We start from the raw sequence: 55685 nt of genomic DNA, 5'->3' as shown, positions 1-55685 counted from the left end.
ATCTGGGGCTCTCTCGCGCTTCGGTAGTGGCACTGAATATCATCGGGACAAGGTCCATGTTAGAGTGTTAGAGGAACTCCCTGAGAGCGTGCGGGTGACCGTGCTGGGCGAATTCAAAAGGCCTCTCGCCTGGGAAGACATGAAGGACATTTGGAATAGTGAAGTCGGCGTGTTCCTACTCTCAGGAGCGCGACCTTCAGCAAAGCCCTTATCGTGGGATTTAAACGGTCTGGACTGCATGGCAAGAGGCTTCAATATTTGTGGCCCAGAGGGTGCGAAGATTACCTCACCGAGTGAGCAATTTCGGAGGTGGGTTGCGCTGCTAGGTGAGGAGGATAAGGGCTATTTAGAGCCATTTGGGTTGACTCTTGAAGAGCTTCGCGCTGCAGCCGCAAAGGCAAGGATTCATGGCCTCATTGTGACCGGGGAGCCAGAAATTGTCTTACGCTTTGCCGAAGATTATCGTGTCAAGCGGATTGACATAGTCTCGGTAATTCCGTATGAGAGCTAACTATGGTATGCGGAGCTCCGACGGCAAATGACTTTCGTGTAGTGTCCTTGTCAGGTTATGCAGGCGCGCCAAGTCGATTGACGGATCAGGTGGCGGTCGAGCACTGATACCGCTGATCTGAGTGACATGGCGACCTATCTGAGACGCCGGGCGAACAACGGTTTCCACGGGCCGCGATGAGACCGGGCTTTCTTCCGGGACCGGAGGGATGCCCGAGTAGCCGCGTCTGAAGGTTTTCCAGAAAGTATTTGGGTGGGCATCCTTCGTGTATGGGCGGAGTGTAATGGGCCTGAGCCGTTGTGGGCGGAGATGTTCACCGGGCTGCGGATGAGCCGGTTTCAGCGGCTGCTGTGGGTCGTGCGAGAGCACGGCGGTGAGGGCACGGGGAAGGGCAGGGGCCGCGGGCGTCCATGGTGCCTCGGGTTGCCGGAGCAGGTGCTGCTGGTGGCCGTCTACCATCGCACCAATCTCACGATACGGCAGCTGGCGCCCTCGTTTGGTGTGTGTCGGGCAACGGTGTGCCGGGTCATCCAGCGATTGGGCTCGCTACTCGCGCTGGAGCCGGCACCGCGCCCGGTTGAAGCGGCGGAACGGTTGTGGATCGTGGAGGGGACTCCGGTCCCGATACGGGATCGCGTGGTAGGCGCTTCCAGCAAGAACTACCGCTTCTCCGCGAATGTTCAGGTCGTCATCGATGCCGACACCCGCCTGGTCGTGGCTACAGGGCAGCCGGTACCGGATAACAAGGCCGATGCGCATGCTTGGCGGGATTCCGGGCTGAGGTCCTGGTGTGAGGGTGTCACCGTGCTGGCCGACGGCGCCTACTTCAGCGCGGGTATGGTCGTTCCACACCGAAGACGGGCGGGGCGACCTCTGCTGCGGGCACAGGAGGAAAGACCATGCCGAACATCGCCGTGTCCCCGCCCGCGTGGAGCACGTCTTCGCCCGGATGAAGAACTACAAGATCCTGCGCGATTGCCAGCAGAAGGGAGTAGGACTGCACCACGCCGTCGCTCACATGCACAGCCTCGCCCTCATGGCATGAACACTGCCGCCGCAGGGGAGGCTCTGACTTGCCCACACGCGGACTTCTGCAACAACTTTTAGGCCGATGCCGCGATGAACTGGGCATGATGGCTTTCCGTATCGGCAGGGTCGAGGAGGGGCAGGGTCGCCAGCCAGGCCGCCGCGCCGGCGGGGTCTCCCGCCGTGTGGACGGTGCCCAGCAGGGCCCGTACGGAGTCCCGGACCGGGCTCGGTGAGGTGAGGACGCTGCCGGCGAGGACGAGGGGCGAGCCCGGATCGTGTACGCGCAGGGCCGTGGCGGCCAGCAGGTGGGCGGCTTCCGTGGCGATGGCCACGGCCTCTGGGTCGCCGGCGGCTGCGGCTTCGGAGACCAGGGGCGCCAGTTCGGCGAGGGCCAGCGGTGGCCGGGAGTGCACGGCGGCGACCAGGCGGTCCGCCAGGGCCAAACCCAGGGCGGGACCCGGGGCCGGATCGTGGGGTGGGGCGGCGGGGAGGAGGCGGCGGGTGACCAAATCAGCCAGGGGTGACGGCCGGCCTTCCGTGAGCGCGCGGAGGGCGGTGCGGGCGGCGGTGCGGCCGAGCCAGAAGCCGGAGCCGTCGTCGCCCAGGAGCCACCCGTAGCCGTCCGAGGTGGCGACCACGGCGCGGCCGGTAATTTTTGCCGCGATCGCCCCCGTCCCCGAGATGAGGACGGTGCCAGATGGGGACGGGGTGCCGGCGCAGAAGGCGGTGACGACGTCGCCGACGTTCCGGACCAGGCGCGGGCGGAGGGTGCGGGGGAGACCGCAGGGGGCGCCGCCGGCGAAGAGCCGCCGGGTCAGGGCGCCGGCGAGGGCGGGGTTGCCGGCCAGGCCGAGGGCGACCGACTCCACCAGGGCGGAGTCCGCTCCCGCGAGCGCGGAGGCGATGGCGGACGACACGTTGGCACAGGCGTGGTCGAGGCCGAGGGTGCCGGGGTTGCCGCCGTCGGCGGTGCCGCGTCCCACTTCCTCGCCGTCCACGGTGAAGGCTGCCGCGCGGGTGGAGGTGCCGCCGGCGTCGACGCCCAGAACCAGCCTCATGTCAAGAATTATCGCCACAAGCCTTGACCAAGCCAAGAGTTGAGCATAATTATCACCACATGGAACTACTCGGCCGCATCAGGACCGAACGGCATGAGATGCCGGAAGCCCTGCGGAAGGTCGCCGACGCGATCCTCGCTGATCCGGGCGAGGCGGCGCGGCTGACGATCGTGGACCTGGCGGAGCGCAGCGGCACCTCGACCGCGACCATCACCCGGTTCTGCCGGGCGCTGGGCTTCGGCGGCTACGCCGAGTTGCGCGTGGCCGTGGCCACCGAGACCGGGCGGGTCAAGCAGCAGACCTGGCAGACCGACATCGGCCAGGAGATCCTGCCCGGTGACAGCCTGGAGAAGGTGCTGGGCGTGGTGTCGGGCAACGACATCCGGCTGATCCAGGAGACCGGCGACCAGCTCGACCTGGCCGTGGTGGAGAAGGTGGCGCAGGCGGTGGCGGGGGCCGGGCGGGTGCTGCTGTTCGGGGTGTCGAGCAGCGCGGCGGTCGCCAGCGAGATGGAGTACCGGCTGCAGCGGATGCGGGTGCCCACCTGGAGCAGGTCCGACGCGCACAGCGCGCTCACGGACGCGGCGCTGCTCGGGCAGGGTGACGTGGCGATCGGCATCTCGCACAGCGGCCGGACGCGCGAGGTCATCGAGGTGCTGGCGGAGGCCGGGAGCCACGGCGCGATCACGGTCGCGGTGACGTCGCATCCCCGTTCGCCGCTGGCCGAGGTGGCCGAGCTGGTGCTGACGACCGCGAGCCGGGAGACGACGTTCCGGGCCGACGGGTTCGCGGCGATCCACTCGCAGCTGCTGGTGCTGGACGTGGTGTACGTGTCGGTGGCGCAGCGGACGTACGAGCGGACGCGGGCGGCGTTCGACGTGACGGTGCGGGCCGTGGAAGGACACCGCCTGCCGGAAGACGGACTCCCCGAGGGAGATTTATGACGATAAATCCGCAACAATTCGCTGACCACATCGCCGAGCTCGTCCGGACGATCCCGGACGACCCGGCCATCGAGAAGGCCGCCGGGCTGTTCACCAGGGCGCTGACCAGAGGCGGGGTCATCCAGGCGTTCGGCTCGGGCCACTCCGAGGCGGTCGCCATGGAGATCGCCGGTCGCGCCGGCGGCCTGGTGCCGACCAACCGCCTCGCCCTCCGCGACATCGTCCTGTACGGGGACGCCCCCCGTGAGGCGCTGGACCGCTACGACCTCGAACGCGACCCGGCCGTGGCCCGCGCCATCCTGGAGGCGGCCCCGGTCCACGACGACGACCTGTTCGTGATCATCTCGAACTCCGGCGTGAACGGCGTCGTGGTCGAGCTCGCCACCCTCGTCAAGCAGCGCGGTCACGACCTGATCGCCATCACCTCGCACGCGCACAGCGACGCGGTCGCCTCCCGCCACCCCTCGGGCCGCAAGCTCGCCGACCTGGCCGACGTCGTGCTCGACAACCGGGCCCCGTACGGCGACGCCGTGCTGCCCCTGCCCGACGGAGGCGCCACCGGTGCCGTCTCCACCATCACCTCCGCGCTGATCGCCCAGCTCGTCGTCGCCAGGACGGTGCGCGACCTGCTGGCGGCCGGCCAGGTGCCGCCGGTCTACCTGTCGGCCAACGTGCCGGAGGGCGACGCGCACAACCTCAGGCTCGAAGCGCTGTATGCGGGCCGCATCCGCCGCGGCGCCTGACCGCCGAGCACGAAACCCAGCCGCACGGAACCCAGGAGCACGACAGCTCTTTTCGGCATGCCATTCGGGGGCCCGCTGAACCAAGGAGAACCCCACCCATGTCCCGAAAAATCGGAAAGATCCTGCTGGCCTTGACCCTCCCCGCCGCCCTCGCCGTGGCCGTCGCCGCCCCGGCCGACGCCGACCAGGCGGTACGCCTCCAGTACCGGACCAGCTCGACCGGCGCCACGACCGCCCAGGCCGAACCCTGGTTCCAGGTCTTCAACGACGGCACGACCTCGATCCCGCTCAACCAGATCAAGATCCGCTACTACCTCAAGGGCGCCGAGTCGTACCGCTTCGCCTGCTCCTGGGCGGTGGTGTCGTGCTCGACGGTCACCGGGCACTTCGTCCCGCAGGCGGACGGCAGGCAGTACCTGGAGGTGGGCTTCACCTCCGGCACGCTGGCCCCCGGGACGAGCACCCGCGACCTGCAGCTCCGCTTCTACCGTGCCGACTGGCAGAGCTTCACGCAGAGCGACGACCCGTCCTTCGGCCCGCACACCTCCTACACGAACTGGGACAAGGCGACCGTGTACGTGAACGGGCAGCTCGCCTGGGGCAACCCCAGCGGCAGCGAGCCGGACCCGGACCCGACCGATCCGCCGGGGCCTGGCGGTGAGCTGTTCGACGACTTCACCTACACGAACGCCTCGGACGCGCGCCTGCAACAGCGCGGCTGGACCGTGCGCTCCAGCCAGGGCGGGCCCGGCGTGCCCGGGGCGACCTGGTCGGCGTCGGCGGTCTCGTTCCCCGGCGGCCTGCTGACGCTGGACTCCTCCACGGACGGCACCGCCTCGGGCACCGTCCAGACCGAGCTGTCCACGGCGAACCGCAAGTTCCACGAGGGCACGTACGCGGCCCGGGTGCGCTTCAGCGACGCGCCGGTGAGCGGCCCGGACGGCGAGCACGTCGTGCAGACGTTCTTCACGATCACCCCGCTCCGCTTCAACCTGGACCCGGACTACGGCGAGCTGGACTTCGAGTATCTGCCGAACGGCGGCTGGGGCGAGCCGGCGAACATCCTGTACGCGACGAGCTGGGAGACCTACCAGGGCGACCCGTGGCAGGCCGTCAACACGCACACCGAGGAGCGCACGAGCTTCGCGGGCTGGCACGACCTGGTGATCCAGGTGTCCGGCGGCCACATCAAGTACTACGTCGACGGCCGCCTGTTCGCCGACCACAGCGGCATCCACTACCCCGAGACGCCCATGTGGATCATGTTCAACCAGTGGTTCATCGACCTCCAGGCGGCGACCGGGACGCGCACGTACCGGCAGCAGGTCGACTGGGTCTACCACGCCAAGAACGAGGTCCTCTCGCCCGCGCAGATCCAGAGCAGGGTGGGCGCCTTCCGCACCGCCGGCACCGCCTTCCAGGACACCGTTCCGAACCCGTGACGAGGAAAGCCATGAAGAACCGCATCCTGGCCCTGGCCGTCGTGTTCGCGCTGGGCGCGTGCGGCGGCGGCGGTGGGCAGCAGGAGCCCACCGGCCCCGCCAGGCTGACCGTCTGGATCATGGACGGCAGCGTCACGCAGGACCTGCTCAAGACGTTCGAGACCCGCTACGAGGCCGAGCACCCGGACGTGGACCTGGCCCTGCAGATCCAGCCCTGGGACGGCATCGGCGAGCGCGTCACCGCCGCGCTGGCCAGCACCGACGCGCCCGACGTGATCGAGGTGGGCAACACCCAGGTCGCCCAGTACGCGGCCAGCGGCGGCGTCACCGACCTGACCGCCAGGATCGCCGACCTCCAGGGCGAGGACTGGCTCCCGGGCCTGGCCCAGCCGGGGAACATCGACGGCAAGCAGTACGGAATCCCCTGGTACGCCGCGAACCGGGTGGTCGTCTACAACAAGGACCTGTTCGCCGAGGCGGACATCGACGAGCCCCCGAAAACGAGGGACGAATGGCTAAATATCACCAAAAAGCTGAACAAAGGCGGTAACCAGGGCATCTACCTGACCGGCCAGACCTGGTACGCCCTGGCCGGGTTCGTCTGGGACGAGGGCGGCGACCTGGCGATCCAGGAGGGCGGCGCCTGGAAGGGCGTGCTCGACACCCCGCAGGCCCTGGCCGGCATGGAGTTCTACCAGCGGCTCCAGGCCCTCGGCAAGGGCCCGAAGGACGCCGACGAGGCCAACCCGCCCCAGCACGAGGTGTTCGCCCAGGGCAAGGTGGCGCAGATCATCGCCGCCCCGGGCATCGCGGCCCGCGTCCTGGAGGTCGAACCCGGCTTCAAGGACAAGCTCGGCTTCTTCCCCATCCCCGGCAAGACGGCCGACAAGCCCGGCGCGGTCTTCACCGGCGGCTCCGACCTGATCGTCCCGGTCGCCTCCCGGCACCAGGAGCAGGCGTACGAGGTCGTCAAGGCGCTGACCGGCGAGCGGTTCCAGACGGAGCTGGCCAAGGAGATGGCCTTCGTGCCCAACCGCACGTCGCTGGCCGGCGTGCTGGCCGGTGACGAGGCGACGGCCGCGATGGCCGCCGGGGCCGCGCAGGGCCGCGCGACGCCCAACACCCCCAACTGGGCGGCCGTCGAGGCCACCTCGGTCATCAAGCAGTACATGACCGCGGTGCTCACCGGCGGCGACCCGCGGGCGGAGGCCCGCAAGGTCTCCGAGTCCATCACCACGACGCTCAACAGCGGGTCCTGAGCCCGTGCGCAACCGTTCGCTCTGGCCCTACCTGCTCATCGCGCCCACGGTGGCGGGTGGGGCCTTCCTCCTGCTCTATCCGATGCTCAAGGCCGCGCTGATCTCGCTGCAGCACTTCCGGATGGGCGAGCTCATCCGGGGCGGCGCCGAGTTCGTCGGCCTCGGCAACTACGCCGAGCTGCTGGCGGGCGCCGAGTTCTGGCAGGTCGTGCTCCGCACGCTCGCGTGGACCGCGGTCAACGTGGTGCTCATCGTGGTGCTGTCCACCGGCGTCGCGCTCATGCTGGTACGGCTGCGGCGCGGCATGCGGCTGGCCCTGATGAGCGCGCTGGCGCTGGCCTGGGCCACCCCGGTGATCGCGGCCACCACGGTCTTCCAGTGGCTGTTCCAGTCGGAGCTGGGCGTGGTCAACTGGGCGCTGGCCTCGCTCGGGTTCGAGTCGTTCCGCGGCTACACCTGGTTCGCCGACGGCGCCGCGACGTTCGCCGTGCTGGTGATCCTGGTGGTGTGGCAGTCGGTGCCGTTCGGCGCGCTCACCCTCTACGCCGGGCTGACGACCATCCCGGGAGAGCTGTACGAGTCGGCCAGGATCGACGGGGGCACCGGCTGGCAGGTGTTCTGGCGGGTCACGCTGCCGATGCTGCGCCAGCTGTTCGCCCTGATCGTCGCGCTGGAGGTGATCTGGGTGGCCAAGTGCTTCCCGCAGATCTGGGTGCTCTCGCAGGGCGGCCCCGACGGCGCCACGACCACCCTGCCCGTCTACGCGTTCAAGATTGCCCGGGTGCTGCACCGGTACGACCTGGGCTCGGCCGTGGCCCTGCTCACCGTCGTCCTGCTGGCCGTGGCCCTGGTCGCCAACCTGCGACGGATGGTGCGCTCATGAGAAGGCTCGCGCTCAACGCCGCCGCGCTCGCCGTGCTGGTGATGACGATCTTCCCCGTCTACTGGATGTTCCTGACGGCCTTCAAGCCGACCCGCGACATCCAGGCGCGCACGCCGTCGTTCTGGCCGTCCGCGCCGACGCTGGAGCACTTCGTCACCGCCGTGAACGCGCCCGGGTTCTGGACCTACTGGCGCAACAGCCTGCTCGTGACCGTCGTGGCCGTGCTGCTGGCGCTCGTGGTGGCGCTGCTGGCGGCGTTCGCGGTCACCAGGATGCGCTGGCGGGGGCGCGGCGCGTTCGTCGTCATGGTGTTCGCCGCGCAGATGGCGCCGTGGGAGGCGCTGCTGGTGCCGGTGTTCATCATCGCCAGGGACACCGAGCTGCTGGACTCGCTGGCCATGCTGACCGGCGTCTACTTCATGATCACGCTGCCATTCACGATCGTGACCCTGCGCGGGTTCCTCGCCGCGATCCCGCTGGAGCTGGAGGAGGCGGCGCAGGTCGACGGGTGCAGCCGGCTGGTGGCCTTCCGCCGGGTGGTGTTCCCGCTGCTGGCGCCGGGGCTGATGGCGACCTCGCTGTTCGGGTTCATCACCGCGTGGAACGAGTTCGCGTTCGTCAACGTGCTGATCATCAAGGAGCAGGACCGGCGCACGCTGCCGGTGTGGCTGTCGTCGTTCCGCGACGTGTTCGGCACCGACTGGGGGGCGACGATGGCCGCGGCCAGCCTGTTCGCGCTGCCCGCGCTGCTGCTCTTCCTCTTCCTGCAGCGCAGGGTCGGCGTCGGGATGACCGCGGGGGCCGTCAAGGGGTGAAGCGGGAGTGCAGCGCCGCGCGCTCGCCCTCCGGCAGCAGGTCGAAGGCGGCCAGCCAGGCCGCGCCGCCCGCCGCGTCGCGCGCCGTCGTCACCGTCTCGCCCGGCAGCAGCCCGAGCACGGCCTCCCGTACCGGCCCGTCGTTGGTCAGGACGCTGCCCGCCAGCACGATCGGCCCGCCACGGTGGACCCGCCCGAGCGTGTCCACCAGGTGCGCGGCGGCCTGGCGGGCGATGCCCAGCGCCACCGGGTCGCCCTCGGCGGCGGCCCGGCTCACCGGCGCGGCCAGCTCGGCCAGGCGCATGTGGGCCGCCTGCGCGATCCGGACGAGACGGTCGGCGCTCTCGCGGGCGGTGGCGCCGCGCTCGGCGCCGAGGAAGTGGCCGAGCACGAGCTCGGTCAGGAGGGAGGGCGGCTCGTCGCGGTCCAGCGCGGCGACGACGGCCTTGGCGGCGGCGCGGCCGATCCAGAAGCCCGAGCCCGCGTCGCCGAGCAGCCAGCCGAGCCCGTCGGCGACCGCGGCGCGGTGATGGTGACCGGCGACGCGGGCGGCGATGGCGCCGGTGCCCGACAGCAGGAGGGTGCCGTCCGGCTCCGGGGTGCCGGCCACGTACGCGATCTCGGTGTCGCCCCTGACCTGCGGCCCCGCCGGGATGCCCAGCTCCGCCCAGACCTTGCCCAGCGCCGGCTCCAGCTCGCGGACGTGGCCCGCGACGCCCGCCAGGGAGGCGACCACGCGGGAGCCCGGATGCGTGCCGAGCGCCTCGCGCGTGGCGGCGGCGATGGCGGCCACCGCGCTGTCGAGCCCGTGGGCCGTGGGGTTGCCGGCGCCCGCGCGCGCGTAGCCCAGCCGGGTGCCGTCGAGGGCGTGCACGGCCACGCGGGAGGAGGTCGCGCCGGCGTCGACGCCGATCACGAGCGAATAAGTCACGATCAGATTGTGGGTCTTGACGTGACCGAGAAGCAAGAATAATTTTCGCCAGAAGACCGGGTATCCGGAAGGAATATTCGTGACTTCAGGAGCGCTGGGGCGCGTCGAGACCGAGTTGCCCGGCCTGCCGGAGGCGCTGAGGCGCGTCGGCGAGGTGATTCTCGGCGACCCGGCCGAGGCCGCCCGATCGACGATCATCGCGCTGGCCGAGCGGGCCGGCAGCTCACCCGCGACCGTGACGAGGTTCTGCCGGGCGTTCGGCTTCTCCGGCTACGCCGAGCTGAGGGTGGCGCTGGCCACCGAGACGGGCCGGGCCGCGCAGGCCGGCTGGGGCGCGGGCGTCGGGCACGAGATCGGCCCCGACGACCCCATCGACGCCGCCATCGAGGTGATGGCCGCCGCCGACGCCCGGCTCATCCAGGACACCGCCGCCCAGCTCGACGCGTCCGTGGTCTCGACCGTGGCCGACCGCGTGGCCGCCGCCCGCCGGGTGCTCCTGGTCGGCGTCTCCACCAGCGGCAACGTGGCGACCATGCTCGAAGGGCGGCTGCGCCGGATCGGCATCCCGTGCTGGAGCGCGGGCGACGCGCACGTGGCGCTGTCGGAGGCGGCGCTGCTGCGCGACGGCGACGTGGCGATCGGCATCAGCCACCGGGGCCGCACCCGCGAGGTCATGGAGTCGCTGGCCGAGGCCGGCAGCCACGGCGCGCTGACGGTCGCGGTGACCTCGTTCGCCCGCTCCCCGCTGGCGGAGCTGGCCGACCTGGTGCTGACCACCGCGAGCAGGGAGACCACGTTCCGGCTCGGCGGGCTGGCCGCCGTCCACTCGCAACTGTTCGTGCTCGACGCCGTCTACGTGGCGGTCGCGCAGCGCACGTACGAGCGCACCAACGAGGCGTTCGAGCTCACGATCAGCGCCGTGGAGAGCCACCGCGTGGAGAGAGGCTGAATGACGTACGCATCCAAGGCCCTGGAGACGGCCCGCCGGGTGGCCGAATCGCAGGTGGAGCAGGTCGGGCAGGCCGCAGAGGCGATCGTGACGTCGCTGCGCGCCGGGGGAGTGGTCAACGCGTTCGGGTCCGGGCACTCCGAGGCGATCGCGATGGAGATCGCCGGCCGGGCCGGCGGGCTGGTGCCGAGCAACCGGCTCACCCCGCGCGACCTCGTCCTGTACGGCGGGGAGCCGCCGAGCGTGCTCACCCCCGAGCTGGAACGCGACCCGGCGATCGCGCACCGGATCTACGAGCTGGCGCCGGTGGAGCCGCAGGACGTGTTCGTGCTCGTCTCCAGCTCCGGCGTGAACGGCGCCGTCGTCGAGCTGGCCACGCTCGTCAAGGAACGCGGCCACCCGCTGATCGCGATCACCTCCGTCAGCCACAGCGTCCGCATGACCTCGCGCCACCCGTCGGGCCGCAAGCTGCTCGACCTGGCCGACATCGTGCTGGACAACGGCTCCCCCTACGGCGACGCGATCCTGGAGCTGCCCGGGGGCGGCAGCTACGGCGCGGTCTCCACGATCACCTCGGCGCTGCTCGCCCAGATGGTGGTCACCGAGGCGGTCGAGCGGCTGGTGGCGCTCGGCGAGACGCCGCCCGTCTACCTGTCGGTCAACGTGGCCGGCGGCGACGAGCACAACAAGGCACTGGAAAGCCGCTACGCAGGGCGCATCAGGCGCGGAACATGAAGTAGCCCAAGGAGTAGAACAGCAATGTCGAACACCCCCCACATCACCCGGCGCGGTCTCCTCCGCGCCGCCGCCCTGGCCCCGATGGCGGGCGCGCTCGCCGCCTGCGCCACCCCCGCCCAGCAGGCGCCCACGGCCTCGGCCGCGCCGGCCGCCACGAGCGCGGCCAACCCGTTCGGCGTGGCCGCCGACAAGCCGCTGGAGATCTGGATCTTCGACGGCGGGTTCGGCAACAAGTACGCCACCGACATCCACCAGCCGCTGTTCAAGTCGAAGTACCCGCAGGTGGAGATCAAGCACAACGCCACCAAGGAGATCACCAAGGTCCTGCAGCCGCGCTTCGCCGGCGGCAACCCGCCCGACGTCATCGACAACTCCGGCGCCAACGCGATGGACATGGGCGCGCTCGCCCAGGACGGCCAGCTCCAGGACCTGACCCCGCTGCTCGACGCGCCGAGCTGGGACGACCCCAACGTCAAGGTCCGCGACATCCTCGACCCGGCCGTGACCGAGTTCGGCACCTACGACGGCAAGTTCAGCGTCCTCGGCTACGTCAACTACATCCACGGCATCTGGTACTCGCAGAAGGCCTTCCGCGACAACGGCTGGGAGATCCCCAAGACCTGGGACGCCTTCCTCGCCCTCTGCGAGACGATCAAGAAGTCCGGCAAGATGGCGCCGTTCACCTACGCGGGCAAGCACCCGCAGTACCTGTACGAGCCGCTGCTGACCATGGCCGCCAAGATCGGCGGCAACGAGGTGCTGGTCAACATCGACAACCTGGCCGACGGCGCCTGGTCGGCCGAGCCGGTCAGGCAGGCGGCGGAGGCGTGGGCCGAGGTCGGCGCCAAGTACCTCATGGAGGGCACCACCGGCCTCGACCACGTGCAGACCCAGACGGCCCAGAACAAGTACCAGGTCGCCATGCTGCCCTCCGGCTCCTGGCTGGAGAACGAGCAGAAGGACACCACGCCCGACGACTTCGAGTACGGCATGTTCCCCATCCCCGACTTCACCTCCTCGGACAAGATGCCGTACGGCACCCTGCACACCCAGCCGGGCGAGTCGTTCATCGTCCCGTCGAAGGGCGCCAACCCGCAGGGCGGCATGGAGTACCTGCGCGCGATGCTGTCGAAGAAGGCGGCCGGCGACTTCAGCGAGCTCGTCCGCACGGTGTCCGTGGTCAAGGGCGCCGGCGAGGGCCGCAACCTGACGCCGGGCGCGCAGAGCGCCACCGACGCGCTCGCCGCCGCCGGCGCCAACACCGTCTACTACCGCTGGCGCACCTGGTACGCCCAGCTGCACGACGAGGCCGTGGCCGCCACCGGCCAGCTCATGTCCGGCGGCGTCACCCCCGCCAAGTACGTGGAGCGCCTGCAGAAGAAGGCCGACGAGATCAAGAACGACTCCTCGATCAAGAAGTACACGCGCTGATGTTCAACACCTATCGCCGGGGCCTGTTCATCACCGCGTTCCTGGCGGCCCCGGTGACGCTCTACCTGGTGTACGTGATCTCCCCGTACATCCAGGCGTTCTACATCGCGATGACGGACTGGCGGGGCGTCAGCGCCACGCCGAACTTCGTCGGGCTGGACAACTTCGTCAGGCTGTTCGCCGACGGCGTCTTCTGGAAGGCGGTCACGCACAACGCGGCCCTGCTCGTGCTGCTGCCGCTCATCACGATCGTCATCGCCCTGTTCTTCGCGTTCCTGCTCAACGTGGGCAGCGGAGGGCGGGGCGTGGGCGGCGTGCCCGGGTCGAAGTTCTACCGCGTGGTGTTCTTCTTCCCGCAGGTGCTGGCCGTGACCGTGGTGGCGGTGCTGTTCCAGCAGGTGTTCCGGCCCGACGACAGCGGCATGCTGAACGCGCCGCTGATGGCGCTCGGGCTGGGGCCGGTCTCCTTCCTGTCCGATCCTGGCATCGCGTTCTGGTCGGTGCTCGGCGTCATGGTGTGGCAGGCGGTCGGCTTCTACGTGGTGCTGTTCTCCGCCGGGCTGGCCTCGATCCCGCGTGACATGTTCGAGGCCGCCTCGATCGACGGCGCGGGGCGGGTGAGCCTGTTCTTCCGCATCACGCTGCCGCTGCTGTGGGACACCGTCCAGGTCGCCTGGGTCTACCTCGGCATCCTGGCGCTGGACGTGTTCGCGATCGTGTGGGTGATGACCGACCAGCAGGGCGGCCCCGACTACTCCACGACCGTGATGGCGACGGAGATCTACCGCAACGCGTTCGAGTACTTCCGCTTCGGCTACGCCTCGGCGCTGGGCGTCGTGATGTTCTTCTTCACCATCGGCTTCGCGATCCTGTCGCTGCGGCTGTCGCGTCGTGAGCGAATCGAGTACTGAGAGATGACGACGATGACCTCGTGGACGGTCGCGAACTCGCGCAAGGCCGCCCGGCAGGAGCGCCGCCGGAGGCTGGGCCCGCTGGCGACGCTCACCCATTTGGCGCTGCTGCTGTGGACCGTGCTCACCGTGGTGCCGATCCTGTGGACGTTCCTGGCCTCGGTCAAGAGCGAGGACGAGATCTTCGGCGACGCCTGGTCGCTGCCGGCCACGCCGCGCTGGGACAACTTCGCCCGCGCCTGGGACCAGGTGAACATCGGGCAGTACTTCGTCAACAGCGTGATCGTCGTGGCCTTCAGCGTGGCCGGGACCATGCTGCTGGGCGCGATGGCGGCCTACGTGCTGGCCCGCTACCCGTTCCGCGGCAACCGGGCGGTCTACCTGCTGTTCGTCTCCGGCCTGGCGTTCCCCGTCTACCTGGCGCTGACGCCGCTGTTCTTCGTGGTGCAGAACATGGGCAGCGTGCCGCTGATCGGGCCGTTCATCGGGCTCAACACGCATGCCGGCCTGGTGCTGGTGTACATCGCGTACTCGATGCCGTTCACGGTGTTCTTCCTCGCCGCGTTCTTCCGCACGCTGCCGACGGCGGTGGGGGAGGCGGCCATGGTCGACGGCGCGTCGCACACTCGGGTGTTCTTCCAGATCATGCTGCCGATGGCGCGGCCCGGCCTGATCAGCATCACGATCTTCAACGTGCTGGGCCAGTGGAACCAGTACCAGCTTCCGCTGGTCCTGCTCCAGGAGCGGGACAAGTGGGTGCTCACCCAGGGCATCGCCGACATCTCCACCGCCGCCGGCTACGACGCGGACTGGGCGGCGCTGTTCGCCGCGCTGACGCTCGCCATCCTGCCGATGCTGATCGTCTACACGGTCTTCCAGCGCCAGATCCAGTCCGGCCTGACGATGGGGGCCCTGAAGTGAGGCTCAGCCGGCGTCGCGGGTGAGCTCGGCGCGCAGCCTGCCGGTGGCCTCGGCGACGTTCGCCAGGGCCGCCTCCACCTGCGCGTAGGTGCGGGTCTTCAGGCCGCAGTCCGGGTTCACCCACACGCGCTCGGCCGGGAGCGCGGCCAGGGTCCGGCGCAGCAGCGTCTCGACCTCGGCGGACGACGGGACCCGGGGGGAGTGGATGTCGTACACCCCCGGGCCCAGCCCGCGCCCGAACGAGCCCACCGCGTCCAGGATGCGGGCGCCCGAGCGGGCCGACTCGATCGTGGTCACGTCGGCGTCCAGGCCGTCGATCGCGTCGAGGATCTGGTCGGCGTCCGAATAGCACAGGTGCGTGTGGATTTGCGTGCGGTCGGCGACCCCCGACGTCGCCCGCCGGTAGGCGGCCACCGCCCACTCCAGGTAGCCGGCCCGCGCCGCCTGCCGCAGCGGCAGCAGCTCGCGCAGCGCCGGCTCGTCCACCTGGATGATCGACACGCCGGCCGCCTCCAGGTCGCGCACCTCCTCGCGCACCGCCGCCGCCACCTGGAACACCACGTCACGCAGCGGCAGGTCGTCACGGACGAACGACCACGCCACGATCGTCACCGGCCCGGTGAGCATGCCCTTGACCGGCCGGTCCGTGAGCGACTGGGCGTGACGGGCCCACCGGACCGTGATCGGCTCCGGCCGCGACACGTCGCCGTGCAGGATCGGGGGCCTCGTGCAGCGCGAGCCGTACGACTGGACCCAGCCGTTGGCCGTCACCGCGAAGCCGTCCAGGTGCTCGGCGAAGTACTGCACCATGTCGTTGCGCTCCGGCTCGCCGTGCACGAGCACGTCCAGGCCGAGCCGTTCCTGCAGCCGGATCACCCGCTCGATCTCGGCCTCGACGCGCCGCTCGTACTCCTGCGCCGGGAGCGTGCCCGCGGCCAGCGCGGCGCGGGCCGCGCGCAGCTCGCCGGTCTGCGGGAACGAGCCGATCGTGGTGATCGGCAGCGCGGGCAGCCCCAGGTGCGCGGCCTGTGCCGCCGCCCGCACCGGGTACGGGCCGCGCTCGTCGCGGACGACGGGGGCGGGCTCGGGTGCGGGCCGCACGGCGGGGGCCGGGCCGTCGAACCCGCCGCGCGCCAGCGCGACCACCTCCGCCACCTTCTGCTCGGCGAACGCCAGCCGCGCCTTCAGCGCCGGGTCCAGCCCCGGCTCCGCCTCCAGGTCGTACGGGACGTGCAGCAGCGAGCAGGAGGTGCCCACGACCACCTGGGCGGCGTGCTCGGCCACGGCGCGCAGCGCGTGCGCGGCCCGCTCCGGCGAGGTCCGCCACACGTCGCGCCCCGACACCACGCCCGCCACGACCGTCTTGCCCGCCAGCGCGTCGAGGCCGTCGAGCCCGCCGCGCACCAGGTCCACGCCGATCGCCTCCACCGGCGTGGCCGCCAGCACCGGCAGCGCCTCGCCGAGATGGCCGAAGGGCGCGGTCACCAGCAGCCCCGGCCGCGCCGCCGCCGAGCCGAGCCGGTCGTAGGCGGCGCGCACGGCGGCCAGCTCCCCGGGCGTGCGGTCCTGGACCAGCGCGGGCTCGTCGAGCTGAACCCAGGCCACGCCCTCGGCGGCCAGCACGCCCAGCAGCTCCTCGTAGCAGGCCAGCACGTCGTCCAGCCGCTCCAGCGCCGCCCCAGGATCGGCGGCCAGCAGCAGGAACGTCACCGGCCCCACCACCACGGGCCGCGTCTCGAAGCCCAGCGCCCGCGCCTCCCGCAGCTCGGCCAGCGGCTTGGCCGCGTCGAGCTTGAAGACCGTCTCCGGCCCGATCTCGGGCACGATGTAGTGGTAGTTCGTGTCGAACCACTTCGTCATCCGCAGCGGCGCCAGCCCTTCGGTGCCCCGCGCCATGGCGAAGTACGGGTCGGCCGCGCCCCGATACCGCTCCGGCACCGCGCCGAGCAGCACGGCCGTGTCCAGCACCTGGTCGTAGAGGGAGAAGGTGTTGGACGGCAGGCCGTCGAGGCCCAGCTCGGCCAGCCTGCGCCAGGTGGCGGCGCGCAGCTCCGCGCCGACGCGGTCCAGGTCCTGCCGGGTGGCGGTGCCGTCCCAGTAGGACTCCAGTGCCCGCTTCAGCTCCCTTCGCGGGCCGATCCTCGGGTATCCGAGCACGGTGGACTGCGGGAAACGGGACATGGGCGCTCCAAGCGTTCAGCGTCGATCGTCAACGCCTCGCATCGTGCACCGGCCGCCGGGCGTGATGCATTATCTATTCGTGTTGCTTATGCTCAGGGAGATCCAGTGCTTCGCGCGGGTGGCCGCGCGGCTCAGCTTCTCCACGGCCGCCGCCGACCTGGGCCTGTCCCAGCCGGCCGTGAGCCAGGCCATCACCCGGCTCGAACGCGCCACCGGGGTCAGGCTGTTCACCCGCACGGCCCGCGAGGTGCGGCTCACCGCCGCGGGCAAGGCGCTGCTGCCCCACGCCGAGCAGGTGCTGGAGTCGGTGTCGGCGTTCGCCGCGGAAGGCGCCCGGCTCGCCCGTCCGACCATTCATCTGGCTTATCCACCGATCGCCGGGCCGCTGGCCGCGCGGATCGCCAGGAGGATGGCCGGCCGCACTCCCGCCGTCGGGGTCGAGCTGCGCGTGGCCGGCCGGGCCGCCGCCTCGGCGGCGCTGGAGGCGGGCGAGGTGTCGGCGGCGATCCTCGCCACCCCGGCCCCCGCCCGGTTCGTCACCGCCGCCCGCTTCCACGTCAGCGTGGACCACCTCGCCGTGCCCGCCGGGCACCCCCTGGCCTCCCGCTCCGCCGTCGAGCCCGCCGACCTCGTCGGCCGCGTGCTCCTCACGCCGGGCAGCAGGCCGTGGGCCGGGCTGCCGGGCCAGCCGCGCATGGTCGCCGACGACGACTTCGCCGCCGCGCTCGACCTGGTCGCCGCCGGGGCGGGCGTGCTGCCCGCGCCGCAGCTCCTGGTCCGCGCCACCCGCCGCGACGACGTCAGCTTCGTCCCGCTGCACGGCGCCGGGCTGCGCATCACCTACGCGCTGGCCTGGTCCAAGGAGCGCGTCACCGGCGAACTCCTCGGCCTCGTCCAGGCTGTACAGGAAGCCCTCTGGACCAGGTGACCGCGACCGCGTGCTAGGTGACCGGCAGGTTGCGCAGGGCCTCGCGGCGGCTGAGCCCCGACAGGCCCTTGGCCCGCACGTAGCGGACGACCTCTCGCGGGCTGGTCTTGGCGTACTCGCGCAGCGCCCAGCCGATCGCCTTGCGGGCGAAGAAGTCGTTGTCGGACAGGCTCGGCTCGATGCACGCGAACAGCAGCGCGGTGTCGGTGCGCTCCCGGAACCGGTTCTGGCACAGGATCGCGGTGCGCCGCTTCCACAGGTCGGCGTCGTGCGCCCACTCCAGCATCAGCGGCCGCATGGTGTCGGGGTAGGCGGCCAGCAGCCCGCCGATCCGGTGCGTGGCCAGCTCGTCCACCAGGTCCCACCACGCCCCGCTGACGATCATCTCCTCGTACATCGGCACCGTGTAGAGGGTCTGGAAGTCGCGGTAGAGGTGGTGCCCGGAGAGCTGCACGGCGGCGTAGCGCTCCTCGCGGTATTCGGCCTCGCGCCACAGGTCGAGCACCGCGCGCCGCCACTCGGGCGCGGTGTCGAGCCGGTGCTCGGCGAACACCCGCCTGAGCACCGTGCGCCGCGGCCCGGCCTGCACGCCGAGGAACGGCATCGGGGACTTCATGTACGACTGCATCGCGGCGGCCTTGTCCGGGTCCGCCGCCTCCCGCAGGGCCAGCCGCACCGCCTTGCCGAGACTCATCCCCGCTGGGAGGTCCGCTCGCCGGTCGCCAGGCCGTCGAACAGCACCGTGATGTAGTGGTCGGCCAGCGTCGCGGTGTTGAGCCTGCCGTCGGGGCGGAACCAGCGCACCGCCACCCAGATCGTGTCGCGGATCATCCGGTAGGTCAGCTTGGGGTCGACGTCGGGCCTGAACAGCCCGGCCGCCTGCCCGGCCTTGATCTGCGTGACCCAGATCTGCTCCACCTCGTCCTCGGCCTTGACCAGGTAGCTGAAGCGCTCGAACTGGCGCAGGTAGTTCCAGTCGTTCTGCATGACGGTGATCGCGGCGCGGTGCGGCTCCAGCGTGCCGAAGCCGATGCGCACCATCTCCGTCAGCACCGCGCGGGCGTCGGGGCCGGAGTCGATCGCGGACCGGTAGCGGGCGATGAGATCATCGAGGAACGTGGACAGGACCTCGTCGACGATCGACTCCTTGGAGTCGAAGTGGTGGTAGAGGCTGCCCGAGAGGATGCCGGCCTCCTGGGCGATCTGGCGGACCGTCGTCGCCTGGAAGCCCTTGGCCGCGAAGAGCTCCGCCGCGAGCTTGACGAGATGGTCCCGGCGCTCCGAGGCCGCCCCCGTCGAGGCCGCGCGCTGGCGCTTGGCCGGAGCCGGGGTCGTGCCGGCGGAGTTCTTTCGCGTTGTCACACGACCATTATGGGCCCTCGGACAATCGCTTGTTCACGGCCGAAGCCGCTGCTGGCGCCGGGGAGCGGCGGCCCGCCGGGGGCGCGCGGCGGCGGCCGTCGGCCGGGCGGGCGCCCTGTTGCGCATCGCGGCGGAGTTCGTCCGGCAACCGAACCTGCTGACGTTCGAAAATGCCTCTAGCAAATAAGAAACTTTCCTATTAGATTGCGGGTCATGTCCAAGAGTGGTGACCTTGTGCGCCTGGCCGACGCCGTCCTCCTGCCGGGCTTCGAGGGGGTCACCCCTCCAGACTGGGTACGCCGGCGGCTCGGGGAAGGCCTGGCCGGGGTGGTGCTGTTCTCCCGCAACATCACCGGCCCCGCCCAGGTGGCCCGGCTGACCACGGCGCTGCGGGCCGAGAACCCGTACGCGCTGGTCGGCACCGACGAGGAGACCGGCGAGGTGACCCGCCTGGAGGTCGCCACCGGCAGCACCCGCCCCGGCGGCTACGCCCTCGGCGTCGTCGACGACGTCGCGCTTACCGAGACCCTGGCCCGCGACCTGGGCCTGGACCTGGCCGCGTGCGGCATCACGATCGACTTCGCGCCCTCCGCCGACGTGAACTCCAACCCCGACAACCCGGTCATCGGCCTGCGCGCCTTCGGCGCCGACCCCGACCTGGTCGCCCGCCACACCCGGGCCTTCGTGCGCGGCCTGCAGTCCGCCGGCGTCGCCGCCTGCGCCAAGCACTTCCCCGGCCACGGCGACACCTCCGTCGACTCCCACCACGGCGTGCCGGTCGTCGCCCCCGGCGGGATCGAGGACGCGCTCCGCCCTTTCCGCGAGGCGATCAAGGCGGGCGTCCGGTCCGTCATGACCGGCCACCTGCTGGTGCCCGTGTACGACCCCGACCTGCCCGCCACCCTCAGCCCCAAGGTGCTCACCGGACTGCTCCGGGAGGAGCTCGGCTTCGAGGGCATGATCGTCACTGACGGCATCGAGATGGCCGCCGTCTCCGAGGCGTACGGCATCGGCGGCGCCGCCGCCCGCGCCATCGCCGCGGGAGCCGACGCGATCTGCGTCGGCGGCGAGCACGCCGACGAGGCCACGGCCATCGAGGTACGGGACGCGATCGTCACGGCGGTCGCCGATGGACTGCTGCCCGAGGAGCGACTGGCCGACGCCGCACGCCGGGTCCGCGAGCTGGCCGTCTGGGCCGCCTCCTCGGGCAGCACACCAACGGACAACATGGTCGGCGCCGGGGCGGACGGCATGTCGGTCACCACCGAGCGGGCCGCGCACAACGGCCACGCCGGACTCGCGGCCGCCCGGCGCGCCGTGCGGGTCACCCGCCGCACGGGAGCCGCCGTCCTGCCGCTCCGCACACCCCCGCACGTCGTGGAACTCGCCCCCGAGATGAACCTGGCCATCGACAAGTCCACCCCGTGGGGCGTCGCCGGCCCGCTCGCCGAGCTGATGCCCGGCACCGCCGTCACCCGCTTCGCCGCCGGCGAGGCGTCCGGCGCCGCCATCGAGGACCTCGTCGCCCTGGCCGCCTCCCGCCCCCTGGTCGTCGTCGTACGCGACGTGCACCGCTACCCCTGGCAGGGCGAGGCCGTACGGCACCTGCTCAGTGCCCGCCCCGACGCCGTCGTGGTCGAGATGGGCCTGCCCCAGCGCTCCGACCTCGGCGCCGTGCACATCGCCACGTACGGCTCCGCCCCCGTCTGCGGCCGGGCCGCCGCCGAGGTGATCACCGGTAGCCTGTGACACCGTGAACTTCGACGGCGAGGACCTCTCCGGCACATCCCTCACCGACCGGCTCGCCCCGGACGAGACGCACGTCTTCCGCGGCTGCGACCTCACCGAGGCCGACCTGTGGGGAGCCTCGCTGGCCGGGGCCCGGTTCGAGTCCTGCGTGCTGGAACAGGCCGACTTCCGCAAGGCCGACCTCGACGGCGCCGTCTTCACGGGCGGCGGCGGGATGCGGGTCAGGTTCAGCGACGCCGACCTCATCGACGCCGTGTTCACCGACGTCGACCTGTCGTCCGCGCAGTTCGGCGGCGCGCTGATGACCGACGCGTCGTTCACCGGCTGCCGCCTGATCGGCGCCTCGCTCACCGGCAGCCGCGGCACCGGCTTCCGCGTCACCCGCTCCAACCTGACCATGGCCAACCTGGGCGGCTGCTCCCTGCGCGGCGAGGAGATCGAAGGCGTCCGCTTCGATGAGGCCGACCTGTCGGGCTGCGACTTCACCGACGCCACGTTCACCGACTGCCGGCTGCGCGAGGCCAAGCTGCTCAAGACCGTGTTCACCCGGGCCGACCTGCGCGGCGCCGACCTGGGGGAGATCGACGACGCCCGGCTGCGCGCGTTCGGCGGCGCGATCGTCAACCGCGCCCAGGCCGACGCCATCCTCGCCGCCCGCGGCATCACCGTCCTCTGACCGCCGGGCCCCGGCTGGGGGTCAGCGATCGGGCCAGTAACGCGCCGACCGGGCGGCGGCCTCCAGGTCGCTGCCCCGGCCGCCCCCGCCGCTCGCCGGCGACCACGTCAGCAGCGGCCCCTCGGGCACCGCCCCGGCCTCGCCCCGCCCTCGCCCCGCCCTCGCCCCGCCCTCGCGTTCACTCCATCAGCCGACCACATCGGCCCGACCCCCACGTCGGCCGGCGACCGCGTCCGCCTCCCGCGCCGACCCCCGCCTGGGGTCGCCTCACGCCGCGACGCCCGTGTTCGCGTCCGCCTCCGCGTTGGGGGCCGCCCTACCGGGGGCCGCTCTGCCTGGGGGCGCCCAGCCCGCATCGGCCCTCGGCGGCCCTGTGGGAGTGTGCTTCCGCGTCCGCCCCGGTGGGCGGCTGGGCCTTCGGTTGGACGCTGGCTTTCTCTCGGGCCCGCGCCCCGCCTTGAGCCGCTCCGCCTTGGGTCCGGTTCCGTTGAGGGGCGGGGGCCCGGGTCAGCGGAGGGTGGAGCGGGGGGTGGGGGTGAGGCGGAGGCGGCGGGGTGGCGCGGTGAGCCGCTGGGCGAGCGCCGGGACGTCGACCACCCGCTCGTCCGCTTCCCTCTCGAAGCGGGCGAACCACACGAACACCTCTTCCCCCGTACGGACGGGCAGCAAGGGGTAGGTGTTCTCCGCATGCTCGGTGGCGAAGCAGGCCACCGGAGGCGTACCGCCGGCCGCCAGCAGGGACGCCACCTCGTCGGCGAAGAACGCCTCGAATCCCGGCTCGACGTGGTAGATCGTGGCCACCCACAGTGACGAGGCCGCCTCCCCGGAATGCAGGGGAGGCCGGTCCCATCGGGGCAGACGACCCCCGGCGGGCCGCAACAGCAGCACGTCGGTCGAGTCGATCATGGTGGCGTTGGCCGCCTCCCGGTGCGCCTGCCACGCCGGTCCGGTGTAGAACGCGGTGAGCGCGGCCTTCCTGTCCGCCATGTTGGGAAACGCCCGGATCCAGGGGAAGGCGTCGGGGTCGTCGAGGTCGCGGAACTGGCCGATGACGTCGATGCCGACGGCCTCCTGCGTCTCGACGAACTCCCGCTCGAACAGCGACAGCAGAGTCTCCCGCCGCCCCGGCCGCAGCGTGTAGCGGCGCAACTCGTAGATCATGCGCCGGACGCTAGACGGCCCTCGCTGCCACCTCCTGTCAGCGAGCATGGCACAGAAGAATCTTCTAATTACTCAAAGCTACCGATTGGCAACCCATAGTTATATGCTCGCTTTGACCTTGACCTCTCCGGGTCAAGACAGGTCAAAGGGGCGGTAGTCACCTCGGGCCCATGCCTGCTGCCCCTGGAAGCCAATCCTCTGGCGAAGGAGCTGTAGTGATCAAGAAGCTGTGCGCGGCGGGTGCCGTGGTCGCGGCGGCGGCGGGCGTAACGCTGCTGGCCGCCCCGGCTCACGCGGACACCTGGAGTGACAACTGGAGCACCAACTCCGAGTCCTCCCAGGCCGGCAACAACTTCGCGCACGTCGGCGCCTCCAACAAAGGGTGGGGACGCTCGGTCAACGTCAACAACCTCAACGGCATCGCCACGACCGCTTCCGACGGAAGCATCTCCGTGACCTACATCTTCTACTAGGCGATCCGCCTTCCCCGATTCCGCCGGCCCCGTCCGGCGGGCCCGTAACAGCAACACTCATCGGAAGGAACATCGACATGATCAAGAAGCTCTGCGTGACCGGTTTCGTCGTGGCCGCCGCTGCCGGCGCCACCCTGCTCGCCGCCCCGGCCCAGGCCGACACGCGTAACGACAACTCGAGCTGGAACGAGGAGTCGTCGCAGACGGGCAACAACTTCGCCAACATCGGCACCAGCAACGTCGGCGGCTGGGGTTCGACCAACGTCAACAACATCAACGGCAACGCCAACGTGGCGACCGACGACAGCGCCGCCCGCCAGGAGGTCGAGGTCGACTAGTGACCTCCGCCCACGCGCCCGGGCCTGGGCACGGGCGCGTGGGCCCTTCTCCGGCATCAACCCCTCCGCAGTAGCCCCGCAACCAGCCACCCCGCGATCAGCAAGCCCGCAACCAGCAATCCCGCGATCACCAACCCGCGCGATCACCAACCGCGCAACGACCAACCCCGTAGCCAGCCACCCCGCAACCAGCAGGCCCGCAATCGGCATTTGTTCTGTCCGCTATTAGCATCAGCGGATGGCTACCTGTGCATATGCGACGTTTGACGACCCCGACACGCACGACGACGAGCGCGAGCTCGCCCTGGCCGCCTGGCGCGAACAGGGCATCGAAGGTCGCACCGAACGCTGGGACGACCCCGGCGTCGACTGGAGCGCCTACGACGCCGTCGTGGTCCGCTCGGTCTGGGACTACGTCGACCGCAGGGCGGAGTTCCTGGCCTGGACCAGGCGGGTGGAGCAGGTTTCCCGGCTCCTCAACCCGGCCTCCGTCATCGAGGCCAACACCGACAAGACCTATCTGCGCGACCTCGGCGTTCCGACGGTGCCGACGCACTGGTCGGCGCATGACCTGCCGCGCTGGGACGAGTACGTCGTCAAGCCCGCGATCTCCGCGGGCGCCCGCGACACGATCAGGACCACCGACCGCGACCGGGCCGGTGCGCACGCCGCGGCCCTGGAGGCCGCCGGCCGCACCCCCATGGTCCAGCCCTATCTCGACATGGTCGAGGCCGAGGGCGAGACCTCGCTCCTCTACTTCAACCGCCGTCTCAGCCACGCCGTCCGGCGCACCCCGATGCTCACGCCCGGCATGACCGGTGCCGACAACGCACGGGCCGAGGTGCGCACCCCGGCCCCGGACCAGGTCGAACTCGCGGAGAAGGTGCTTGCCGCCATCCCCCAGGCCCTTCTTTACGCCCGGATCGACCTGGTCCGGCTCCCCGACGGCAGCCCGGCGGTCATCGAGCTGGAGCTGACGGAGCCGTACCTCTATCTGCGCTACGAGCCGGGTGCGGCGGCGAGCCTGGCCACGGCGCTGCGCGAACTGCTCTGACTTGGGCCGGTCAGCAGGAGATGCCGCCGTCCACCGGGATGACGGTCCCGGTCAGGTAGGCCCCGGCCCGCGACGCCAGGAAGATCGCCGCTCCGGCCATGTCGTCGGGGCGGCCGATCCGGCCCAGCGGCACGCTCGCCGAGATGGCGTCGCGCGTGGCGGGGTCGTCGAGCGCGAAGGCCATCATCTTGGACTCGAACGGCCCGGGGGCCAGCGCGTTGACCGTGATGTGCTCGCGGGCTAGCTGCTTGGCCAGGTGCCGGGTCAGCATGTGGACGCCGGACTTGGTGGCCGAGTAGGCGAACGTCTCCATCGACGGCACCTTGATCCCGTCGATGGACCCGACGTTGATCACACGTGCCGGGTCGTCGGCGGTGGCGGCCTCGCGCAGCTGGGGCAGGAGGCGCTGGGTGACGTAGAAGACGCCCTTGACGTTGATGTTCCAGAGCTTGTCGAAGGCGCTCTCCGGATAGTCCGCGAGCGGCGCGCCCCAGGTGGCGCCCGCGTTGTTGACCAGGACGTGCACCGGGCCGTCCACGGCCGCCTCCAGCGCGGCCACCCCTTCGGAGGTGGACAGGTCGGCGACCACCGAGGAGCAGCCCAGCTCGGCGGCCGTCCGTTCGACCTCGGCCGCCTTGCGGGCGGTGATGTGGACCTTCGCGCCGGCCGCCGCGAACCCTGCCGCGATCATGCGGCCGATGCCGCGCGACCCGCCCGTGACGACGACTGTCTTACCTTCCACCGAGAACAGAGTCATATTCCGGAAGCATGCCATACCGACCGGTCGGTCGTCACACCCCCGGAAGGCGGCCGTTGCGGAACAGGTCCACGAACCGCCGGTGGTCCTCGCGGGCCTGCGCCCCGTAGCGGTGCGCGAACTCCACCAGCATCGCGGTGAACCCGCCCGCGTCGCCGCCGGCCACCGCCACGATCGCCGCCTCCGTCGAGAAGCTCACCAGGTCGTGGCTGGAGTCGTCGTCGGCGACCGCGTGCATGCGCGCCACCGCCCGCCCCAGGTCCCGCACGATCGCGTGCAGCTCGGCGGGCTCGTTCACGTCGTCCCAGTCGAGGTCGGCCGAGTACGGGGACACCTCGGCGACGAGCTGGCCGACGCCGTTCAGCGTGGTGTGGCCGAGCCACGGATCGGCGTACGCCTGGAGGGCGCGCTGCGACTCGGCGGTCCGGTGCCCTTGGTGCCGGAAGTAGCGGGAGACCTTCTCGTCGGTGACGTACCGGGCCACGGCCGGGACCTGGGCCTGCTTCATGTAGAGGATGACGTCGTTCTCCAGAGCCTGCGAACGGCCCTCCAGCAGCAGGTTGTAGGAGGGCAGCCCGGCCGAGCCGATGCCCACGCCCTTGCGCAGCGCCATGTCCTTGATGACGTGCTCGACCGGGTTCGCCGGGGTGGCCGGGGCGGGCAGCGTGGTCAGGTAGTCCTCGAACGCGGCCCGCACCGACGCCCGCATCCCGTCGGCCACCGGCACGCGCCCCTCCATGAACGCGAAGCGCCGGTCGTAGTCCTCCACCACGGTCTCCGCGTCCAGCATCGCCACCCGCGTGCTGAGCCGGGCCGTCTGCAGCACCCGGTGCAGCACGCCCGAGGTGGTGTCGAGGGTGAGCGAGCCGATCGCGTCGTCGCCGCCCCGGGCGATCGCCGTCAGCTCGGTCAGGTACGCCCCCGCGAACCCGCCGACCAGCTCGCCGATCGCCGCGTCCGACAGCGCCTTGGCGTAGCCGAGCAGGGCGACGCTGGCGGCGAACCGCTTGAGGTCCCAGACGTACGGGCCCACGTACGCCTCGTCGAAGTCGTTGACGTTGAAGACCAGCACGCCGGAGGCGTTCATGTACGTGCCGAAGTTCTCCGCGTGCAGGTCGCCGTGGATCCACACCCGGCTGGTGGCCTCGTCCAGGTAGGAGTCGTCGGCGAACGGCCCGGTGAGGTCGGCGTAGAACAGGCAGGCGCTGCCCCGGTAGAACGCGAAGGGGGAGGCCGCCATCTTCCGGAACTTGCGCCTGAATGCGGACGGATCGGTGGTGATCGACTCACCGAACTCCGTCATCAGGACGTCGAGCAGGTACGAGGAGCGTGTGCCCATACTGCGGACAGTAGAGCGGCCCAGGTCCCGCGCCTAGCGGGCGGACGTGAACGCTCCGTAACCGCCTCGGAAGAACAGCAGCGGCCCGCCGTCGCCGAGCGTGTCGAACCGGTGCACCCGGGCCACCACGATCATGTGGTCGCCGGCCCGGTGCTCGGCCTCGATCGAGCAGTCGAGCCAGGCGAGCGCGCCGTCGAGCACCGGGTTGCCGGCAGGGGACGGCGTCCAGCCGAGGCCGGCGAACTTGTCGCCGCCCCGCGAGGCGAGCTGGGCGCAGGCCGCGCGCTGGTGCTCGGCCAGCACGTTCACGGTCACGGCGCGGGTGGCGCGCAGCCGGGGCCAGCTCGTGCTGGTGTGGGCCACGCAGAAGCCCACCAGCGGCGGGTCCAGCGACACCGAGGTGAAGGAGTTGGCCGCCAGGCCGCACGGGCTGCCGTCGACCGGGTCGAGCGCGGTGATGGCGACGACGCCGGTGGCGAACCGGCCGAGCACCGACCGGAACCGCGCGCTGTCGGGCCGGGGCGCGGGAACCACCGGGACGGCGGGAGCGGTCGGAACGGCGGGCGCGGGGGGAGTGGCGGCGGCCGGGGTGCGGCGCGGCCGGGGGATCGCCAGGCCCGGGTGCCGGCTCGGCGCGATGGGCCGGGCAGCGTGGGGGGTCATGGGCCGCCTCCTCGTATAAACCAAGCGCTTGCTTGGACGTTAGGCTCGCCCCCGGAAGGCTGTCAAGCGGTACGCCCGCCGCGCCGGCCTCATCGTAACGCGAAAGAGGCCCAAGCGCTTGCTAGGGCCTCTGGAGTGGATCGCGCGCCCTGGCGGGCGTGGGGGACCCGCCAGGGCGCGCTTCCTGCCCCGTGAGCGGCGGCGCCAGGACTCCGGCGAGGGATGGAGTCCTAGACCGTGGGTTCGCGCACGGAGATGGTGGGGGAGTGACCCTCTTGCGAGGACTCCGGGTGTCGGTAACCTGCGGCGATGCGATCCGCCGCGCCGGCCGGGTCGTCGATGGGGTGGCGGACGGGGGCGCTCCCCTCGTGCCAGACGAGGGACCCGTCCTCGCACCACACGTTCAGCTCGGCTGACTCGGAAAGTGCGGACATGCCGTACCCGCTGCTCTGGTAGGTGTGGGTGAATCCCTGGCGAGGCAACGCGTAACGCAGTAAACGTGTTGCATCACGGGGGGAGTCCCAGGGCAGGTACGGCGTACCCGCGTGGACCGGCACCACCGGCCCTCACCCCCTCACCGGCCTTTCGATGGATTTGTACCAACGAATGGATGATGCGGCTCCCGATGCCGTCCGGTCAAGGGGTGATGGCCTGCTAGAACCAGATCGTCTAAATTGTTGGAACAAAAGGGGTGAAAGTGGCAAGGTCGGTGCTGTATCAGCAGGTGGCTTCGGAGCTACGAAGGGCCATCTACTCCGGCGTACTCGGCCCCGGAGCGCAGCTGCCGACTGAGGCGCAGCTCATGGAAGACCATGGGGTGAGCCGCAACACCGTCAGGTTGGCCCTCGGGGAGTTGGTCAATGAGGGGCTTGTCACGCGTACGCCACGACGCGGAACGGTGGTCAGAGACCGCAGGCCGCTGCTCATCTATCCGCAGCGAGAGCTGGAACCGCAGCCCACGGGAGAGCTGCGTGAAGCCTTCGCCTACGCCGTGACGCAGGAAGGCCGTGCCCCCAGCCAGTACATCGAGGTGCTGACCGTCTCCCCCGTGGAGGAGATCGCCAGCCGGCTCGAGCTGGCCGACGGACAGCTCGCGGTGGTGCGCCGCCGCCTGCGGTTCGTGGACGGCCAGCCCTACAACACGAACGACTCCTACTTCCCCCGGGACCTGGTCGCCAACTCCGAGATCGCCCGGCCCGGGGACATCGAGCGCGGCGCCAACCGGGTGCTGGAGGAGCTGGGACACGCGCAGGTGCGCGTGGTGGACGACATCTGGGCCCGCATGCCCAACCAGGAGGAGGCCGAGCGGCTCCAGCTTGAGCTTGGCACCCCTGTTGTGGTCTATGTCCGGGTCGGTTACGACGAGGGCGACATGCCGGTGCGCGTCGCGGTGTCGGTGCTGCCTGCCGACAAGCATCTGATCAGATACGAGCTCGACCGCCGCTGAGCGGCCTTGCTTGGGGGTGATCCCGCCGGCCGCGGCCCAGTGAGCTTGCCGTCTCGCTGAGCGTTGGGGAGTGGTGCACCGCTCCCCAATAGCGATTTATCCGCATATATCGGGTTATCTAGCCCTGTCGGGTTTGTGTCCCATTGAGCGATTACGCTCTGTGTCGATTCGGCCACCCCTCGCAACGAAAGGCAGACCCATGCACGCGAACACGCTGCTGCACCCGCTGACCCTCCGGCGCGCCGAGCCCGCCGACCTCCCGGGCGTGCTCACGCTCCTCGCCGACACCGCCGAGTGGCTGCACACCCGGGGCGTACGCCAGTGGCCCCGGGCGGGCTTCGGCCCCGAGCGCATCGAGCCGCTGATCGAGGAGCGGGTGCTGTTCCTGCTCGACGACGAGCTGCGCTACTTCGACCCGGACGGCTCGGCCCGGCCGGTCGCCACCATCGCCCTGGACGGCCACGCCGACCCCGAGTTCTGGGCGCCGGACGACGACCCCGGCGCCGCGCTGTACGTGCACAAGCTGGCCATCGCCCGCCCCTGGTCGGGCAGCGGCCTGGGCGACGCGCTGCTCGACTGGGCCGGGGCGACCACGTACGCGGCGGGGCTGCCGTGGCTGCGGCTGGACTGCGCCAAGGGAAACCGGCGGCTGCAGGACTACTACCGGGGCCGGGGCTTCCGGCACGTGCGCACGGTGGACCTGCCGCATCGCGCGTCCGGCGCGCTCTTCCAGCGCCCGGCGGCCGACTCGGCGATCACGGCCTTCCGTGATCTGACCCTGCCCGAGCTGATCAGCGCCTGACGCCGGTCCCCGGGGTTCTCCGGCCGGGCGAACGCGGGGATCTCTATTCGCGCAAAAAGGTGCAGAGCACCATATAACCTCTGCTGCATGACCGGATCCCTCCTTGAGGTGATCGCGCTTGACGTGCGCGACGCCGTGGCCGCTGAAGAGGGCGGCGCCGACCGCCTGGAGGTCGTCGCCGACATGGCGGCCGACGGGCTGACGCCCGCCCCGGAGACGGTCGCGGCCATCGCCGCCGCGTGCCCGCTGCCGCAGATGGTGATGTTGCGCGGCGGCCCCGGGTTCGCCGGGACCCCCGAGGAGCTGGAACGCCTGCGCCAGGACGCCAGGGAGCTGGCGCAGGCGGGCGCCGCCGGGTTCGTGTTCGGGTTCCTCGACGAGGCCGGCGCGGTGGACCTGGCGGCCACGGAGGCGCTCATCCACGCCGTCTCGCCGCTGCCGTGGACCTTCCACCGGGCCGTCGACCACGCCGCCGACGTGCAGGCGGCCTGGCGGGCCGTGCGGCTGCTGCCCAACCTGGCGACCGTGCTCACCGCGGGCTCGCCGCTCGGCGTGGGCGACGGCCTGCCCGTGCTCAAGGGACGCGCGGACGCCGGCGACGGGTCCATCATCCTGGCCGGCGGCGGCCTCAAGCCCCACCACGTGCCCGACCTGCTCGACTACGGCGTGCGCGCCTTCCACGTCGGCTCGGCCGTGCGCCGCGACTGGTCGGAGCCCATCGACCCGCACATGGTCCGCCGCTGGCGGGCGCTCGTCGAGCGCGACTGAGCCGCCGGGCCGGTCAGCCGAGCGCCGCGTCGGCCCTGCGCAGGGCCGACTCCAGCGTGCGGATCGTGGCCGGCTCGTCCAGGACGCCGCCGACCGGCCGCCGCTCCCGCCAGGCCCGCACCCGCTCGCGGTAGGAGTCGTAGGTCGCCAGGTGGAAGGAGTACACCGTGGCGAACCTGCTCACCAGGTGGGACGGATGCATGTCCCAGCCCTGGTGGAAGCCGTGCGCCAGCGAGTGGCGCACCAGCCCGGCGTGCCGCCGCCACAGCGCCCGTACGTCCTCCGCCGAGCCGGAGGCGGGCGAGGCGGCCAGCGACCCGTCCGACAGCTCCACGCCGGTGCCCGCGTAGGCCGTCTGCATCACGTGCCTGGCATGGTCGCACGCCGGATGGTCGAGCCGCTGCTCGTGCGGCGGCAGCCCGATCGCCGCCGTGTAGTCGAACACGCCGAAGTGCGCCGCGGCCAGCCGCCCGCCGCATGTCAGCCCCGCGCGCAGGAACCGCACCGTCTGCGGCGCCTCCACCTGCATCTCGAACCGCAGCCGCCGCCCCGCCCGGTCGTCCAGCCCCTGGAGGAACCCAGCGAACATCCCCAGATACGCCTCCATCAGGACCTTCGGGAAGGTCACCACGAAACCCTCCGGCAGCCCGCCGGCCCGCCCGGCCAAGCCGGTGACGAACCGGTCGAGCGTCCGCGTCGAGCGTGCCGGGTCGCCGTCGGCGAACGACTTCACCCGCAGCCCCCACCGCCTCGGCAGCGTCCCGGCCGCGTGCATCGCGGCCAGCGCCTCCACGGCCTGGTCGACGTGCCCGTCCTCGTCGTCCGGCCCGCCGCCGTAGCCGTCCTCGAAGTCCACCCGCAGGTCCTCGACCGGCTCGGCAGCCAGCTTGCGCACCAGCCTGCCGTGCACGTCACCTGCGATCCCGTCGGGCACGCCGAACACCCCGGCGAGCTCGTCCGGCCCGGCCAGATGCGCCTTGACCAGGCCCAGCGCCTCCTCTCCCCACGCGGCCACGGTGCCCGCCGAGAACCGGTCGGCCGGCACGTACACGGTGTGCACGGGCTGCCAACCGGGCTGCCAGCCGGGCTCAGCGGCGGGGTAGAGCGCCTGCTGCTCGCGGTGAACCTGGTCGAAGTCGAGCATCCGATGCCTTCCGAATGGGGCCGAACAGGGCCGGTCAGGGCCGGTCAGGGGCGGCAGGCTCGCAGCATGGCGTCCAGGCCGACCAGCTTGACCCGTTCGCCTCGGCCCAGCGTCCTGGCCAGCTCGGCCTCGGCGGCCTCGATCTCCAGCCATTCCGCGTACGTGACCGGGCGGACGCCCCGCTCGGCCAGCAGGCCGTCGACGGAGGCGAGCCCGACGGGACGGGCGCCGGCCAGGTCGGACAGCAGCGTGCGGACGGTCTCGGCGGCGTCGGACTTGTTCGTGCCGATCACGCCGGTCGGGCCGCGCTTGAGCCAGCCCGCGACGTACTCGCGCTCGCGCACCCGCCCCGCCACGTTCGGCACCGTCATCGTCTCCTGCGAGAACGGCACCCCGGGCAGCGGCACGCTCTGGTAGCCGACCGAGCGCAGCACCATGCCGACCGGCAGCGTCTCGTACTCGCCGGTGCCCACCACGCGGCCCTCGTCCGACAGGCGGGTCCGTTCGAGCCGGAGCCCCTCGACCCGCTCGGCGCCGAGGATCTCGACGGGCCGCAGCCAGAAGCGCACGTCCAGGCGGCGCGGCCGGCCGGCGGGCTCGCGGCTCGCCCACGACTGGAGCACCTCGATGTTGCCGCGCACCTGGCGCGGGAAGTCGCCGCCGAGCACGGCGGCCTCCTCCGGGCGCACGCACACGTCGGCGTTGGCCAGCGCGCCGAGCTCGCGCAGCTCCTTGAGCGTGAACTTGGCGTGCTCGGGGCCACGCCGGCCGATCATGTGGATGGCCTTGACCTGGCTGTCGCCGAGCCGTTCGAGCACGTCGTGCGGCACGTCGGTGGCGCTCAGCTCCTCGGCGGTCTTGGCCAGCACCCGCACCACGTCCACGGCCACGTTGCCGACGCCGATCACCGCGACCTCGGGGCTGTCGAGCGTGAACCGCGACGGGTCGACGTCCGGATGCCCGCAGTACCAGTTGACGAAGTCGGTGGCCGCCACGCTGCCCGGCAGGTCCTCGCCCGGGATGCCGAGCCGCCGGTCGACCATTGCCCCGGTGGCGTAGACGACCGCGTCGTAGCAGGTCAGCAGGTCCGCCACCGACAGGTGCTCGCCGAGCGTGACTCCGCCCAGGAAGCGCACCTGCGGCAGCTCCAGCACCCTGCGCAGGTAGCCGGCGATCGACTTGATCGAGGTGTGGTCGGGCGCGACGCCGTAGCGGACCAGGCCGTACGGCGTCGGCAGCCGTTCGAGCACGTCCACCTCGACGTCCTCGGCCGACTGCTTGACCAGCGCCTCGGCCGTGTAGATCCCGGCGGGTCCCGAACCGATGACCGCCACGCGCAACGTCACGCTGCCTCCCTATGCCCGCCAGATCCGATGTATCCCCGATCCGATGGCGCCTCACCCCGATCCTCCTCTCCCGGGCCCCGGGCCTCAAGGTCGCCAGGGCTTGCGGGATGGGTGCGGTCGCGATCAGAGTGGTTGTTCGTGAGGCGAAAGCACGGGCCGCGGAGGCATCTGACCGAATCGCTGAGATTCGAGGCGTTCGGCCGCGTCATGGCCGCGCTGGCGACCAAGGCGGAGTTCATCGAGGCGGCCCGCGACCTGACCTGGTGGCGGGGGGCCGACCACAGCTGGCACATCGAATGGCGCGACGGCCCCTACGCCTCCGAGGTCGCCGCCCTGCTCGACGCCACCCCGGCGGGCCCCTGCGGCAACTCGCGCGCGGTGCTCGACGTCATGGGCGTCCGCTTCGAGCTGCGCGCCGTCGACCCGGTGGGCCGCGTCCGCGACCGCGCCCGCCCAGGGTTCTGGCGGCTGGCCGAGGCCCTCGACACCACCCGCCGAACCAACACCCGCCACCCCTGGGAAGAACTTCTCGGCGGTTGATCCTTTTCCCATTCCCACCGCCAAGATTGCTTACGGTTAACCGAAATTTGCCTTTTATGTACGATCACATAATCTGGATGTGGTCGTCCCTGGAGAATCGCCGGGGGTGGGATGACCAGGGAATGGGGATGGAGAAAACCGCGATCGAGTATGCCGACTTCGCCGAATACGACCGGCGGCAGCGTGGCATCGAACGTCATCTGCTGGCGGCCTTCCTGGGCGGACTGGCCGTCGGCTTCATCGGCATGATCACCGCAGGCCGGGGGCCGGGCTGGCTGGAGCACGTCTACGACCCGTACGTCTACCTCGCGATGGCGCTGGCCGTCGGGGCGAGCGCGTCCGGGTTCGGCTGGGCGCTGCTGACCACGTTCCTGGCCGCCGTGTCGATGCTGGTCGCCGCGATGGGCGGCAGCGCGCTGCGGGGCGACCTCGACTTCGACATCATCGGCGGCAGTCCCGCCGGCCTCAACTGGACCGTCGCCCTGCTCGTCGGCACCGGCCTGCTCGCGTACGTGACCCGCAGGAAGGACCGGTGGGGCGACTACGCGGCCGGCGTCATCGGCGCGCTCGTGCTGGCCGACGTCGTGGACCGGGCGACGCCCGGGTTCATCGGCGACGAGCGCTCCTTCTGGCCGATCCCCGCCGTGCTGATCGGCGCGGGGGCCATCGGGGTGGTGCTCGCCCTGCGCCGGGGCGCCGGCGGCCGGGCGCGGGCGCTGGCGTGCGCGGTGGGGCTCGCGGGGCTGTTCGCCACCGGGCTGGCCGCGGCCATGGGCGGCTGGATCACCGTAGCGGTTTGAGCGCGCGCGGCGGGCGTCCCGGAGTCGATAGCCTGTAGCCCTCACATCAGGCTCGACCGAGGAGTGGCCGTGTTGCTGCGCATGTCGTCGTTGTTTCTTCGCACCCTGCGGGACGACCCGGCAGACGCGGAAGTGCCGAGCCACAAGCTCCTCGTCCGCGCCGGTTACGTGCGCCGCGTCGCGCCCGGCATTTACTCCTGGCTCCCGCTCGGCAAGATCGTCATGGAGAACGTCGCCCGCGTCGTCCGCGAGGAGATGAACCGGATGGGCGGCCAGGAAGTGCTCTTCCCCGCCCTGCTGCCCCGCGAATACTACGAGGCCACCGGCCGCTGGACCGAATACGGCGACACGCTCTTCCGGCTCAAGGACCGCAAGGGCGCCGACTATCTGCTCGGCCCCACGCACGAGGAGCTGTTCACCGATCTGGTGAAGGGCGAATATTCCTCCTACAAGGACTATCCGGTCACCCTTTACCAAATTCAGACGAAATATCGCGACGAGGCACGGCCCCGGGCCGGCATCCTGCGCGGCCGCGAGTTCATCATGAAGGACTCCTACTCCTTCGACCTCGACGACGACGGCCTCAAGCGCTCCTACGAGGCCCACCGCGACACCTACATCCGCACCTTCGACCGCCTCGGCATCACGTACAAGATCGTGTTCGCCACCTCCGGCGCGATGGGCGGCTCCGCCTCCGAGGAGTTCCTGGCCCCCACCCCCACCGGCGAGGACACCTTCGTCGCCTGCCACTCCTGCGGCTACGCCGCCAACGCCGAAGCCGTCACCACCCCCGCGCCCGCCGCCCGGGCCCTCGACGGCCTCGACGCGCTCAAGGTCCTCGACACCCCCGGCACCCCCACGATCGACACCCTGGTCGCCCACCTCAACGAGCACCACGGCCTGTCCGTCACCGCCGCCGACACCCTCAAGAACGTCGTCGTCAAGGTCACCACCCCCGGCTCCGACAAGGTCGAGACCCTCGTCGTCGGCGTCCCCGGCGACCGCGAGGTCGACTTCAAGCGCCTGGAGGCCGCGCTCGCCCCCGGCGAGCCCGCAATCTTCGAAGCCGACGACTTCGCCAAGCACCCCGGCCTCGTCCGCGGCTACATCGGCCCGCAGGTGCTGAGCGACCTCGGCATCCGCTACCTCGTCGACCCCCGCGTCGTCGACGGCACCTCCTGGGTGACCGGCGCCAACGAGCCCGGCAAGCACGCCGTCAACGTCGTCGCCGGCCGCGACTTCACCCCCGACGGGTTCATCGAGGCCGCCGAGGTGCGCGCCGGCGACCCCTGCCCCCGCTGCGGTTCCGGGCTGTCCATCGACCGCGGCATCGAGATCGGCCACATCTTCCAGCTCGGCCGCAAGTACGCCGACGCCGCCGGCCTCGACGCCCTCGGCCCCGACGGCAAGCCCGTCCGCATCACCATGGGCTCCTACGGCATCGGCGTCTCCCGCGCCGTCGCCGTCATCGCCGAGCAGGCCCACGACCAGCTCGGCCTCGTGTGGCCGCGCGAGGTCGCCCCCGCCGACGTGCACATCGTCGGCACCGGCAAGGAGCGTCAGGTCGAAGTCGCCCTGGAGCTGGCCGCCGAGCTGGAGTCCCGCGGCCTGCGCGTCCTCGTCGACGACCGGCCCCAGGTCTCACCCGGCGTCAAGTTCAAGGACGCCGAGCTCCTCGGCCTGCCCACCATCCTCATCGTCGGCCGCGGCCTCGCCCAGGGCGTCGTCGAGCTGCGCAACCGCGCCACCGGCGAGAAGAGCGAGATCCCGCTCGCCGAAGCCGCCGACCGCGTCCATGCCGCCTGCACCGCCTGACCCATTCCTCCGGGACGGTCCCGCTCGGGGCCGTCCCGGTTTGACGGCTCGGGAGTGTGCTGCAAATCTCATCCGATGAAGCCACACGCCGAACTGAAAGACTTCTGGGAATCACGCCTGCAGTCCGACTGGACCGAGAGCGGAGTCGGCTACAAGGCGCTCGGCCGCGCGTTCAACATCTGGATGTACCGGGTGCGCGCCGAAGGCTTCCGCCGTGAAGCCGCCGCCATCCCGCTCGACCTGACCAAGGCCCGGGTCCTCGACGTCGGCTCCGGCACCGGCTTCTACATCCGCCAGTGGCGCGCCCTCGGCGTCGAGACGATCACCGGCAGCGACCTCACCCAGGCCGCCGTCGACCGGCTCCGCGAACGCTTCTCCAGCGCCTCCTTCCTCCGCCTCGACATCGCCGATCCCGCCGGCGCCCTCGAACCCGGCTCCTACGACGTGGTGTCGGCGATGGACATGCTCTTCCACATCACCGACGACGACCGCTACAAGGCCGCGCTGCGCTCCATCGGCGAGGCCGTCCGGCCGGGCGGCGTCTTCGTCCTGTCGGAGAACTTCCTCCACCGGCCCGAGCAGCGCTCCGACTACCAGGTCAACCACACGCTCCCGTGGATCACCGCCGCCCTCGACGAGGCCGGCTTCGACGTCATCCGCCGCGTCCCCATGCTCGTGCTCATGAACGCCCAGGTCGACGCCCACCCCCTCTGGCGCAAGCTCTGGGGCGGCCTCCTGCGCGCCGTCACCCTGACGGAGGTCACCGGCTGGCTCGCCGGCGCCCTTCTCCACCCCCTCGAACGCCGCCTCGTCCGCGTCCTCCGCGAAAGCCCCACCACCGAACTCATGCTCTGCCGCCGCCGCTGACCACCCCACAGCCCCGGCGCCGTCCCGCCGTGGCGGCTGCGACGAGCGACCCCCTCCCCGGCGCCGGTGCGGCGAGAAGGAGGACGGCGGAGTCCGGCGCAACGCGCACGGCGCTTCGGGGCGCGTACGGCACCCGGCCCGCCGTAGCGGGGGTCGGTGACCGCGCGCCCGTCTGCCCCTCCCGGGCGCCGGTGCGGCGAGGAGGGGGGACGGTGGAGTCCGGCGCAACGCGCACGGCGCTTCGGGGCGTGTGCGGCATCGGCCTGCCCGCCCTTGAGGGATGGGGCACGCACGGCGCCGTCCCGCCGTGGCCGGGGCGACGAGCGCGCCCGTTCGCCCCTTCCCGGCGCCGGTGCGGCGAGGAGGGGGGACGGTGGGGTCCGGCGCAACGCGTACGGCGCTCCGCGGCGCGTACGGCACCGGCCCACCGTCCGCGGGGGACGCGGGGTTGACGGGGCGGGCGTAAAGGCGGGGGTCAGCCGCTTGGGGTGGCTGTGGCCGTGGCGGGTGGGGGCGGGGTGGCGGGGGCGGGCAGGCCGGGGAAGGGCGTCATGCCCGGGGTGAAGGCGTGGGCGCGGGCCGCCGCCTCCTGCATGGCCGTGGCCCCGTACTGGCGCAGGCCGGCGTCCGTGGCGGCCGTCAGCTCCAGGTAGGCGGCCATGAGGCCGGACTCCACCTGCCCGGCGAGCCGGGTGGCGGCCGCGGCGCTGGAGGGAACCGACGGGAGGGCGTACGAGGCCTCGGGCTCGACGGGCCGGTCGCCGCGGGCGGTGATGAGGACGCGCAGCTCGTCGCGCCGCTCGCGGTGGGCGTCGAAGTTGCCGGCGAGGCGGGCGCGCAGGGGGCCGGTGGTGCGCGCGCCGAGCACCCCGTACGCGAAGATCGCCGCGTGCTCGGCGGCGAGCGCCTTGCGGAGCTTGCCGAGGTCGGCGGCGCTGGTGGTGCCGGCGGCGGCCGGCGGGGCGGGGGCCTTGACGGAGGTGCGGGCGTGGAGCGCCTCGCAGGCGCCGATGCTGGCGACGAGCTGGGCGAGCGACGGCGTGACGCCGGCGATCTGGCGGGGCCGGGCGGCGGCGGCCTTGCGTTCGATGCCGCGTAGCTGCGACAGCGTCACCTTCGGCGGCGTCGGCGTGGCCGAAGAGGAAGCGGTGGGGCCCGGCGAAGCGGTCCCGGTGGTGGCCGGGGCGGCCGGGCGGAGGGCGGGGAAGCGGCGGCGGAGCTCGGCCAGGTGGGCCTCGTGGCGCTGCCGGTAAGGGACGAGCTTGGCGGACCCCTTGGCGATCATCGCCGCGTACAGGGAGATCGTCCGCTGCTTCTCGGCCATGAGCACGCGGGCAAGCGCTTGGTCAGGGGTGTCCGGCGCCTGCGACGGCGGGCCGGCCTCGCGCGGTGCGCTGCACCCGGCGAGCGCCAGGACGACCGCTCCGGCCGCCAGCGCGGTGCGCCGGGAGAGGTGTGGCTGGCGCACGGGCAGGGACCTCCAGTGTTACGGACCGCAAGAAAGCATCGTACGGGCTCGTACCCCCGCTCGCGGTCAGGCGCGAGCCGTGCCGAGTGACGCTTCCTCCGCCCCTTCCTACAGATAGGGTGTCAACTGTCGTCGCTGGCTGAGCGGCCAGACGACGGGAGAGCCAGGGGCGAGGTCCGCCCGGCTGAGACATGACAATAGGGGAGGTCGATATGGGCAGCGCATCACCCCGCGACCACCTGATGAAGCTCCTGGAGCCCGTGGTCGGCGCGGAGGGCCTCGATCTCGAGGACGTGACGGTCACGCAGGCCGGGAAGCGCAAGCTGCTGCGCGTGGTCGTCGACCGTGACGGCGGCGTGAGCCTAGACGACGTGGCCGACGTGAGCCAGGCGGTGTCCGCGGCCCTCGACGAGGACGACACCATGGGCCAGTCGGCCTACACGCTCGAGGTGTCCTCGCCGGGCGTCGACCGGCCGCTGACGGAGCCGCGCCACTGGCGGCGGGCGGCCAAGCGGCTGGTGAAGGCCGAGCTGCGCGACGGCACGGTGGTCGAGGGCAGGGTCGTGGCCGCCGACGACAGCGGTGTCGACCTCGACGTCGATGGAGCCGGCCGCAGGCTCGACTATCAGGACCTCACCCGGGGCAGGGTGCAGGTGGAGTTCCGCCGGATCGACGACGTCGACGGCGACGAAGGCTAAGGGGGAAGCCTCGTGGACATCGACATGAGCGTCCTGCGCAGCCTGGAGCGGGAGAAGGACATCTCCTTCGACCTGGTCGTCAAGGCGATCGAGGACGCGCTGCTGATCGCGTACTTCCGCACGGACGGCGCGGCTCCCAAGGCGCGGGCCGAGCTCGACCGCGCGAGCGGTCACGTGACGATCTGGGCGGCGGAGCTCGACGACGACGGCGAGATCGTCCGGGAGTTCGACGACACTCCTGGCAACTTCAGCCGGATCGCGGCGACCACCGCCAAGCAGGTCATCCTGCAGCAGCTGCGTGACGCCGAGGACGAGATCAACTTCGGCGAGTTCGCCAGCCGTGAGGGCGAGCTGGTCTCGGGCGTGATCCAGCAGGGCAAGGACCCGCGCGTGGTGCTGGTCGACCTCGGCAAGATCGAGGCCGTGCTGCCCGCGCACGAGCAGGTCCCGGGTGAGGAGTACGGCCACGGCGAGCGCATCCGCGCCTACGTGGTGCAGGTGAAGAAGGGCCACAAGGGCCCGTCGGTCACGCTGTCGCGCACGCATCCCGGCCTGGTGAAGAAGCTGTTCGCGCTGGAGGTGCCGGAGATCGCCGACGGCACCGTGGAGATCGCCGCGGTGGCGCGAGAGGCCGGCCACCGCACCAAGATCGCTGTACGGTCCCGCAAGCCGGGGGTCAACGCGAAGGGCGCCTGCATCGGCCCGATGGGGTCGCGGGTGCGCAACGTGATGACCGAGCTGCACGGCGAGAAGATCGACATCATCGACTGGTCGGAGGACCCGGGGGAGTTCGTGGGGAATGCCCTGTCTCCCGCCCGTGTTTCCCACGTCGAGGTTCTCGATCTCGACGGACGGGTGGCGCGGGTCATCGTGCCCGACTACCAGCTCTCGCTGGCCATCGGCAAGGAGGGGCAGAACGCCCGCCTGGCCGCGCGGCTGACGGGCTGGCGGATCGACATCCGTCCCGACACCCAAGCCGAGGATGCCGCCGGTTCCGTAGATGCGTCGACACGGTAAGCTGGAATATGGTTGCCACGCGGCCCCACAGCGCACCTGTGTGGGCTGCAGGGTTCGCACGGCAAAGTCCGAGCTGCTCCGTTTGGTGCGGGTCGAGGACCAGGTGGTCCCTGACCTGCGAGGACGGCTTCCCGGCCGGGGCGCATCGCTGCACCTGTCCGTGAGCTGTCTTGAGCTCGCCGAGCGTCGCCGAGCGTTCCCGCGCGCGTTTCGCGTGCTGGGGCCGCTTGACGTCTCGCGAGTGCGGGCGCACCTAGAAGGAGAACCACATGTCATGTAGGACGCCGAGTTGATGGGGCGGAGTCAGATTGCTATGAGCGCCTGATGAGCACGCGGCGATGAAGACGTCAAGGTAGCGACGGTCCGGACGGCACAGCCAGCCTCCCGGGCCGAGTAAGGGAGTGCAGTGGCGAAGGTCCGGGTATACGAGCTCGCTAAGGAGTTCGGCGTAGAGAGCAAGGTCGTGATGGCCAAGCTCCAGGAAATGGGAGAGTTCGTCCGTTCGGCGTCCTCGACCATCGAGGCGCCGGTCGTCCGCAGGCTCACCGAAGCTCTGGGCGCATCGAAGGGTGGGCCCTCCAGAGGCGGCGGTTCGTCGTCCAACAGGCCGCAGCCGCCGAAGGCTGCGCCTCGGCCGGCTGACGGCCAGGCAGGCAACGGCGCCCCGCAGGCGCCTGCTCCAGGTCCGCGTCCGGGTCCGGCTCCCAAGCCGGGTCCCCGTCCGGGTCCCGCGGGCGGCGGCACGCCGCGTCCGTCGGTTCCCATGCCCCAGCAGCAGCAGCAACAGCCGCCGCAGCAGCAGGAGCAGCCTGAGGCCGCGCGCGGCGAGACGTCGGGCGCGCCGCAGGCGCGCTTCGACAGCGGCACCCGTCCGCCGGCCCCGGGCCCGCGTCCGGGCCCTGCCGCCCGTCCGGGTCCCAAGCCCGGTCCGGCGCCGCGTCCGGGCACGCCGTCCGGTGGTGGCGGCGGCGGTCAGGCCCCGCGTCCGGGTGCTCCGGCCGGTGGCGGCCCGCGCCCCGGTCCCGGCCCCAAGCCGGGCCCGCGTGGCCCGCGTCCGGGCAACAACCCGTTCTCGTCGAACGCCAGCGGCATGGGCCAGTCCCGTCCGCCGCGTCCCGGCGGCAACCGTGAGGGCGGCGACCGCGGCCCGCGTGAGCGTCGTGAGGGTCCGCCGCGTGACGGCGCGATCCCGCGTCCGCCGCAGAACCGCGGCGCGGGCGGCGACGCCAGGCCGGCGCCCGGCCCCCGTCCGGGTCCGCCCGGTGCGGCGGGTCCGCGTCCGGGTCCCGGCGCCGGTGGCCCGCGTCCGGGTGGGCCGCGTCCCAACCCGATGATGATGCCGCAGGGCCGTCCTGCCGGTCCCGGCGGCGGTGGCCGTCCGGGCGGCGGTGGCGGTGGCGGCGGCCGTCCCGGTGGCGGCGGTGGCCGTCCGGGTGGCGGCGGTGGCGGTCGTCCCGGTGGCGGCGGCGGTTTCGCCGGTCGCCCGGGTGGCGGCGGCACCGGTCAGCGCACGGGCACCGGCGGTCCCGGTGGCGGCGGCTTCGGCGGTCGTCCCGGCGGCGGTGGCCGTGGTCGTGGCGGCGGCACGGCGGGAGCCTTCGGGCGTCCCGGTGGCCGTCCGGCGCGTGGCCGCAAATCCAAGCGTCAGAGGCGCCAGGAGTTCGACAACATGTCGGCTCCGGCGATCGGCGGTGTGCAGGTCGCCCGTGGCAACGGCGCGACGATCAGGCTGCCGCGCGGCGCCTCGCTGTCCGACTTCGCCGACCGCATCGGCGCCAACCCCGCCTCGCTCGTGCAGATCATGCTGCACCTCGGCGAGATGGTGACGGCGACCCAGTCGGTCAACGAGGAGACGCTGCAGCTCCTCGGCGCCGAGCTCGACTACAACATCCAGGTCGTCAGCCCGGAGGAGGAGGACCGCGAGCTTCTCGAGGCCTTCGACATCGAGTTCGGCGAGGACGAGGGCGACGAGGCCGACCTGGCCCCGCGTCCGCCGGTCGTGACCGTCATGGGTCACGTCGACCACGGTAAGACGAAGCTGCTCGACGCCATCCGCAAGACCAACGTGGCGGCGCGCGAGGCCGGCGGCATCACCCAGCACATCGGTGCCTACCAGGTCTCCACCGAGCACGAGGGCGAAGAGCGCCGGGTCACCTTCATCGACACCCCGGGTCACGAGGCGTTCACCGCCATGCGTGCCCGAGGCGCCAAGTCCACCGACATCGCGGTGCTGGTGGTCGCGGCCGACGACGGTGTGAAGCCTCAGACGATCGAGGCTCTCAACCACGCCCAGGCGGCCGACGTGCCGATCGTGGTCGCGGTGAACAAGGTCGACAAGGAGGGCGCCGACCCGAACAAGGTCCGTGCCCAGCTCACCGAGTACGGCCTGGTGGCCGAGGAGTACGGTGGCTCGACCATGTTCGTCGACATCTCGGCGAAGAACGGCACCGGCATCGAGGCTCTGCTCGAGGCGATCCTGCTGACCGCCGACGCCGAGCTCGACCTGCGGGCCAACCCGACGATGGACGCTCAGGGCATCGCGATCGAGGCTCACCTCGACAAGGGCCGCGGCCCTGTCGCGACCGTCCTGGTCCAGCGCGGCACGCTGCGCGTCGGCGACTCGATCGTCTGTGGCGAGGCCTTCGGCCGCGTCCGGGCGATGCTCGACGACAACGGCGACGCGGTCGACGAGGCCACGCCGTCGCGTCCGGTCCTGGTCATGGGTCTGACGGCGGTGCCGAGCGCCGGTGACAACTTCATCGTGGTCACCGACGACCGGATGGCCCGGCAGATCGCCCAGCAGCGCGCGGCGCGCAAGCGCAGCGCCGACATGGCCAAGTCGAGCCGTCGCCGCACCCTCGAAGAGCTGTTCAGCGACCTTGAGAAGGGTCGTGTCGACGAGCTCAAGCTCATCATCAAGGGTGACGTGTCCGGTTCGGTGGAGGCCCTGGAAGACGCCCTGCTCAAGATCGACGTCGGCGACGAGGTCAGGCTCCGTGTCCTGCACCGCGCGGTCGGCGCGATCACCGAGTACGACGTCAACCTGGCCGTCGCCGACGACAACGCGGTCATCATCGGCTTCAACGTCCGGCCCGAGCCCCGGGCCCGCGACCTGGCCGAGCGCGAGGGCGTCGACATCCGCTACTACTCGGTCATCTACCAGGCGATCGAGGAGATCGAGGCGGCCCTCAAGGGCATGCTCAAGCCCGAGTTCGAAGAGGTCCAGATGGGCACCGCCGAAGTCCGCGAGGTCTTCAAGGTGCCGAAGATCGGCAACGTCGCCGGTTCGCTGGTCCGCTCCGGTCTGATCGTGCGCAACAGCAAGGCCCGGATCATCCGCGACGGCGTCGTCGTCGCGGACAACCTGACCGTGTCGTCGCTGCGCCGCTTCAAGGATGACGCGACCGAGGTCCGTGAGGGCTTCGAGTGCGGCATCGGGGTCGGCTACAACGACATCAGGGTCGACGACGTCATCGAGACGTTCGAGATGCGGGAGAAGCCGCGGGCCTGACCCGTGGCCGGGCGCCCGGCGGACCATCCGCCGGGCGCCTTCCGCACGCCTGGGCAGGGTTGCCGCCGCACCAGGCCGGGCGTGCTCAGGACACCAGCACAAGCGGCGCTTGCCAACGATGTATGTGGGTGCCCTTACCCTGGACATCCTGCTCGGCGACGTGCATTCGCTGAAGCAGAAGCGATCTGTCGTGCGGCCTCTGGTCGCCGAGCTCCAGCGGCGCTTTCCTGGTGTCGCCGTGGCCGAGACCGGCCATCACGACCTGCACCGCAGGGCCGAGGTCGGCATAGCGGTGGTCTCCGCCTCAGCGGGTAACTGCAAAGAGGTGATGGACTCCTGCGAGCGGCTGGTGGCCTTCCGCCCCGAGATCGAGCTGCTGTCGGCCAGGCAGCGGCTCTACAACGACGAAGAGTGAACGACAGCACGACGGCCGCCCCGTCGTGCGTGAGGGGGGAGCGAACATGGTGGATGCCGCACGAGCGCGCAAGCTCGCCGATCGCATCCAGCAGATCGTCGCCGAGATGCTGGAGCGCCGGATCAAGGACCCGCGCCTGGGCTTCGTCACCGTGACCGACACGCGGATCACCGCCGACCTGCGTGAGGCGACGGTGTTCTACACGGTGTTCGGCTCCGACGCCGAGCGTGCCGACAGCGCGGCCGCGCTGGAGAGCGCCAAGGGCATCATCCGCTCCGAGGTGGGCCGCCAGACGGGCGTCCGCTTCACCCCGACGCTCACGTTCCGGCACGACCCGCTGCCCGACAGCGCCCGCCAGCTCGACGACCTGATCAACGCGGCGCGGGCGCGGGACGCCGAGGTGGCGGCGAAGGCGGCGGGCGCCGCCTACGCGGGCGAGGCCGACCCCTATCGCAAGCCCGATGAGGAGGACGACGAGCAGGCGGGACCCGCGGCGTGACACCCGACGTGCGCGACAGGCTGGACCGCCCGCCCCGCGTCTACGCCGACACGGCGCAGCCGGCGAGCTCGCCGGTGCCCGAGTCGGCGTGGCGGCGCGCCGTCCAGCTCATCTCGCAGACCGAGGACATCGCGCTGGCCTGCCATGTGTCGCCCGACGGTGACGCGCTCGGGTCCATGCTGGCCGTGGGCTTCGTGCTGCGGTCGATGGGCAAGCGCGTGGCGGCCTCGTTCGGCGACCACGACTTCACGGTGCCGAGGCTGCTGCGGTTCGTGCCGGGGCAGGAGATGCTGGTGCCGCCGGCGGACTACCCGGCCGAGCCCGAGCTGATGATCACCTTCGACTCTCCGTCGGTCGCCCGGCTGGGGCTGCTCGGCGAGAGCGTCAGGCGGGCGCACCAGCTCATCGTGGTCGACCACCACCCGTCCAACGACGGGTTCGGCACCCTCGACCTGATCGACCCGGGCGCCCCGGCGACGGCGATGCTGGCCGAGCAGCTGATCTACCGCCTGGGCGGCTCGCTCGACCGTGACATCGCCACCTGCCTCTACACGGGGCTGGTGACCGACACCGGGTCGTTCCGTCACTCCTCGACCACGCCCGCCGCGCACGAGATGGCGGCGCGGCTGGTGGCGACCGGGCTGCACACCGACGAGATCGCCAGGGAGCTGTGGGACCGCTCCCCGTTCGGCTACCTCAAGGTGATGGCCGCCGCGCTCGACCGGGTGGTGCTCGACGACGGCCTGGTGTGGACGTACGTCACCCGGGTCGACCGGGCCGCCCGCGGCCTGCCGTACTCCGAGCTCGAAGGGCTGATCGACGTGATCCGCCGCACCGACGAGGCGGAGGTGGCGGCGGTGCTGAAAGAGGACGACCAGGGCGCCTGGCAGGTGTCGACGAGGTCGAAGGGCCGCGTCGACGTGGCGGCGGTCTGCGCCGCGCTGGGCGGCGGCGGTCATCACAACGCGGCAGGGTTCACCTCGCACGACAGTGTCGAGGAGACCGTGGCGAAGTTCCGGGAACTGCTGAGAGAGGCGTGATGGCCGAAAGTGGCCTGATCATCGTGGACAAGCCGGCCGAGTGGACGTCGCACGACGTGGTGGCCAAGCTGCGCCGCCTGGCGGGCACCCGCCGCGTCGGCCACGCGGGCACGCTCGACCCGATGGCGACGGGCGTGCTGGTGGTGGGAGTGGAGAAGGCGACCCGCCTGCTCGGGCACCTGGCGCTGACGGAGAAGGTGTACGAGGCCACGATCCGGCTGGGCGTCACCACCAACACCGACGACGCCGAGGGGCTGGTGACGGCGACGGCTTCGGCGTCGGGCGTGACGCCGGAGGCCGTCCACGAGGGCGTCGCCGCGCTCACGGGGGAGATCATGCAGATCCCGCCCCAGGTGAGCGCGATCAAGGTGGACGGGCAGCGCGCCTACAAGCTGGCGCGCGCCGGCGAGGACGTGGAGCTGAAGGCGCGGCCGGTGACGGTGCACGGCTTCGAGGTCACCGACGTGCGGGTGAAGGACGACCTGGTGGACGTGGACGCCACGATCCGCTGCTCGTCCGGCACGTACATCCGGGCGCTGGCCCGTGACCTGGGCGCCGGGCTCGGCGTCGGCGGCCACCTGACGGCGCTGCGCCGCACCCGGGTGGGCCCGTACGACCTGAGCGGGGCCAGGACGATCGAGCAGCTCACGGAGGAGTGCGTGGTGCTGCCGATCGGCGAGGCGGTCGCGGCGGCGTTCCCGCGCCGGGACGTGACGCCCGAGGAGGCGCGCGTGGTGCGGCACGGCGGCCGGCTGCCGGCGGCGGGCCTGGGCAAGGGGCCGATCGGCATGTTCGGGCCCGACGGGGAGCTGCTGGCGCTGGTGGAGGAGCAGGGCAGGCTGGCCAAGCCGCTCGCGGTGTTCGTCTCCTAGGCGGGTTTGCGGGCGACCATGATGTCGCGCACGATCGCCTGGTCGACCCAGTGCTCGAAGTCGGGGTAGGCGACCACGTCGAGGCCGGCGGAGGCGAGGATCGCGGCGAGGTCGTCGCGGGTGCCGCCGTAGGTGTTCCAGGAGATGCCGAGGGCGCCGCCGGGGCGCAGCAGGCCGGCCCAGACGGGCGCGGCCTTGGCGATCAGCTCCAGCGGGCTGCGGGACAGCCCGCTGCCGCCCTTGCTGCCGTGCTGCACGCCGTAGGGGGCGTCGGTGGCGACGAGGTGGAACGTGCCCGGCTTGAAGAACTCGCGCGAGCGCAGGGTGTCGGCGTTGACCACCGAGACGTGCTGGGTGTCGCCCGCCTTGAACGCCTCCTTGGTGAGCCCGAACGTCACCTGCAGCCGCCGCCCGACCAGGGCGCGCTCGCGCCGGACGGGGACGGTCTCGGCGGTGTGCTTGAGCCGCTTGTCGCGCAGCCACTTCTTGATGAAGCCGGAGTAGGCTTCGAAGTCCTTGGCGTCAACGTCAACGCCATAGGCGTCATATCCGTACATGAGGGCCTGGTTGAGCGTCGTGCCGCGCCCGCACATCGGGTCGAACACGGACAGCCGGGCGTCCATCGGGAAGTCGGTGGCCAGCGCCGTGACGTTGAGCAGCAGCTTGGTGAAGTGCTCGTTCGTCTTGCCGGCGTACTTCTGGATCGTGATCAGGTCGCTGCTCAGCCGGTCGAGCGGGCGCATCGTCAGCGGGCGCAGCAGCTCGCCCTCCCGCTCGAACAGCGCGTAGACCGACGACAGGTTGGACAGGCGCGCGACCTCGTCCGCGCCGAGCGGCCCGGCCGTCTCGAACGTGACGTAGGGCAGGCCGCCGATCAGCCGCTCCTCGATGCCCGAGACGCCACCCGGCAGCGCCCGTCCGGCGAAGACCGCCAGCTCGGAGCGGGTGAGCCGGGGCGCGCTCTCCCCGTAGACGCGGTTGAAGGCAGGCAGGATGAGAAAGGCGTACTGAGGCATGGTGGGGACGATCGTACCCGCCCGATTGCGGGTAACGGGGCCGCGCATGGCAGGCTTGTTCAGGGATTGATCCGCCACGAAGCGAATGGGGCCGGGCGTGCGGGATTCGGAGAGGTCTGTCGTCACGATCGGCGTGTTCGACGGGGTGCACCGGGGTCACCAGCGGGTGGCCGGGCGGGCCGTGGAGATCGCCCGCGAGCGCGGGATGCGGTCCGTGGCGCTCACGTTCGAGCCGCATCCGGAGGAGGTCGTGCGGCCCGGCTACCGGCCGCTGCGGCTGACGGCGGCGCGCCGCCGGGCCGGCCTGCTGGCCGGGCTGGGCGTGCAGGAGGTGCGGGTGCTCGGGTTCACGGTGGAGATGTCGGAGCTGAGCCCGGCCGAGTTCGCCCAGGAGGTGCTCGCCGACGACCTGCGCGCGGCCGTGGTCGTGGTGGGGGAGGACTTCGCGTTCGGCCACCGCGCCGCCGGTGACGCCGAGGTGCTGCGCGCGCTGGGCGACAAGTTCGACTTCACGGTTGAGGAGGTGCCGCTGCTCGACGCGGTCTCCTCGACGGAGATCCGCAGGCGGGTGGCCGACGGCGACGTCGCGGGCGCCGCCGCCGACCTGGGCCGCCCGCACCGGGTGGAGGGCGTCGTGGTGCGCGGCTACCAGCGCGGCCGTCAGCTCGGCTTCCCGACGGCCAACGTCGAGACCCCGCCGCAGACGGCCATCCCCGCCGACGGCGTCTACGCCGGCTGGCTGGAGTGCGTGCCCGTGGCCAACCTGCCGGCCCTCTACGAGGGCGAGCGCTGGCCCGCCGCCATCTCCGTCGGCACCAACCCCACGTTCGAGGGAGTGCCGCGCACCGTCGAGGCGTACGCGCTCGACCGCGACGACCTGGAGCTGTACGGCGTGCACGTGGCGGTGGAGTTCGCGGCGCGGCTGCGCGGCAACACCCGCTTCGACTCGATCGAGGAGCTCGTCGCGCAGATCCACGCCGACGTCGACGAGGCCAGGCGGCTGACCTCCTAACACGCTCCTCAACGCAGGGAGTCGAGCAGTCTCGACAGCGCAGCCTGGGTGTCGGCCAGGTCGCCGGGCCGCGCCGATCCGGCCAGCCAGAGCGCGGCCTCGTTCATCGCCCCCGACAGCAGGTGGGTCAGCGGGGCGACCGGCTGGGGCGCGATCACGCCCTCGTCGATCAGCGCGGTCAGCGCCTCGGCCAGGTGGCGGGCCGAGGCGGCCTCGTCCATCGCCCGCCACTCGCTCCAGCCCAGCACGGCGGGCCCGTCGACCAGCATGATGCGCTGCACCTCGGGGTCCGCGCCCGCCGCCAGGAACGCGGCGCAGCCCGCCTTGAGCTGCGCCCACGCGCCGGACTCGGCGTCGGCGGCGGCCGCCACCCGGGCCGCGACCTCCTGCTGCACCTCCTCCAGCACGGCCCTGAACAGCTCGGCCTTGCCGTCGAAGTGGTGGTAGAGGGCGCCCTTGGTGACGCCGGACTCGCGCACGATCTCGGCCAGCCCCACCGCCGCGTAGCCGTGCCCGGCGAACAGCCGCCTGGCCACGCTGATCAGCGTCTTCCTGGTGCGTTCGCGCTGCTCTGCCCTGGTCATCCTGCGCTCCTCTTTGACATACCGCCGGTATGCCATTTAGCGTACCATCGGTATGTGAAAGGAGTTGGGCATGGAGCTCAGCAGTTACTATCCGGTCATCTGCACCGACAAGGTGGCCGAGTCGCGTGACTTCTACGTCGAGCGGTTCGGGTTCGAGGTGACGTTCGAGGCAGACTGGTACGTGAGCCTGCGCCGGGGCGCGTACGAGCTGGCGTTGCTCGACCACACGCACCCGACGCTGCCCGAGGCGTACCGGAAGAGGGCCGCCGGCGTGCTGCTCAACTTCGAGGTCGCCGACGTCGACGCCGAATGGCGGCGGCTCGTCCTCGACGGCGGCCTGAAGCCCGAGCTGGAGCTGCGCAGCGAGGACTTCGGCCAGCGCCACTTCATCGTCGCCGACCCCACGGGCGTGCTCATCGACGTGATCACCAACATCGAGCCGACGGAGGAGTACGCCGCGCAGTACGCATGAGGTGGTAACCTTGCATGTCGGCTCTGTAACGGCGGTGCTGTGCGCTGCCCTGACGGCCTTCGCGCGGCGACTGTAGGCACGCACGGTCGTTCGCAACATTTCTGTTTCATTCACGCGTGCCCGTAGAAGAAGGAGAGCCGTGTCCCTCGACACCGCTGCCAAGAAGACCATCATCGCGGAGTACGCGACCGTCGACGGTGACACCGGGTCGCCCGAGGTGCAGATCGCGCTGCTCAGCAAGCGCATCAGCGAGCTCACCGAGCACCTGAAGACCCACAAGCACGACCACCACAGCCGTCGTGGCCTGCTGCTGCTCGTCGGTCGCCGTCGTCGCCTGCTGAAGTACCTGCAGAAGGTCGACATCGCGCGTTACCGTTCGCTCATCGAGCGGCTCGGCCTGCGCCGATAACATGGAAAGGGAGCGGCGTGCCTCGCCGCTCCCTTCTCATATGGTCCGGCGCGTCGAGCGGCACCGCCGCACGCGCCTGACGTACAACTGAATATCCGAGACACTGAGAGCCCCCGCGTCCGCTCAGCACCATGCGACCCGCGACGCCTGCGGGCCGGTCCTCGGTAGTGGCTTCCGGTAACCAAGACCGGGCGCTTCGATCGAAGACCGGCGCTGCACCTAACGAGGGTGCCGGTGAAATGGGCGCGGGAGACCGACTGACCAAGGAGGTCCCCCGTGGAGGGTGTCCACACTGCTGAAGCCGTCATCGACAACGGCTCATTCGGCACGCGCACGGTCCGGTTCGAGACCGGCAGGCTCGCGCGTCAGGCGGCCGGCAGCGCCGTCGCCTATCTCGACAACGACACGATGGTCCTGTCCGCGACCACCGCGTCCAAGAACCCCAAGGAAAACCTCGACTTCTTCCCGCTCACGGTCGACGTCGAGGAGCGCATGTACGCCGCGGGCCGCATCCCCGGCTCGTTCTTCCGCCGTGAGGGCCGTCCCTCCGAGGACGCCATCCTCACCTGCCGCCTGATCGACCGGCCGCTGCGCCCCTCGTTCGTCAAGGGCCTGCGCAACGAGATCCAGGTCGTCGCGACGATCATGGCGCTCAACCCCGAGCACCTCTACGACGTGGTCGCCATCAACGCCGCCTCGCTGTCCACCCAGCTCGCCGGGCTGCCCTTCTCCGGCCCGATCGGCGGCGTGCGCGTCGCGCTGATCGACGGCCAGTGGGTCGCCTTCCCGACCCACCCCGAGCTGGAGCGCGCCACGTTCGACATGGTCGTGGCCGGCCGCCTGCTCGACGACGGCGACGTCGCGATCATGATGGTCGAGGCCGAGTCCACCCGCGACACGCTCAAGCTGGTCGCCGACGGCGCCGTCGCCCCCACCGAGGAGACGGTCGCCGAGGGCCTGGAGGCCGCCAAGCCGTTCATCAAGGTGCTGTGCGAGGCCCAGGGCCGCATCGCCCAGGTCGCCGCCAAGGAGACGGCCGAGTACCCGGTCTTCCCCGACTACCAGGAGGACGTCTACGCCGCGGTCGAGGCCGCGGTGAAGACCGAGCTGGCCGCCGCCCTCACCATCGCGGGCAAGCAGGAGCGCGAGAACGAGCTCGACCGCATCAAGGCGGTCGCCGCCGAGAAGCTGCTGCCGGAGTTCGAGGGCCGCGAGAAGGAGATCTCCGCCGCCTACCGCTCGGCGATGAAGAAGCTCATGCGCGAGCGGGTCATCAACGAGGGCGTCCGCATCGACGGCCGCGGCACCAAGGACATCCGCGCCCTGTCGGCCGAGGTCCACGTGGTGCCCCGGGTGCACGGCTCGGCCCTGTTCGAGCGCGGCGAGACCCAGATCCTGGGCATCACCACGCTGAACATGCTGCGCATGGAGCAGGTCATCGACACGCTCAACCCCGAGCGGACCAAGCGCTACATGCACAACTACAACTTCCCGCCCTACTCCACCGGTGAGACCGGCCGCGTGGGCTCGCCCAAGCGCCGCGAGATCGGCCACGGCGCGCTCGCCGAGCGGGCGCTCATCCCGGTCCTCCCCTCGCGCGAGGAGTTCCCGTACGCCATCCGCCAGGTCTCCGAGGCGCTCGGCTCCAACGGCTCCACCTCGATGGGCTCGGTCTGCGCCTCCACGATGGCGCTGCTCGACGCCGGTGTGCCGCTCAAGGAGATGGTCGCGGGCATCGCGATGGGCCTGATCGGCGAGGGTGACGACTACGTCACGCTGACCGACATCCTCGGCGCCGAGGACGCCATGGGCGACATGGACTTCAAGGTCGCCGGCACCCGCGACGTCATCACCGCGCTCCAGCTCGACACCAAGCTCGACGGCATCCCCGCCTCGGTGCTGGCCGGCGCGCTCAAGCAGGCCAAGGGCGCCCGCCTGGCGATCCTCGACGTCATGCAGGAGGCCATCGCCTCCCCGGCGGAGATGAACCCGACGGCGCCGCGCATCATCACGATCAAGGTCCCGGTGGACAAGATCGGCGAGGTCATCGGCCCGAAGGGCAAGATGATCAACCAGATCCAGGACGACACGGGCGCCGAGATCACCATCGAGGACGACGGCACGATCTACATCGGCGCCACCGACGGCCCCTCGGCCGAGGCGGCCCGGTCGGCGATCAACGCCATCGCCAACCCGCACATGCCGGAGGTCGGCGAGCGCTACCTGGGCACGGTCGTCAAGATCGCCGCCTTCGGCGCGTTCATCTCGCTGATGCCCGGCAAGGACGGCCTCCTGCACGTCTCGCAGATCCGCAAGCTGCACGGCGGCAAGCGCATCGAGAACGTCGAGGACGTGATGAGCGTCGGCGAGAAGATCCAGGTGGAGATCGCCGAGATCGACCAGCGCGGCAAGCTCTCCCTGGTGCCCGTCGAGGTCATCGAGAAGGAGGCGGCCGAGAAGGAGGCCAAGGCCGAGGCCGGCGGCGACGCCGAGCCCGAGGCCGCGGCCCCGGCAGGCGACGACAAGCCGCGCGAGGAGCGTCCGCGCCGCACCCGCACCCGGGTCCGCGCGCCCCGCGCCGACGACGGGGACGACCGCAACTCGTGATCACAACCACGCTGCATCCCGGCCGGGACGGGGCCGGGGTCGTCAAGCGCACCGTCCTCCCCGGTGGGCTGCGCGTGGTGACCGAGACCATGCCGACCGTGCGCAGTGTCGCGGTCGGCATGTGGGTCGGCATCGGCTCGCGTGATGAGGCCCCCGAGCACATGGGGGCCACCCACTTCCTCGAACACCTGCTGTTCAAGGGCACGCCCACCCGTGACGCCATGGAGATCTCGGCGTCCGTCGAGGGCATCGGCGGGGAGATCAACGCCTTCACCGCCAAGGAGTACACCTGCTACTACGCGCGGGTGCTCGACGAGGATCTGCCGATCGCCGTCGACGTGCTCGCCGACGTGGTGACCAGCTCGCTCGTCACCGAGGACGACGTCGAGTCGGAGCGGGGCGTGATCCTGGAGGAGATCGCCATGCACGACGACGACCCGTCCGACGTGGTGCACGAGCAGTTCGCGGCCGCCCTCTACGGCGACTCGCCGATCGGGCGGCCCATCCTCGGCACGGTCGAGTCGATCAACGCGCTCGGCCGCGACCGCATCGCCGAGTACTACCACCGCTACTACCGGCCGCTGCGCACGGTCGTCTCGGTGGCGGGCAACGTGCGCCACGAGGAGGTCGTGGAGCTGGTCATGCGGGCCTACGAGCGCTCGGGCGCCCTGACGGGCCCGGCCGACTACGCTCCGCCGCGCACCAGCGGCCCCGGCGCCCCGGCCCGCTCCGGCGTCCGCGTCCTCGACCGGCCGACCGAACAGGCCAACCTCGTCCTCGGCACCACCGGCATGTCGCGCACCGACGACCGCCGCTTCGCGCTCGGCGTGCTCAACGCCGCGCTCGGCGGCGGCATGTCGTCGCGGCTGTTCCAGGAGATCCGGGAGAAGCGCGGCCTGGCCTACTCCGCCTACAGCTACACCTCGGCCTACGCCGACACCGGCCAGTTCGGCATCTACGTCGGCTGCCTGCCGTCGAAGATCGACGACGTGCTCAAGATCTGCCGGGACGAGGTGGCCAGGGTGGTGGCCGACGGCCTGACCGAGGACGAGATCGTCCGCGGAAAGGGCCAGATGCGCGGCGGGCTCGTGCTCGGCCTGGAGGACACCGGCTCGCGCATGTCGCGCATCGGCAAGAACGAGCTCGTCTACGAGGAACTGCTCTCCGTGGACGAGGTGCTCGCCCGCATCGAGGCCGTCACCGCCGACGAGATCGCCGGCGTGGCCGCCGACGTGTTCAACCGGCCGCTCACGCTCGCCGTCATCGGCCCGTACGGGGACAAGGACTTCTCCGGCGCGATCGCCTGAGCGGTATAAGGTTGACCCCGTGATCAGGGTAGGTGTGCTCGGCGCGCGAGGCCGCGTGGGCGTCGAAGTGTGCAGGGCGGTCGAGGCGGCCGCCGACATGGAGCTGGTGGCCGCGCTCGACAAGGACGACCCCATCGAGGGCCTCGACGGCGCGGAGGTGGTGGTCGACTTCACCCATCCCGACGTGGTCATGGGCAACCTGGAGTGGGCCATCGCGCACGGCGTGCACCCGGTGGTGGGCACCACCGGGTTCGACGCCGGGCGGCTCGACACCGTGCGCGGCTGGCTGGCCGCCTCCCCGGGCACCAACTGCCTCATCGCCCCCAACTTCGGCATCGCCGCCGTGCTCATGATGCACTTCGCCGCCCAGGCGGCGCGTCACTTCGAGTCGGTCGAGATCGTCGAGCTGCACCACCCCGGCAAGGCCGACGCCCCGTCGGGCACCGCCCGGCGCACCGCCGAGCTGGTGGCCGAGTCGCGCGCCAAGGCCGGGTCCCCCGCCATGCCCGACGCCACCACCACCGAGCTCGACGGCGCGCGCGGCGCCGACGTCGACGGGGTCAGGGTGCACGCGGTGCGCCTGGCCGGGCTGATCGCCCACCAGGAGGTGCTGCTCGGCGGCGACGGCGAGACGCTCACGATCCGCCACGACACCATGAGCCGCTCCGCGTTCGCCCCCGGCGTGCTGCTCGGCGTGCGCCGGGTGCGCGAGCTCCCTGGCCTCACCGTCGGCCTGGAGCCCCTGCTCGACCTCTAGACGGAGGCCGTGCCCGCCACCTCGGGACGAGGTCGCGGGCACGGGTGAAGGAGGGGTTCCCGGCTCCGCACAGCCGAGCCTACGATCATCACACTAATATTCGCGGGCGTCCGCGTCGGCAATCATGAGACCGTGTCGGCATGGTGCGATGGGCTGAATCCGCGGATCTTCCCGGCCTGACGGCTGTGGAGCTGGCCGCCGACGGGCTGTTCGAGCAGGTGGGCATCACGTTCCCGCCGGGCACGACGATGATCGAGGAGGTCACCGACCCCAGCCCGGTGCTGGTGGAGGGCGACCCGCCCGACGGTTTCGCCCTCGTCGGCCACGTCGACGGCAACCTCCACCTCGAACAGCTCGCCGTACGCCCCGAGCGGATGCGCCGGGGCATCGGCGGCCGGCTCGTCGCCGCCGTCCTCGACCACGCCCGCGCCACGGGCGCCCCCGCCGTGACGCTGACCACCTTCCGCGACGTGCCCTGGAACGCCCCCTGGTACGAGCGCCACGGCTTCCACGTCCTGCCCGCCGAGGACTGGGGCCCTGAGCTGCGCGCCCTGGTGGAGCACGAGCGCGCCCTGGGCATCGACGTGGCCCCCCGCGTCGTCATGAGCGCCATCCCCTGACAGCGGGGCCCCTGCCGTGACGGCGGGGTGCTTCTAGCGGTTGGCGGTGAGCCAGGCGACGGCGAAGTCCACGGCCGTCCTCAGCGGGAACAGCCGCGCGGTAGCGTCCCCCACCGGCCCGCGCCGCACCCGGCAGGCCCGCTCGAACGCGGCGCCCAGCGCGGCGAAGTCGCCCGCGTCGAGGTCCACGTCCTCGAACTCGCACCACTCCCGCCCCCGCCCGTCGTCCACCACCCCCCGGTACGACCGGCGCGGCGGATCGTCACGGAAACGGTACTCGGCCAGGTGGAAGGCCGTGCACCGGTCGTAGCCGACGCCGAGCAGCAGCACGAGCGCCCCGGCGTCGTACAGCCGGCCGAGCGGCGAACGCTCGCCGAGCAGGCAGTCACGCGCGTGACCGTCGATGACGGCGGCGGCGTGCGGCCCCACGGCGGCGAACGAGGTGTGCGGGTGCGCGCTGCGCCGGGCCCCGGGAAGCTGCCGGACGTGCTCGGGTATGCGCCCCATCAGCGCCGTCGGCGTCGTCGCCGGGTCGTACGCGGGCATGGCGGCCCGATGCCGGGCGACCTCCTCGGCGCTCATCCCGGCGACGAGGGCGCGATAGCA

General features: G+C 71.5%; 56 protein-coding genes and 2 pseudogenes (2 of these 58 cut by a window edge). 42 read left to right on the top strand and 16 right to left on the bottom strand.

What is annotated here, in order from left to right; translation table 11 throughout:
- Together AB0G11_RS11350 and AB0G11_RS11345 are read left to right on the top strand one after the other, a co-directional pair.
- Positions 1-511: the 3' portion of a hypothetical protein gene (locus AB0G11_RS11350; RefSeq protein WP_357585373.1), read on the top strand. 260 nt of this gene lie to the left of the window's left edge; only the last 511 of its 771 coding nucleotides appear in the window; its start codon lies beyond the left edge, outside the window; its stop codon occupies positions 509-511.
- Positions 512-820: 309 nt separating this feature from the next.
- Positions 821-1556: pseudogene (locus tag AB0G11_RS11345) on the top strand (transposase family protein).
- 58 nt (positions 1557-1614) lie between these two features.
- Here AB0G11_RS11345 and AB0G11_RS11340 read toward each other — a convergent pair.
- A complete protein-coding gene (locus AB0G11_RS11340; protein WP_357585371.1) occupies positions 1615-2598 on the bottom strand; it encodes a BadF/BadG/BcrA/BcrD ATPase family protein in 984 nt (327 codons plus the stop codon).
- Positions 2599-2657: 59 nt separating this feature from the next.
- On the opposite strand from AB0G11_RS11340, the gene AB0G11_RS11335 reads away from it, so the two are divergent.
- The 6 genes from AB0G11_RS11335 to AB0G11_RS11310 all read left to right on the top strand — a co-directional run bounded on the left by AB0G11_RS11335 (position 2658) and on the right by AB0G11_RS11310 (position 8684).
- Positions 2658-3542 (top strand): MurR/RpiR family transcriptional regulator, encoded by an 885-nt coding sequence (locus AB0G11_RS11335; protein ID WP_357585369.1) that lies wholly within the window; start codon positions 2658-2660, stop codon positions 3540-3542.
- Positions 3539-4285: an SIS domain-containing protein gene (locus tag AB0G11_RS11330; RefSeq protein WP_357585367.1), complete on the top strand. Its 747-nt coding sequence runs from the start codon at positions 3539-3541 to the stop codon at positions 4283-4285. Before AB0G11_RS11335 ends, AB0G11_RS11330 begins: the two co-directional genes overlap by 4 nt.
- 98 nt (positions 4286-4383) lie before the next feature.
- Positions 4384-5727, top strand: coding sequence for a cellulose binding domain-containing protein (locus tag AB0G11_RS11325; protein ID WP_357585365.1), 1344 nt, complete (start codon positions 4384-4386; stop codon positions 5725-5727).
- 11 nt (positions 5728-5738) lie between these two features.
- Complete coding sequence (locus tag AB0G11_RS11320) at positions 5739-6986, top strand: extracellular solute-binding protein (protein ID WP_357585363.1); 1248 nt, start codon at positions 5739-5741, stop codon at positions 6984-6986.
- A 4-nt stretch (positions 6987-6990) separates the two neighbouring features.
- Positions 6991-7869: a sugar ABC transporter permease gene (locus AB0G11_RS11315; protein ID WP_308126006.1), complete on the top strand. Its 879-nt coding sequence runs from the start codon at positions 6991-6993 to the stop codon at positions 7867-7869.
- Positions 7866-8684, top strand: a complete 819-nt coding sequence (locus tag AB0G11_RS11310) for a carbohydrate ABC transporter permease (protein WP_219510177.1) — start codon at positions 7866-7868, stop codon at positions 8682-8684. The genes AB0G11_RS11315 and AB0G11_RS11310 overlap by 4 nt, the downstream gene beginning before the upstream one ends.
- Here the strand turns inward: AB0G11_RS11310 and AB0G11_RS11305 are convergent.
- Positions 8674-9615 carry a BadF/BadG/BcrA/BcrD ATPase family protein gene (locus tag AB0G11_RS11305; RefSeq protein ID WP_357585361.1) on the bottom strand — a complete coding sequence of 314 codons (942 nt, stop codon included), beginning with the start codon at positions 9613-9615 and terminating at the stop codon, positions 8674-8676. The two genes, AB0G11_RS11310 and AB0G11_RS11305, sit on opposite strands and share 11 nt — an antisense overlap.
- Before the next feature lie 79 nt (positions 9616-9694).
- Between AB0G11_RS11305 and AB0G11_RS11300 the strand changes: the two genes are divergently transcribed.
- The 5 genes from AB0G11_RS11300 to AB0G11_RS11280 are packed head-to-tail and all read left to right on the top strand — an operon-like array spanning position 9695 to position 14565.
- On the top strand, positions 9695-10564 hold the full coding sequence (locus AB0G11_RS11300) for a MurR/RpiR family transcriptional regulator (RefSeq protein ID WP_308126007.1): 870 nt from the start codon (positions 9695-9697) through the stop codon (positions 10562-10564).
- Positions 10565-11299 (top strand): SIS domain-containing protein, encoded by a 735-nt coding sequence (locus AB0G11_RS11295; protein WP_219510179.1) that lies wholly within the window; start codon positions 10565-10567, stop codon positions 11297-11299. It begins immediately after the preceding gene.
- Positions 11300-11323: 24 nt separating this feature from the next.
- Complete coding sequence (gene ngcE / locus AB0G11_RS11290) at positions 11324-12733, top strand: N-acetylglucosamine/diacetylchitobiose ABC transporter substrate-binding protein (protein WP_219510180.1); 1410 nt, start codon at positions 11324-11326, stop codon at positions 12731-12733.
- Positions 12733-13644 (top strand): sugar ABC transporter permease, encoded by a 912-nt coding sequence (locus tag AB0G11_RS11285; RefSeq protein ID WP_219510181.1) that lies wholly within the window; start codon positions 12733-12735, stop codon positions 13642-13644. Before ngcE ends, AB0G11_RS11285 begins: the two co-directional genes overlap by 1 nt.
- Before the next feature lie 3 nt (positions 13645-13647).
- Positions 13648-14565 (top strand): carbohydrate ABC transporter permease, encoded by a 918-nt coding sequence (locus AB0G11_RS11280; RefSeq protein ID WP_246646093.1) that lies wholly within the window; start codon positions 13648-13650, stop codon positions 14563-14565.
- Positions 14566-14568: 3 nt separating this feature from the next.
- On the opposite strand, the gene metE is transcribed toward AB0G11_RS11280, so the two are convergent.
- The gene (gene metE / locus AB0G11_RS11275; RefSeq protein ID WP_219510183.1) at positions 14569-16746 is read right to left on the bottom strand and encodes a 5-methyltetrahydropteroyltriglutamate--homocysteine S-methyltransferase; all 2178 of its coding nucleotides are present in this window, start codon (positions 16744-16746) and stop codon (positions 14569-14571) included.
- 88 nt (positions 16747-16834) lie between these two features.
- On the opposite strand from metE, the gene AB0G11_RS11270 reads away from it, so the two are divergent.
- On the top strand, positions 16835-17674 hold the full coding sequence (locus AB0G11_RS11270; RefSeq protein WP_246646098.1) for a LysR family transcriptional regulator: 840 nt from the start codon (positions 16835-16837) through the stop codon (positions 17672-17674).
- A 13-nt stretch (positions 17675-17687) separates the two neighbouring features.
- On the opposite strand, the gene AB0G11_RS11265 is transcribed toward AB0G11_RS11270, so the two are convergent.
- Entirely contained in the window at positions 17688-18368 is a 681-nt protein-coding gene (locus tag AB0G11_RS11265) for a DNA alkylation repair protein (protein WP_219510186.1), read from the bottom strand.
- A complete protein-coding gene (locus AB0G11_RS11260) occupies positions 18365-19036 on the bottom strand; it encodes a TetR/AcrR family transcriptional regulator (RefSeq protein WP_357585359.1) in 672 nt (223 codons plus the stop codon). Before AB0G11_RS11260 ends, AB0G11_RS11265 begins: the two co-directional genes overlap by 4 nt.
- A gap of 213 nt (positions 19037-19249) precedes the next feature.
- Between AB0G11_RS11260 and AB0G11_RS11255 the strand changes: the two genes are divergently transcribed.
- Entirely contained in the window at positions 19250-20785 is a 1536-nt protein-coding gene (locus tag AB0G11_RS11255) for a glycoside hydrolase family 3 N-terminal domain-containing protein (protein WP_219510188.1), read from the top strand.
- A gap of 4 nt (positions 20786-20789) precedes the next feature.
- Complete coding sequence (locus tag AB0G11_RS11250; protein WP_219510189.1) at positions 20790-21461, top strand: pentapeptide repeat-containing protein; 672 nt, start codon at positions 20790-20792, stop codon at positions 21459-21461.
- A gap of 507 nt (positions 21462-21968) precedes the next feature.
- On the opposite strand, the gene AB0G11_RS11245 is transcribed toward AB0G11_RS11250, so the two are convergent.
- Positions 21969-22622: an NIPSNAP family protein gene (locus AB0G11_RS11245; protein ID WP_357585357.1), complete on the bottom strand. Its 654-nt coding sequence runs from the start codon at positions 22620-22622 to the stop codon at positions 21969-21971.
- A gap of 215 nt (positions 22623-22837) precedes the next feature.
- On the opposite strand from AB0G11_RS11245, the gene AB0G11_RS11240 reads away from it, so the two are divergent.
- The 3 genes from AB0G11_RS11240 to AB0G11_RS11230 all read left to right on the top strand — a co-directional run bounded on the left by AB0G11_RS11240 (position 22838) and on the right by AB0G11_RS11230 (position 24487).
- A complete protein-coding gene (locus AB0G11_RS11240) occupies positions 22838-23095 on the top strand; it encodes a hypothetical protein (protein WP_219510201.1) in 258 nt (85 codons plus the stop codon).
- Between the two features lie 77 nt (positions 23096-23172).
- Entirely contained in the window at positions 23173-23433 is a 261-nt protein-coding gene (locus AB0G11_RS11235) for a hypothetical protein (protein ID WP_219510191.1), read from the top strand.
- 238 nt (positions 23434-23671) lie between these two features.
- On the top strand, positions 23672-24487 hold the full coding sequence (locus AB0G11_RS11230) for a hypothetical protein (RefSeq protein WP_357585355.1): 816 nt from the start codon (positions 23672-23674) through the stop codon (positions 24485-24487).
- 10 nt (positions 24488-24497) lie between these two features.
- On the opposite strand, the gene AB0G11_RS11225 is transcribed toward AB0G11_RS11230, so the two are convergent.
- The 4 genes from AB0G11_RS11225 to AB0G11_RS11210 all read right to left on the bottom strand — a co-directional run bounded on the left by AB0G11_RS11225 (position 24498) and on the right by AB0G11_RS11210 (position 27680).
- Positions 24498-25229: an SDR family oxidoreductase gene (locus AB0G11_RS11225; RefSeq protein ID WP_357585353.1), complete on the bottom strand. Its 732-nt coding sequence runs from the start codon at positions 25227-25229 to the stop codon at positions 24498-24500.
- 49 nt (positions 25230-25278) lie between these two features.
- Positions 25279-26583, bottom strand: coding sequence for a DUF2252 domain-containing protein (locus AB0G11_RS11220; RefSeq protein WP_357585351.1), 1305 nt, complete (start codon positions 26581-26583; stop codon positions 25279-25281).
- 33 nt (positions 26584-26616) lie between these two features.
- Positions 26617-27246: a flavin reductase family protein gene (locus tag AB0G11_RS11215; RefSeq protein WP_357585349.1), complete on the bottom strand. Its 630-nt coding sequence runs from the start codon at positions 27244-27246 to the stop codon at positions 26617-26619.
- A 230-nt stretch (positions 27247-27476) separates the two neighbouring features.
- The gene (locus tag AB0G11_RS11210; RefSeq protein WP_357585347.1) at positions 27477-27680 is read right to left on the bottom strand and encodes a hypothetical protein; all 204 of its coding nucleotides are present in this window, start codon (positions 27678-27680) and stop codon (positions 27477-27479) included.
- A gap of 257 nt (positions 27681-27937) precedes the next feature.
- Between AB0G11_RS11210 and AB0G11_RS11205 the strand changes: the two are divergent.
- The 4 genes and pseudogenes from AB0G11_RS11205 to AB0G11_RS11190 all read left to right on the top strand — a co-directional run.
- Positions 27938-28138, top strand: a pseudogene (locus AB0G11_RS11205) (winged helix-turn-helix domain-containing protein); the annotation flags it as partial.
- Positions 28139-28144: 6 nt separating this feature from the next.
- The gene (locus tag AB0G11_RS11200; RefSeq protein ID WP_308126254.1) at positions 28145-28693 is read left to right on the top strand and encodes a UTRA domain-containing protein; all 549 of its coding nucleotides are present in this window, start codon (positions 28145-28147) and stop codon (positions 28691-28693) included.
- 199 nt (positions 28694-28892) lie between these two features.
- The gene (locus AB0G11_RS11195) at positions 28893-29495 is read left to right on the top strand and encodes a GNAT family N-acetyltransferase (RefSeq protein ID WP_357585345.1); all 603 of its coding nucleotides are present in this window, start codon (positions 28893-28895) and stop codon (positions 29493-29495) included.
- A gap of 87 nt (positions 29496-29582) precedes the next feature.
- Positions 29583-30263 (top strand): copper homeostasis protein CutC, encoded by a 681-nt coding sequence (locus AB0G11_RS11190; RefSeq protein ID WP_219519141.1) that lies wholly within the window; start codon positions 29583-29585, stop codon positions 30261-30263.
- A gap of 13 nt (positions 30264-30276) precedes the next feature.
- Here AB0G11_RS11190 and AB0G11_RS11185 read toward each other — a convergent pair whose 3' ends face one another.
- Together AB0G11_RS11185 and AB0G11_RS11180 are read right to left on the bottom strand one after the other, a co-directional pair.
- Positions 30277-31407 (bottom strand): aldolase, encoded by a 1131-nt coding sequence (locus tag AB0G11_RS11185; protein WP_357585343.1) that lies wholly within the window; start codon positions 31405-31407, stop codon positions 30277-30279.
- A 44-nt stretch (positions 31408-31451) separates the two neighbouring features.
- Entirely contained in the window at positions 31452-32753 is a 1302-nt protein-coding gene (locus AB0G11_RS11180; RefSeq protein ID WP_357585341.1) for an FAD-dependent oxidoreductase, read from the bottom strand.
- Between the two features lie 138 nt (positions 32754-32891).
- Between AB0G11_RS11180 and AB0G11_RS11175 the strand changes: the two genes are divergently transcribed.
- The 4 genes from AB0G11_RS11175 (at position 32892) to AB0G11_RS11160 (ending at position 36775) form a co-directional block, all read left to right on the top strand.
- The gene (locus AB0G11_RS11175; protein WP_308126253.1) at positions 32892-33293 is read left to right on the top strand and encodes a hypothetical protein; all 402 of its coding nucleotides are present in this window, start codon (positions 32892-32894) and stop codon (positions 33291-33293) included.
- A 128-nt stretch (positions 33294-33421) separates the two neighbouring features.
- Positions 33422-34093, top strand: coding sequence for a hypothetical protein (locus AB0G11_RS11170; RefSeq protein WP_219519147.1), 672 nt, complete (start codon positions 33422-33424; stop codon positions 34091-34093).
- A gap of 69 nt (positions 34094-34162) precedes the next feature.
- On the top strand, positions 34163-35908 hold the full coding sequence (locus AB0G11_RS11165; protein WP_357585339.1) for a proline--tRNA ligase: 1746 nt from the start codon (positions 34163-34165) through the stop codon (positions 35906-35908).
- 75 nt (positions 35909-35983) lie between these two features.
- Positions 35984-36775, top strand: a complete 792-nt coding sequence (locus AB0G11_RS11160) for a class I SAM-dependent methyltransferase (RefSeq protein WP_357585337.1) — start codon at positions 35984-35986, stop codon at positions 36773-36775.
- A gap of 475 nt (positions 36776-37250) precedes the next feature.
- Here the strand turns inward: AB0G11_RS11160 and AB0G11_RS11155 are convergent, their stop codons facing one another.
- Positions 37251-38243, bottom strand: coding sequence for a ferritin-like domain-containing protein (locus AB0G11_RS11155; protein ID WP_357585335.1), 993 nt, complete (start codon positions 38241-38243; stop codon positions 37251-37253).
- 212 nt (positions 38244-38455) lie between these two features.
- On the opposite strand from AB0G11_RS11155, the gene rimP reads away from it, so the two are divergent.
- From rimP to truB, 8 genes are all read left to right on the top strand, one after another.
- A complete protein-coding gene (gene rimP, locus AB0G11_RS11150) occupies positions 38456-38941 on the top strand; it encodes a ribosome maturation factor RimP (RefSeq protein WP_219503587.1) in 486 nt (161 codons plus the stop codon).
- A 12-nt stretch (positions 38942-38953) separates the two neighbouring features.
- Positions 38954-39958, top strand: coding sequence for a transcription termination factor NusA (gene nusA, locus AB0G11_RS11145; RefSeq protein ID WP_308125700.1), 1005 nt, complete (start codon positions 38954-38956; stop codon positions 39956-39958).
- Positions 39942-40238, top strand: coding sequence for a YlxR family protein (locus AB0G11_RS11140; RefSeq protein ID WP_219503585.1), 297 nt, complete (start codon positions 39942-39944; stop codon positions 40236-40238). The genes nusA and AB0G11_RS11140 overlap by 17 nt, the downstream gene beginning before the upstream one ends.
- Before the next feature lie 126 nt (positions 40239-40364).
- Entirely contained in the window at positions 40365-43469 is a 3105-nt protein-coding gene (infB, locus tag AB0G11_RS11135; RefSeq protein WP_219503566.1) for a translation initiation factor IF-2, read from the top strand.
- A 118-nt stretch (positions 43470-43587) separates the two neighbouring features.
- On the top strand, positions 43588-43884 hold the full coding sequence (locus tag AB0G11_RS11130) for a DUF503 domain-containing protein (RefSeq protein ID WP_219503616.1): 297 nt from the start codon (positions 43588-43590) through the stop codon (positions 43882-43884).
- A 46-nt stretch (positions 43885-43930) separates the two neighbouring features.
- Positions 43931-44383: a 30S ribosome-binding factor RbfA gene (gene rbfA, locus AB0G11_RS11125; protein WP_219503564.1), complete on the top strand. Its 453-nt coding sequence runs from the start codon at positions 43931-43933 to the stop codon at positions 44381-44383.
- Entirely contained in the window at positions 44380-45423 is a 1044-nt protein-coding gene (locus AB0G11_RS11120) for a bifunctional oligoribonuclease/PAP phosphatase NrnA (RefSeq protein ID WP_219503545.1), read from the top strand. Before rbfA ends, AB0G11_RS11120 begins: the two co-directional genes overlap by 4 nt.
- Positions 45423-46295, top strand: a complete 873-nt coding sequence (gene truB, locus AB0G11_RS11115) for a tRNA pseudouridine(55) synthase TruB (RefSeq protein ID WP_219503542.1) — start codon at positions 45423-45425, stop codon at positions 46293-46295. Before AB0G11_RS11120 ends, truB begins: the two co-directional genes overlap by 1 nt.
- On the opposite strand, the gene AB0G11_RS11110 is transcribed toward truB, so the two are convergent.
- Positions 46292-47311 (bottom strand): SAM-dependent methyltransferase, encoded by a 1020-nt coding sequence (locus AB0G11_RS11110; protein WP_357585333.1) that lies wholly within the window; start codon positions 47309-47311, stop codon positions 46292-46294. The two genes, truB and AB0G11_RS11110, sit on opposite strands and share 4 nt — an antisense overlap.
- Before the next feature lie 85 nt (positions 47312-47396).
- On the opposite strand from AB0G11_RS11110, the gene AB0G11_RS11105 reads away from it, so the two are divergent.
- Positions 47397-48323 carry a bifunctional riboflavin kinase/FAD synthetase gene (locus tag AB0G11_RS11105; RefSeq protein WP_219503535.1) on the top strand — a complete coding sequence of 309 codons (927 nt, stop codon included), beginning with the start codon at positions 47397-47399 and terminating at the stop codon, positions 48321-48323.
- Between the two features lie 8 nt (positions 48324-48331).
- On the opposite strand, the gene AB0G11_RS11100 is transcribed toward AB0G11_RS11105, so the two are convergent.
- Positions 48332-48907, bottom strand: a complete 576-nt coding sequence (locus AB0G11_RS11100) for a TetR/AcrR family transcriptional regulator (protein WP_219503532.1) — start codon at positions 48905-48907, stop codon at positions 48332-48334.
- Between the two features lie 70 nt (positions 48908-48977).
- On the opposite strand from AB0G11_RS11100, the gene AB0G11_RS11095 reads away from it, so the two are divergent.
- The 6 genes from AB0G11_RS11095 (at position 48978) to AB0G11_RS11070 (ending at position 55079) form a co-directional block, all read left to right on the top strand.
- The gene (locus AB0G11_RS11095; RefSeq protein WP_219503530.1) at positions 48978-49379 is read left to right on the top strand and encodes a VOC family protein; all 402 of its coding nucleotides are present in this window, start codon (positions 48978-48980) and stop codon (positions 49377-49379) included.
- A 139-nt stretch (positions 49380-49518) separates the two neighbouring features.
- A complete protein-coding gene (gene rpsO / locus AB0G11_RS11090; protein ID WP_049573881.1) occupies positions 49519-49788 on the top strand; it encodes a 30S ribosomal protein S15 in 270 nt (89 codons plus the stop codon).
- A 276-nt stretch (positions 49789-50064) separates the two neighbouring features.
- Positions 50065-52395, top strand: a complete 2331-nt coding sequence (locus tag AB0G11_RS11085) for a polyribonucleotide nucleotidyltransferase (protein ID WP_219503528.1) — start codon at positions 50065-50067, stop codon at positions 52393-52395.
- Entirely contained in the window at positions 52395-53702 is a 1308-nt protein-coding gene (locus tag AB0G11_RS11080) for a pitrilysin family protein (RefSeq protein WP_357585426.1), read from the top strand. Before AB0G11_RS11085 ends, AB0G11_RS11080 begins: the two co-directional genes overlap by 1 nt.
- A gap of 19 nt (positions 53703-53721) precedes the next feature.
- The gene (dapB, locus tag AB0G11_RS11075) at positions 53722-54459 is read left to right on the top strand and encodes a 4-hydroxy-tetrahydrodipicolinate reductase (protein WP_219503524.1); all 738 of its coding nucleotides are present in this window, start codon (positions 53722-53724) and stop codon (positions 54457-54459) included.
- A 140-nt stretch (positions 54460-54599) separates the two neighbouring features.
- Positions 54600-55079 (top strand): GNAT family N-acetyltransferase, encoded by a 480-nt coding sequence (locus AB0G11_RS11070; RefSeq protein ID WP_357585331.1) that lies wholly within the window; start codon positions 54600-54602, stop codon positions 55077-55079.
- 33 nt (positions 55080-55112) lie between these two features.
- Here the strand turns inward: AB0G11_RS11070 and AB0G11_RS11065 are convergent, their stop codons facing one another.
- On the bottom strand, positions 55113-55685 hold the 3' portion of the coding sequence (locus tag AB0G11_RS11065; protein ID WP_357585329.1) for an AAC(3) family N-acetyltransferase. It continues 207 nt past the right edge of the window; 573 of the gene's 780 nt are visible here — the last part of the coding sequence; its start codon lies off the right edge, out of view; the stop codon is at positions 55113-55115.

Source organism: Nonomuraea sp. NPDC023979 (assembly GCF_040639085.1).
GTDB lineage: Bacteria > Actinomycetota > Actinomycetes > Streptosporangiales > Streptosporangiaceae > Nonomuraea > Nonomuraea ceibae.
This window is presented reverse-complemented; position numbering and strand designations above follow the sequence as displayed.

What these genes read in the sequence shown, in the direction of transcription:
- AB0G11_RS11340 (WP_357585371.1), bottom strand. Translation starts at nt 2,598, where the DNA reads ATGAGGCTGGTTCTGGGCGTCGACGCCGGCGGCACCTCCACCCGCGCG.
- AB0G11_RS11335 (WP_357585369.1), top strand. Translation starts at nt 2,658, where the DNA reads ATGGAACTACTCGGCCGCATCAGGACCGAACGGCATGAGATGCCGGAA.
- AB0G11_RS11330 (WP_357585367.1), top strand. Translation starts at nt 3,539, where the DNA reads ATGACGATAAATCCGCAACAATTCGCTGACCACATCGCCGAGCTCGTC.
- AB0G11_RS11325 (WP_357585365.1), top strand. Translation starts at nt 4,384, where the DNA reads ATGTCCCGAAAAATCGGAAAGATCCTGCTGGCCTTGACCCTCCCCGCC.
- AB0G11_RS11320 (WP_357585363.1), top strand. Translation starts at nt 5,739, where the DNA reads ATGAAGAACCGCATCCTGGCCCTGGCCGTCGTGTTCGCGCTGGGCGCG.
- AB0G11_RS11310 (WP_219510177.1), top strand. Translation starts at nt 7,866, where the DNA reads ATGAGAAGGCTCGCGCTCAACGCCGCCGCGCTCGCCGTGCTGGTGATG.
- AB0G11_RS11295 (WP_219510179.1), top strand. Translation starts at nt 10,565, where the DNA reads ATGACGTACGCATCCAAGGCCCTGGAGACGGCCCGCCGGGTGGCCGAA.
- ngcE (WP_219510180.1), top strand. Translation starts at nt 11,324, where the DNA reads ATGTCGAACACCCCCCACATCACCCGGCGCGGTCTCCTCCGCGCCGCC.
- AB0G11_RS11285 (WP_219510181.1), top strand. Translation starts at nt 12,733, where the DNA reads ATGTTCAACACCTATCGCCGGGGCCTGTTCATCACCGCGTTCCTGGCG.
- AB0G11_RS11280 (WP_246646093.1), top strand. Translation starts at nt 13,648, where the DNA reads ATGACGACGATGACCTCGTGGACGGTCGCGAACTCGCGCAAGGCCGCC.
- metE (WP_219510183.1), bottom strand. Translation starts at nt 16,746, where the DNA reads ATGTCCCGTTTCCCGCAGTCCACCGTGCTCGGATACCCGAGGATCGGC.
- AB0G11_RS11270 (WP_246646098.1), top strand. Translation starts at nt 16,835, where the DNA reads ATGCTCAGGGAGATCCAGTGCTTCGCGCGGGTGGCCGCGCGGCTCAGC.
- AB0G11_RS11265 (WP_219510186.1), bottom strand. Translation starts at nt 18,368, where the DNA reads ATGAGTCTCGGCAAGGCGGTGCGGCTGGCCCTGCGGGAGGCGGCGGAC.
- AB0G11_RS11255 (WP_219510188.1), top strand. Translation starts at nt 19,250, where the DNA reads ATGTCCAAGAGTGGTGACCTTGTGCGCCTGGCCGACGCCGTCCTCCTG.
- AB0G11_RS11245 (WP_357585357.1), bottom strand. Translation starts at nt 22,622, where the DNA reads ATGATCTACGAGTTGCGCCGCTACACGCTGCGGCCGGGGCGGCGGGAG.
- AB0G11_RS11235 (WP_219510191.1), top strand. Translation starts at nt 23,173, where the DNA reads ATGATCAAGAAGCTCTGCGTGACCGGTTTCGTCGTGGCCGCCGCTGCC.
- AB0G11_RS11230 (WP_357585355.1), top strand. Translation starts at nt 23,672, where the DNA reads ATGGCTACCTGTGCATATGCGACGTTTGACGACCCCGACACGCACGAC.
- AB0G11_RS11220 (WP_357585351.1), bottom strand. Translation starts at nt 26,583, where the DNA reads ATGGGCACACGCTCCTCGTACCTGCTCGACGTCCTGATGACGGAGTTC.
- AB0G11_RS11215 (WP_357585349.1), bottom strand. Translation starts at nt 27,246, where the DNA reads ATGACCCCCCACGCTGCCCGGCCCATCGCGCCGAGCCGGCACCCGGGC.
- AB0G11_RS11210 (WP_357585347.1), bottom strand. Translation starts at nt 27,680, where the DNA reads ATGTCCGCACTTTCCGAGTCAGCCGAGCTGAACGTGTGGTGCGAGGAC.
- AB0G11_RS11195 (WP_357585345.1), top strand. Translation starts at nt 28,893, where the DNA reads ATGCACGCGAACACGCTGCTGCACCCGCTGACCCTCCGGCGCGCCGAG.
- AB0G11_RS11190 (WP_219519141.1), top strand. Translation starts at nt 29,583, where the DNA reads ATGACCGGATCCCTCCTTGAGGTGATCGCGCTTGACGTGCGCGACGCC.
- AB0G11_RS11185 (WP_357585343.1), bottom strand. Translation starts at nt 31,407, where the DNA reads ATGCTCGACTTCGACCAGGTTCACCGCGAGCAGCAGGCGCTCTACCCC.
- AB0G11_RS11170 (WP_219519147.1), top strand. Translation starts at nt 33,422, where the DNA reads ATGGAGAAAACCGCGATCGAGTATGCCGACTTCGCCGAATACGACCGG.
- AB0G11_RS11160 (WP_357585337.1), top strand. Translation starts at nt 35,984, where the DNA reads ATGAAGCCACACGCCGAACTGAAAGACTTCTGGGAATCACGCCTGCAG.
- rimP (WP_219503587.1), top strand. Translation starts at nt 38,456, where the DNA reads ATGGGCAGCGCATCACCCCGCGACCACCTGATGAAGCTCCTGGAGCCC.
- AB0G11_RS11140 (WP_219503585.1), top strand. Translation starts at nt 39,942, where the DNA reads ATGCGTCGACACGGTAAGCTGGAATATGGTTGCCACGCGGCCCCACAG.
- AB0G11_RS11130 (WP_219503616.1), top strand. Translation starts at nt 43,588, where the DNA reads ATGTATGTGGGTGCCCTTACCCTGGACATCCTGCTCGGCGACGTGCAT.
- rbfA (WP_219503564.1), top strand. Translation starts at nt 43,931, where the DNA reads ATGGTGGATGCCGCACGAGCGCGCAAGCTCGCCGATCGCATCCAGCAG.
- truB (WP_219503542.1), top strand. Translation starts at nt 45,423, where the DNA reads ATGGCCGAAAGTGGCCTGATCATCGTGGACAAGCCGGCCGAGTGGACG.
- AB0G11_RS11110 (WP_357585333.1), bottom strand. Translation starts at nt 47,311, where the DNA reads ATGCCTCAGTACGCCTTTCTCATCCTGCCTGCCTTCAACCGCGTCTAC.
- AB0G11_RS11105 (WP_219503535.1), top strand. Translation starts at nt 47,397, where the DNA reads ATGGGGCCGGGCGTGCGGGATTCGGAGAGGTCTGTCGTCACGATCGGC.
- AB0G11_RS11100 (WP_219503532.1), bottom strand. Translation starts at nt 48,907, where the DNA reads ATGACCAGGGCAGAGCAGCGCGAACGCACCAGGAAGACGCTGATCAGC.
- AB0G11_RS11095 (WP_219503530.1), top strand. Translation starts at nt 48,978, where the DNA reads ATGGAGCTCAGCAGTTACTATCCGGTCATCTGCACCGACAAGGTGGCC.
- AB0G11_RS11070 (WP_357585331.1), top strand. Translation starts at nt 54,600, where the DNA reads ATGGTGCGATGGGCTGAATCCGCGGATCTTCCCGGCCTGACGGCTGTG.